Origin of the sequence: Neobacillus drentensis (assembly GCF_036965645.1) — a bacterium.
In the GTDB taxonomy this organism is placed as follows: domain Bacteria; phylum Bacillota; class Bacilli; order Bacillales; family Cytobacillaceae; genus Neobacillus; species Neobacillus drentensis_D.
Genome location: NZ_JBALPZ010000018.1, coordinates 1 through 51,392 on the forward strand (window position 1 = coordinate 1; position 51,392 = coordinate 51,392).

Here is a 51,392-nt window from a genome sequence, read left to right on the forward strand (position 1 = left end):
ACGATAGTTAATTGTTTAAACACTATGGCAATAGTACTATTCTAAATAATCAGACTAATTCAAAAAGATAGTTTGATAAAAAATTAGACAAAGGGGTGAGTTATTAGGTGGAAGATAAGAATGTGTATGCTCTTGAAATGAAGGGTATTTCAAAGTTTTTTCCTGGTGTAAAAGCCCTTGATTCTGTTTCCTTCCATGTAAATAAGGGGAGCGTCCATGCGCTTATGGGAGAGAATGGTGCAGGTAAATCAACACTGATGAAGATCCTTGCAGGTATTTATAAGCAGGATGAGGGTGAGATATTTTTAAAAGGAGAAAAGGTTGAATTTAAGAATCCAAGTGATGCTTTAAAATTTGGTATTAGCATGATTCATCAAGAATTAAGCTATATATCCGAATTGACCGTGGCGGAAAATATCTTTCTTGGTAGAGAATGGAGTTTTGGCAGATACGGAGTAATCAACAAGAAGGAACAAAAGGTAAGAGCCCTTGAATTATTTCAACAGTTAGAGATCGACTTAGACCCTAATAAAAAGATGTCGGCTCTTTCTGTATCAGATAAGCAAATGGTGGAAATTGTTAAGGCGGTATCTAACCATGCTGATATTATCGTAATGGATGAACCTACTTCGGCCATTACCCAAAGAGAGGTTGAAAAACTATTTGAAATCATAAAAATGCTAACATCCCAAGGAAAGTCTATCATTTATATTTCACACAAAATGGATGAAATTTTTAGAATAGCAGATGATATTACCGTTTTAAGGGATGGGTGTCATATTGAAAGTAAGGCAGCAGATGATTTAAATCATGATAGGCTGATTTCCTTAATGGTTGGCAGAGAAATAAAAGAGGTCTATCAGACATCAACACAAAAAAATGAAAACGTATTCTTAGAAGTAAAGAATCTATCAAGAAAAGGAAAATTCAAAAATATATCGTTCACACTTCATCAGGGAGAAGTACTTGGTATTGCAGGCCTTGTAGGTGCAGGAAGAACGGAAGTGGTAGAAAGTATCTTTGGTGTTATGCCACCTCACAATGGAGAAATTTATATTAATCAAAAAAAGGTATTTCATAAGCGTCCTATACATGCCATTAATAACGGACTGGCCTTAGTAACCGAAGACAGAAAACATACTGGTTTAAATTTATCAGGATCCGTACGAGATAATATTAGTTTAGTTAATCTAAGGAAGTATGCTTTCTTAAAAAATATCATATCCCGAAAAAGAGAAAAAGGCGTTGTGGATGAACAAATCCAATCATTAAGGATAAAAACACCAAATAGAAACATGTTGGTGAAAAACCTAAGTGGTGGTAATCAGCAAAAAATAGTGATAGCCAAATGGCTTTTAAACAACCCCAATATATTAATTCTAGACGAACCTACAAGGGGAATTGATATAGGGGCTAAAGCTGAAATATATAAAATTATTAATGAATTTGCAAGTATGAGTAAATCGGTGATTGTTATTTCTTCAGAAATGCCTGAGCTGTTTGGAATTTGTGACCGTATCATTGTCATGAGTGAAGGAAAATTAACTGGAGAGTTTACTAGGGATGAATTTGATCAAGAAAAAATCATGGCGTGCTGTTCAGGAATTCAGAAAGGAGAAAAAATCGGATGAACACTCAAAAACAAGAGGTAGCAAAATTAAGTTTATTAGATTTAGCTACATCGCAGTCTGTAATGAAAAGAGGAAGTACGGGAAAGCTCTTTGCTAAATACGGCATTTATATTGCTTTTGCGATCCTATTTATAATCCTATCGATCTCTTCAGAATCGTTTTTAACGACCACTAATATTATCAATATACTACGACAAGTATCGATTATAGGAATAGTGGCAATTGGAATGTCCTTCGTTATTATTACCGGTGGTATTGACCTTTCTGTTGGATCTATTATGGCATTATCAGCCGTCGTAGCCTCTAGTTTTGCTAAAGCAGACAGCAGTTATTCTCTAATTATTCCTATTATCATAGGGATGACGGTCGGTTTAGCCTGTGGAATAATCAATGGTGTACTCGTTGCAAAGTGGAAGGTAGCGCCTTTTATCGCTACGTTAGGTATGATGACGGCTGCAAGAGGATTGGCTATGGTTTATACAAATGGCCGGCCGGTTATCGGACTGAACAATTCTTATAACAATATTGGAAGCGGATACTTATTAGGCCTTCCAATCCCCGTTATTATCTTTATCGTAATCGTAGCAATTGGAATTTTTCTTCTGAATTTCACTGTGTACGGAAGACACGTGTTTGCCACTGGAGGGAATGAACAGTCTGCTAAACTTTCAGGGATTCGTGTTAATTCAGTAAAGATTGGAGTATATGCAATAGCCGGGCTTTTAGCGGGAGTCGGAGGGATGATTCTATCATCAAGAATTATGTCAGGTTCTCCAGTACTAGGCCAGGGATATGAACTGGACGCCATTGCTGCTGTAGTAATTGGAGGAACCAGCTTATTTGGAGGAGTAGGCAGCATAGTTGGTACCCTGATTGGGGTGTTAATTATCGGAGTAATGAATAACGGCCTTGATTTATTAAATGTTTCCTCTTATTATCAACAAATTTTAAAGGGAACGATCATTGTCATTGCTGTACTTCTTGATAAAAAAAATCATCAATAAAATAGGAAAAGGAGTGAGTAGATTGAAAAAGGTAAAGATTGTAGCTGTAACATTATTATTAATCCTCGGCATCCTAAGTGGATGTTCTGGTAAAGCAGAAGAAAAAACTAGTGGCACACCGAATGGGAAAATACGTATAGGAGTAATCTATCAAAATTTACAAAATGAATATATTGTCGGTTTACAAGACTCTATTAGAAAATACGCTAAAGACTCGGGAGTGGATTTAATCGAATCTGATGGCGAAGGGAAAGCAGAAAATCAAATTAATCAAGTAGAGAACCTGATTAACCAGCAAGTAGATGCGATTATCTTAAACCCGGCTGATAAGAATGGGAGTGCACCAGTGGTTGAACAAGCTGTAGCAGCAAAGATTCCTATCATTACAGTGTTAGCGGTTGTATCTAATGAGGAGAAAGCTACCGCTCATGTTGGATCTGATGATGTGGAAGCTGGAAAAATAGAAATTAAGCATGTAGCAGAACTTTTAGGTGGGAAAGGAACCATTGCCATTATTCATGGGCCCAATGGCAATTCAGCTGAGGTCAACAGAACAGAAGGAAATAAGAAAATCTTAAAAGATTATCCAAACATTAAGGTAGCTGCGGAGCAAACGGCAAACTGGTCAAGGGAAGAGGCGCTTGCTTTAACAGAAAACTGGTTGCAATCTCAAAAATTAGATGCAATTGTTGCACAAAATGATGAAATGGCCTTAGGAGCCATCAAAGCATTAAGTGCAGCGGGGAAATTAAAAGATACAAAAGTCATCGGAATCGATGGTATACCAGATGCTTTTAATTCTATCCAAACAGGGGATCTAACGGCAACTGTCTTTCAGGATGTAGATTCACAAGGAAAAATGGCAGTAGAAGTGGCCCAAAAAGCGGCTAAGGGAGAAAAAGTGGCTAAGGAGAACATGGTTCCATTCCAATTAGTTAATAAGGATAATCTCCAAAAATTTAAAGTGAAATAAATTGTTAATCAGATAAATGAGGAGGAATTTAAAATGAAAGAAAAATTGAATAATATCCTTGAAATTGTAACTCCTTTAAATGAACGTTTGAATAATGAACCATTGAGAGTTTTGAGTGAAGAAGATTGGAAATTTTGGAAGGAAAACGGTTATGTGATTGTTCGTGATGCGATTCCAAAGGATCATATCGAGAGACTTGTGAAGTTAATCTGGGAGTTTGAAGAAAAAGACCCGAATGATCCATCCACTTGGTATACACAACCAGGTAGAGAAATGGCTATGAAGGAACTGATGAACACTGGAATGGTGGAGTTATATAACCATCAGTATTTATGGGATAACCGGATGTATGACAAGATTTACAATGCTTTTGTTGATATGTGGGGTACTGAAAAATTATGGGTGAGTATTGATAGATGCAATCTAAACCTCCCAATTAAACCTAGCCATGAATATAAAGGATTTATTCATTGGGATGTGGATACATCTTTAGATCCGATTCCAGTGAATGTTCAAGGAGTATTATCCTTGGTTGACACGGATATTGATATGGGGGGATTCCAGTGTATACCGGAACTTTACCGAACTTTTAACGAATGGGTGAAGACTCAACCCTTAGATCGGGACCCACATAAACCGGATACGACCGGATTTACGCCAACAAAAGTAGTCACTAAGGCTGGAGATTTACTGATTTTTAATAGTATGCAGCCTCACGGTATTCGTCCAAATTACTCTGACAAGTCACGAGTGGCACAATATATATCCATGTTTCCTGCACAAGAAGATAATACAGAATTAAAAGAGGCCAGAATCAAATCTTGGAAAGAAAGAATTAAGCCTGAGGGTTATGCATTCCCTGGAGACCCTCGAAATTGGGAACAAGTGAAATATGATCGAGCGGAACTTACTGAACTAGGTGAAAAATTACTAGGTTTGAAAAATTGGTAAACTACTTTTTTATATGCCGCTTAGAAAGACCTTTTTAAGTGGCCTCCACTCTAAAAAAAGAATTTAAGTAAGAGGGGGATAACATGACGGATTTATGCATTTGTTGTGGAAGTCAGTTGGCCAAAATGGAAAAAAATAGGTCTATATGCTGGGAATGTAGTGATAAAAGTAATGAAAGTTATGAAGAAACAAATGAAAATGATTAGTAGATAAAAATTAATTATTTACAAGGAACTAAGGTTTTCCGAAATAGCAATATAAGTTCATTTTTCCTGATAGGGAGAGACCCAAAGATTTACCAATATTCTTGTGTGGTAATTTTTGTATCGCTCTCCTGAAGGGAATTAAATCCCCAAAATGCAGGATCCACGTTTATTTCTCTTCCAGAGAAGATAGCCTTTGTAAATTTTGATCAATTCAAATCAATTCCACAATAATCAACTTAAAAAACTGAAGTTCTCTTTAATCTCTCCTCTGGTCTAATATTCTAAATAAACCTCATTTACTAATGAGCAACATATTGTATTTTTTAAATAAGCTCAGCACGATAGTTAATTGTTTAATCACTTTAGTAATATTACTATTTAAAATAATCAGTTTAATAAATTAACCGGGTAAAAAATGCGCAACTTGCGGTAAGGAAATTAAAGAGCCATATGTTTGTTATAAAGAATTTAGCTAGAATTTATTAATCATATGTCAAAAGGGATGAAAAGCATTGGATGAAAAATGGTTAGCAGGTGTGGATATTGGTGGTACTACCATTAAAATGGCTTTTATCAGTCAAAAAGGTGGGATCATACGTAAATGGGAAATTCCAACAAACAAAAATGAAAAAGGGAAACATATTCCAAGTGATATAGCAAAATCAATTAATCTACATTTATATGAGTTGAAACAAAGTAAAGATAAGTTAGTGGGTATAGGAATTGGAGCGCCGGGTCCCGTGAATGTTCAAGCAGGAACAATTGAAGTGGCGGTAAATATAGGTTGGGAAAACTTCCCTTTACGAGACCTTATACAACGGGAGACATTCTTACCCGTAGTTGTTGAGAATGATGCTAATTCTGCAGCCATCGGTGAAATGTGGAAGGGTGCGGGGAATGGAGCCAAAAACCTAATTTGTATAACCTTAGGAACGGGTGTTGGAGGCGGCATTATCGTTAATGGTAAGCTGGTACACGGCGAAAATGGTGCCGGTGGGGAAATTGGTCATATTACATCCATACGCAAGGATGGAATACTTTGTAAATGTGGAAAAAAGGGATGCCTGGAAACAATAGCTTCGGCAACTGGTATTGTTAATCTAGCTCAAGAGGAGCTCGCTAATAGTGAAGACATTGGTAGATTGAAAGAGGATTATAAAAAGTCTCAAATTGTTACGTGTAAACAAATTTTCGATGCAGTAAAAAAAGCGGATAAGACCGCCATACGCATTATTGATCAAGTAACGTTCCATTTAGGATTTGCTCTGGCAAATTTGGCGAACAGTTTAAATCCACAAAGGATTGTCATTGGTGGTGGCGTTTCAAATGCGGAAGATACCCTATTGATACCACTAAAAGAGCAGTTTGCTCAGTTTGCTTTTCCAAGAGTAGCTGAGGGTGTTGAGCTAGTTATAGCTAAATTAGGCAATGATGCGGGTGTAATCGGCGGGGCGTGGCTGGTAAAAGAAGCACTAATAAATAAGAGTAAGGGAAATTTAGTTGCTGTTTCAGAGTCCTGTTAGTATCTTGATCAAAATTCTTGCAAGGGATTTAAATCTTTTACACTGGAGGGGATTGGTTTGAAATCAAAGGAAGAAACCTTGGAAAGTTTGAAAAAGGAATTGCTTCGTATTGGTTCAACCACTCAGAGAGATTATGATCTATTGAGGAAAAAAGGACAAGTATACAGTACAACTATATGCCGCAGATTAAAACTAAGTTGGCCTGAAGTAGTCAAACGGGCTGGATTTTGAGGGTTTTACAAACCGGAACTATTGACCAGGCTATTAGGATAGTCTTAATTGTAAAAAAAGTTATATATACAGCTCGGATATTTAAGGGGAAGGCTGAAAAAAGGTGTCTATTTTTGACCTTTTAGTCAGTCCTTTTTAATGAGAATGCATTGTTAATAAAATTTAATCAAACTCGTACCCTTTTGTAAGATCTTAATCTGATAGCAAGAAGTTATAGTTTTATTTATGCTTATAACAATATATAGAATATTTTAAATACGGATATAATTTATTTGGATGTTGTATTTTTTTATATTATCACCATTAGAAAGCGTTGCCTTTATTGAAATTTGGGTGCTTTTTGTATGAACAATCTAAAGAAAGGTTAATTTTTAATATATCAATAAAAAGTGAGTTATTAAAAATAGCAATATATTATACTTTTTTTATGAACTAAGCACGATAGTTAATAGTATTAACACAGTGGAAATTATATATTTAATTTGTAAGATTTATTAAAAAACAAAGCATATAAAACACTTTTCACCCTGATAGGAGGAGTTATAAAATGCAAAAAACTAAAGTCAATAATATTCTTGAGATTGATATTCCATTGAATGAACGCCCTAATAATGAACCTTTGAGAGTATTAACTGAAGAGGAATTTAAATTTTGGAAAGAAAACGGATACGTAGTCGTTCGTAATGTTGTCCCTAAAGAATATATCGATCGAACGGTTAACCTTATATGGGAGTTTGAAGAAAAAGATCCTAATGATCCTTCCACTTGGTACAGGGAACCACTTCGTAAACATCAAATGCCAGAACTTCGTGGAGCCGGAATGGTTGAGTTATATAATCATCAATATTTCTGGGATAACCGTTCTTATCAAAAAGTATATGATGCTTTTGTAGATATCTGGGGAACAGAGAAATTATGGACAAGTATTGATAGATGTAACATGAGCTTCCCAAATAAACCAGGTACGTTTGAATTTGAAGGTTTCATCCACTGGGATGGAGATACATCATTGGATCCGCTTCCGGTTAATGTTCAAGGGATTCTTTTCCTAACGGATACTGATGTGGAAAATGGTGGTTTGAATGTCATTCCTGAGTTATATAGAGATTTTCCAGAGTGGGTAAAAACCCAGCCTGCCGATAGAGATCCATATCATCCAGATTACACAGGGTATACACCAACACCAGTAACTTTGAAAGCAGGAGACTTATTAATTTTCAATGTCATGCAACCACATGGTTTAAGAAAAAACGTATCAAATACTCCTAATATTCATCAATATATTTCTATGTTCCCAGCCCAGGAACATAATGAAGAATTAAAACAATGGAGAATTAAACAATGGAGCGAAAGAGTAATCCCAGAAGGAATTGCCTTTCTAGGAGATCCTCGAAACTGGGAGCAAGAAAAGTATGAAAGAGCTCAACTTAATGAATTAGGCGAGAAATTGTTGGGTCTTAAAAAGTGGTAAATAGTTAGCAAAATTTATTAGAAAGCCAAACCGATTCTGTTAATAAACAGAGTCGGTTTACGAATATATTTCGGCAGAACATTTTTCGGATTTTCTTAATCTATAGATAAGATTGCTTTCTTTAAAGCAAAAGGAAAACGCTTTAACACCTGTGATTGCGGTTAGGAAAACGATTAGATAAGTGAGGGGATAGGCCATGATAACAGTCTGTGAAAACCATATTAAAAAGGGGGTAATCTTACTAAATGTACCTCATGTGCAGAAATTATCTCATAAATATTGGGAACATACCTGTATCTTCTGCGATGAACCAGCTCACTTTAAATTATTTTATAGCATACCAACAATAGAGATGAATTCAATAAAATTTAAAAACAAAATGCAGTTTCGTATATTTAATATACCAAAGGTAAGATCATCAAATATAAAGGTAATGGAGGAGATAAGCATGTTGATAAAAATGGCCGAGTTTTTAAAGAATTTACCAAGTAAAAAATGTACACAATGTGGAAAGAAAATGGAAGAACAACATGAATCATATATCCATACTTGTGATAAGTGTTCAAAATCTATTAATCTAAGCTTAACTCTCTTTAATTGATAAACAGGAGTGAAAAATTTGCAACGTAAATCATATATAATTCCAAGACTTTCAGCAATGATGTTTTTTCAATACTTTACCCTCGGTACATGGTTTGCCACTTTGGGTTTTATTCTTAGTAAGCATGGATTATCTTCTATAATTGGTACCGCGTACTCAATAGGTGGTATTGCTGCTATTATATCTCCGATTGTCATAGGAATGATTTCGGATCGGTTCTTTCCATCTCAAAAAATGTTAGCTCTGGTTAACATCGCTGGCGGTATCTTATTATGGTTTCTTCCTGAACAAATTTACACAAAAAATGATAACGCTTTTTTATGGATAATGTTTTTATATATGTTATGTTATAATCCAACATATTCTTTAACAAATAATATTAGTTTTTATAATGTGAAAGACACCGTGAAGGCCTTTCCGATTATCCGTGTATGTGGAACCATTGGGTTTATTGTTGCAAGCGCTGTAGTTGGGATCCTTGGATATTCAGGCAGTCCGGTAGCTCTGCAAATTGGTGCAATTGTTTCTGTTTTACTTGGACTGTACAGTTTTACATTACCAAACACTCCTGCACCTGCTAAAGGAAAACCGCTATCAATAAGAGACATTCTTTGCCTTGATGCACTGCAGTTATTAAAAAATCGTTACTATTTAGTATTTATTGTATGTACGACAGTGCTTTTTCTAGATCATGCTACGTATATGTCATTTGCCTCAGTATTCCTTGGTGATGCTGGAGTCAAGGATGTTTCATCCGTTATGTCAATCGGTCAATTTTCTGAAGTGATTTTTATGTTGTTACTTCCGTTCTTTTATCGCCGACTGGGATTCAAATGGATGTTTTTAGTGGGAATGATTGCATGGGTATTAAGGATGTCTCTTTTTGCTTTTAGTGCACCAGAAGGACTTGTGTCGTTAATGTACATCGGCATTGCCTTACATGGATTATGTTGGGACTTTTTCTTTGTATCAGGATATCTCTATACGGATGAAGTGGCAGATGAAAAAATCAAAGGTCAAGCTCAGGGATTAATTATAATGTTAACCCAAGGTATCGGTATGTTTGTAGGCTCGTATTTTGCGGGAAAACTTTTTAACAATACTGTCACTAAAACCGGAGTCGCTTCTCTTAATCAATGGCAGACTTTTTGGGTGTATCCTGCAATAGTTGCTTTTATAGTTGCAGTTTTTTTCTTCTTCTTCTTCAAGTATAAACGCGGTTCTTCTTTGAACGATGGATTTATTAATGAAGAAAAACGTATAGGAGCCTAACAATTTAATAGTAGTAAAGGAGGTACTCATCAAGGGAGTACCTCTTTTTTTATTTATTTTTTTAAAAATAAGGCAAGTCTGTCTCAATTGAGATAGGCTTTATATATTATACCTTCGGATATTGTCCTCCAGTTTGTCCTCCGATGTTTTATACCTCATTTAAAACTATAACGTTTAATGTTTTACAAATGTTGATCTTAAGCCATTGTTTAAATACTATTTTTTTCTATTATATATGAAAATGAATGGGCGGCATGATGTAATCATAGCCCAACCCCCTTGAAATATGAGGGTTTTATGTAAGAGGGGAGCGGAATGTTAACATTTCTCTCCTGAAATTAGAGGTTTCTCATGAGTTGCGCAAACTTGTGGGAAGCATCTTTTTCATTTCTTTTGTTCCGTGCAGATAGACGTTTTTTTGTTGTCTCGTCATCACAGTGGCCTAAGCGGTCCATAAACTCTTCCAATCCCACCTTTGCTTCTACTAACAACGATGTATGTGTGTGGCGCAAAGAGTGAGGAGTGAGCTCTGGACTTAAGCCGGCTAACTTCAGCAGCCGTGCCATTCTATTTTCCACAGTCTTGATGAAAATAGGGTAGCCAGGTTGTTTCTCTTTCTTGGCAAAAATAAAACCTTTATCAAGATATGATTTACCATAGTACTCTTGCACTTTCTTCTGCACTTGCATATGCTTTTTGAAAGCCACAATGACTTCTTTATCTACTACAATGGCTCGTTTGGATTTCCTCGTCTTAGGCGGCACTAATTGATACTCCAGCGTGTTATTCGACGGGTTGTAATACGTTTTCGTGATGCTGATGGTGTGTCTCAAAGTTGATGTCTTTCCACTTCAGAGCCATCAGTTCACCAGCACGCATCCCTGGATAGGAAATGGTGAGAAAGATTAGATAATCTAATCTAAACCTTTTTGAGCAGCTGTTTGCAATAGTAAAGCTAGGTCCTCCTTTTCCATATACTTAGGGATCTCCTGTTCCTCTAATTCCTCAATGGTTTTTCTGTCTTTCTTCAGGTAAGCAAACTCCGTTGGGTCATTTTTAATCAGCCTCATTTCAATGGCTTTCTTAAAAATCATTCTGCCAGTGCGATGTACGCCATCCAGAGTGTTGTCGGCATATCCCTTTTCTTTTAAATCATTTAAAGCATCCTGATACCGTTTTTCTCGAGATGCAAAGGAATTGTGCGATGTGTGCCGCTGTTAATGCATCGGGCAGAGATTCCCAAGTTATAATTCAATTTTTCTTTTTCAAAACTACTTTCATTTCTCTCAAATTAATACCATTCGAAGCCCGAACTTGTGTTTACTTTTAAGTTTTACTTAGTCAGAGTGTTCCTCCTCTAATTTTTAAATTTTCACAATTATTCAGAAATTCATATTGTAAATTGGTAAGATAACACATATAATCAAAAATGAGCATAAAAAACCAAATTCATTCAAAAACGAGCTAAAACGATCAAATGTCGCATTTCAAATGAATTGGAGGAAAACGAATCTATGTACGGTATAGAAAGAAAGTCGGCCATACTAGAGTTACTAAACAAGAATGCTAGAGTAGATGTACAAGAGTTAAGTCAGCACTTCGACTTGTCTGAATCAACAATTCGTAGGGACTTAAAGGAACTAGAGGAAGCACAATTGTTAAAAAGAACGCATGGTGGGGCTGTCTTGTTCGAAAGTGTGACCTTCGAACCGACTTACATTGAGAAAGAAGTGCAGTTTCAAAAAGAGAAAAGGGCTATTGCAAAGGAAGCGGCTAAGCTTATTAAGAACGGTGAAAGTATCTTGCTCGATTCGGGTACGACAACTTATTATCTTGCTCAAGAACTAAGAAACTTTTCGAGATTACAGGTGGTTACCAATTCAATATTATGTGCCAACGAATTAAAGGATGTATCTGGAATTGAAGTCTTATTATGTGGTGGTTCTCTGCGTTCAGAAACACTAGCCTTGGTGGGTCCTTTGGCTGAAATGAGCTTTAATCAAATTTGTGTAGACAAATCGTTTATTGCTACGAATGGCGTTGATGTAGAAAATGGTTTAACCACCCCAAATTTAATTGAGGCATCAACAAAAAAGAAGATGATTGATTGTGCGGAAAAGGTTATCCTCATTACTGATCATACCAAAATAGGTCAAGTAAGCTTTGCGAAGTTTGCGGATATTCATGAGATAAATTATTTAATAACCGATAGTGCTGCACAAAAGACCGTACTTAACTGCATTGAGGAATCAGGAATTTCTGTTCGCGTAGTCTGACTTTTCCCCCATAGGTAAAGATCTAATATCAGATAAAAGCAAAAAATGAAGGCGTTTAAATGAAAACGTTTTAAAAAATACCCACATCATTTTTAGGAGGTGATGCTTATAGAGTTGAAAAAATAATAGAAGAGATTTTAATCGTTTTAATTAACTTGTTCCTCGGGGGAGAAAAATGAAAGAATCACAAAAAAAGGTTACGATTCAGGGCAACCACGACCAAATGGAAAAAAGCCCCAAATCATAACCCTGCCTGAGTATATCTAAAATTAATACTAATTTTAGCACTCATTTTTTATACTACGGTATTACAGATTTTTTTACAAGGATTGTGTTTTGCTAGAAGTATCTATTACTTTACAAAACTATATTTAGGAGGAATTATAAACAATGAAAAACTTTAAAATTTTTAACATAGTATTATTAATTTTAACTTTATGCCTTTTAGGTGCATGCAGCAATAATGGAAGCGCCTCCAGTACAAGTAAAACAGATGACAAGTCTAATACTGGAAAAAAGCTAAAGATTGGTTTAACAGTACCAAATTTAAGTAATCCATTCTTTGTAGCGATGTCTAAAGGGGCTAAAGAAGTTGCTTCTAAGTATAATGCTGATGTAACGACTGTAAGTGCGGATCAAGATCTTGCTAAACAAACTGCACAAATTGAAGACTTTATCACAAAAAAAGTTGATTTAATATTATTAAGCCCATTTGATTCTGCAGGTATTGCCGGTGCAGTTAGTGAGGCAAAAGCAGCAGGTATTCCGGTTGTTGCACTTGATGGATTTGCAGAAGGTGGTATTGACTCAGTGGTTATGTCTGATAACGTTCAAGCAGGTAAATTAGCTGCGGAGTACCTTGTAAAACAACTTAATGGAAAAGGTAACATTGTTATTATTGATGGACCTCCTGTTTCAGCAGTGACAGACCGAATTAAAGGTTTTAACGAAGTAATTAAAAAATATCCCGATATCAAGGTTGTTGCTAAACAAAATGGTGAGGGTAATCGTGAAAAGGCTCTTACCGTAATGGAAGGTACACTAACAGCAAACAAGAAAATCGATGCAGTATTTACAATAAATGATGAAGAGGCTGTTGGAGTACAAATTGCTCAAGAACAAGCTAGTAGACAAAATGAATTCTTTGTCGTAAGTGTCGACGGTGCGCCTTCTGCAGTTGACGCGCTGAAAAAAGGCGGAAGCTTTGCTGGTACTTCAGCACAATTCCCGAATCAAATGGTTATTGATGGTGTTGCCTTAGCATTAAAAATTATTGATGGAAAGAAAGTTGACTCAAAAGTTCTTATTCCAACTAAATTTATCACTAAAGATAATGTTAATTCCTATAGTGGCTGGTAATTGATTTTCCCTCTAGTGGAGGTAAAATATGGTGCTCTATCAGGAGCACTATATTTATATCCTAGTAAAATAGGGCTTAAAAAGAGACTAAGGGAGTGGCACTAATGGCAGTATTTCAGGTTCAAGAACAAATAAATCGTCATCTAGCAGAAAGTCAGTTACCCATCCTTAGGATGAAGGCGGTTACGAAGAAATTTTCCGGTGTCAAGGTGTTACAAAACGTTAATATCGAACTCTATAAAGGGGAAGTTCATGCCTTGATGGGGGAGAATGGCGCAGGGAAATCTACTTTAATGAAAATCATGGCTGGAGTGTATCAGCCTGATGGAGGAACGATTGAATATAAAAGTCAAGAAGTACATTGGAATAATCCAATGGAAGCAAGAAATAAAGGGATCAGTGTTATTCACCAAGAAATAAGCCTTTCACCAAATTTGTCCATTGGTGAGAATATTATGATGGGGACAAAATTTAAGAAAAATAGGCTGGGCTTAATAAAATGGAGTGATATTTATGAGAATGCTGCCCGAGTTTTAAAATCCATAGGATCTTCCTTGGACCCTCGAGCGGATGTTTCCACTTTAAGTGTGGCCCAGCAACAAATGGTAGAAATTGCTCGAGCTTTATCACTTAACTCTGAGATTTTAATTATGGATGAACCGACGGCATCTCTGACAGATAAAGAAATAGAAAAGCTTTTTGGCATCATTGAAGAATTAAGAAGAAAAGGCGTAGCTATTGTTTATATCTCTCATCGAATGGATGAGATTTTTAAAATTTCAAATCGCTTTACAGTTCTTAGGGACGGTCATTGGGTTACAAGTGGACCAATTTCGGTTACAAATCCCGAGAATCTAGTAAAACTTATGGTAGGGAGAGAGTTAAATGAGCTATTTGTAAGAGAAAGAATCGAAAGTATTGATAGGTCTGAACAAAAACCTGTCCTTGAGTTAAAAAATGTCTCTGACAAGAAGTTTGTAAAGGGGATATCGATGAAAATCTACCCTGGAGAAATTGTGGGCTTAGCAGGCCTTGTCGGTGCTGGACGGACTGAGCTGGTAAGAACAATCTTTGGATTATCCGAACTGTCAGAGGGTCAAATAATTTTGGATGGCCAGGAGGTTCATATAAAAAGTCCTATTGACGCAATAAAACTTGGCATTGCTCATGTTCCTGAAAGCAGGAAGGAACAGGGGTTATTACCAAATTTATCTGTAAAAGAAAATATACTGATGGCACAATTGCCAACCTATCGTAAATTTAAACTATTGCAGTATAAGCAAATGAATCGTGATGCGGATCGATACATTAAAGAACTTGGAGTAAGAACGGCATCAAAGGAACAAAATGTTATGGGCCTTAGCGGAGGAAATCAACAAAAGGTTGTTATTGCTAAATGGTTATCTATAAGCCCTAAAATACTGCTGCTTGACGAACCGACACGTGGTGTAGACATAGGTGCAAAGACTGAGATTCATAAAATCATAACTAAATTAGCAGAACAAGGGCTTGCTGTATTGATGATTTCTTCTGAATTACCAGAAGTATTAGGAGTTAGTGATCGAATTTTAGTGATTCATGAGGGGAAACTCAGAGCTGAACTATCTCGTGATGAAGCTACACAAGAAAAAATTATGTACTATGCTACAGGAGAGGTTAAACAATGAATACAAACTTACAAATGTCAAGTCCATCCGTAGTTTCATTCAAGGAACGGTCAAAACAGATTTTTAATCAGCTGGGCATGGTAATAATTCTTGCCTTATTAATCATCGTTATGATTATTGTTGCACCGAATTTCACGGACTCAAGTAATATCTTAAACGTACTAAAGCAGAGTTCAATCACTGCTATTCTGGCAGCTGGGATGACTGTAGTTATATTAACAGGAGGAATTGATTTATCGGTAGGCTCAACCCTTGCATTGAGCGGTGTTATATCTGTATTACTATCAAATGCCGGAACTCCTCCAGTTATCGCTATGTTAGTAGGAGTTGCGGTAGGATATGTTGCTGGGGCTATTAATGGATTTTTAACAGCTGTACCTAAGTTGCCTGCCTTTATCGTGACGCTTGGAAGTATGACCTACCTGAGGGGGTTGGCTTATGTTATAACCGGAGGATATCCTGTAGTTTTGGCATCAAAGCAGTTCAAGTTCATTGGTGCAGGTGAAATTCTGGGGATTTCTACTCCTATTTATGTGATGGCAATTGTTTATATCATCATGATAACTGTTTTAAAGAATACGATGTTCGGGAGACATGTTTATGCTATTGGCGGTAATGAAGAAGCTGCACATCTTACAGGGATTAAAGTTAATCGCACCCTGATTAATGTATATTCCATCAGTGGCTTATTGGCCGGTGTTAGTGGCGTTGTGATGGCAGGACGTTTGTTCTCAGGGCAGCCCATGGTAGGAATAGGATTTGAGCTAGATGCGATAGCAGCTGTCGTACTAGGTGGTACTAGTTTTGTAGGGGGACGTGGCCGTATACAAGGAACTATCATTGGGGTTTTGATTGTGGCTGTGTTAACGAATGGAATGACCTTACTTAACGTGGATTATTACTGGCAACAAGTTGTAAAAGGGATAGTTATTGTTATTGCCGTCCTTCTTGATAGATTACGAAGCAGAACTTAAATTAGTTCCTTTCAAATAACAAGCCAGAAGAATAGTCTTCTGGCTTAATAAATTCAAGAATTTAGGAGAGGTTCAAATGTATGATGTAACAGCTCTTGGAGAGTTATTAATTGATTTAACTCCTTATAACTCTTCTCAGCCTGGCAAAGTTGTCTTTGAAAGAAATCCTGGTGGTGCCCCGGCCAATGTATTAGCGGGCTTAACCAAATTAGGCAAGAAGACTTGTTTCATTGGTAAGGTAGGGGATGATCAATTTGGACATTATTTAAAGCAAGTTTTATTAGATACAAACATATGCTGCGAAGGATTATCCTTTACCCGAAAAGCAAATACTACGCTGGCATTTGTTCATTTAGATGAATATGGTGACCGTTCATTCAGCTTTTATCGAAATCCCGGTGCGGATACCAAGTTAACAGAGGATGACATTAATGAAAATATCGTAGCTCAAACCAAAATTTTTCATTTTGGTTCTCTTTCCCTCACTAATGAACCAGCTGCCACTACCACTCTAAAGACAGTCCAATTAGCAAAAGAACAAGGGAAAGTTGTTTCCTATGATCCTAATTTTAGGGCTTTGCTTTGGAAAAATTTAGAGCATGCAAAGAAAATGATTAAAGAGGGATTGAAATATGCAAACATCGTAAAGCTTTCGGAGGAAGAGTTGGAATTCATTACTGGAAAGGCAGATTTGGAAAAAGGAACAAGACAACTGGTTGAACAGTATAACACAGAGCTTATTTTTGTCACTTTAGGAGCAGAAGGCTGTTTTTATCGAAAAGGTGAGAACATAGGGAAATTTAAATCCTTTAAAGTGAATCCAGTTGATACAACAGGTGCGGGAGATGGCTTCTTTAGTGGCGTTTTATATAAATATTTAGAAAAAAATAAACCTATTGCTGATTTAAACGTCGATGATATGCAAGAAATTATTATATTTGGAAATGCGGTTGGAGCAATTGTCACAACAAGGAAAGGTGCAATATTAAGCATGCCTTGCATGGAAGAAGTTAAGAAACTAATGGATAATCAAAATTAGTAGCTATTTTACATGCTGCCTTTTATCCAACTTTTTGATTGGTTTTGTCGGTGCAAAAACTATTCAGAATTACAGGAAAGAGAGGAAGTCGAAACATTAACAGATGCTTCAAAGTAAATAGTTTTTATCCGAATGAGAATTTATTTGCTGTTACAGAAAAACTATAGCTAAGATAGTCCATTCTTTGGAAAGAGCTGCTGGTAAACCCACCAACATCTATTTGTATTGCCAATTACAGTCCACACATGTGGATTGTGTTTAAAAGCGATGCAAACAGAATTTGCATCGCTTCTGATATGAGAGACATCAAGCCAATTGCAAATCATTAACTGCTAACAATATGCTAACGAAGTTCAATAAAACGAAGTAAATTAGGGTTAAAGATATTACACTTAATGCCTACAGAATGCAGATTCAACAGGACTTTCTTCTACCGTTGTTAAAAATGTTACAGCTTAAAACCATATGGCTGCATGATGTAATGTAGCCAGTCTCTTTTAAGAAACGGCTTAATGCATTTTCTGACCGAACTGAGAAGTAGTCATGTAAATAATTTATATCAATAGCAAAAGCCACTTCCTATAAAATTTAGGGAGTGGTTTTTTGTGTTGTTAAAATTTGCGTATCAAGACGTTTTAGATGACCGACGATTCAAACACGACTAAAACGAATATCAAAAATTAGGAAATGCTTTTAGAGAAATTTGTTGATTATTACATTGAGAACGAATAGGAAGTTACAAAAGCACTCACAAACGCTGGTTAACAACATTTGTGAGTGTTTTATATTTTTAAAATTTTAAAGACTAATGAGATAAAACATTTGTGCTCTCTTCCACCATTTCAATAAAATACTTCATAATCCTACTATCTTCTGTTAACTCTGGATGAAAGGAACAACCTAAAAATTGACCATCTCGAGCTAAAACAATGCGCTCTTCATGTTTTGCTAGAATTTCAACATTTTCACCTGCAGAAACGATATGCGGAGCCCGAATAAAAACAGCGGGAATATCTTTCCCTACTCCTTGAACGGATAGATCTACTTCAAAACTATTTACTTGGCGTCCAAATGAATTCCGTTCAACAACTACATCCATTAACCCTAGATGGGGCGAATCATAGCCAACGATTTTTTGGGCTAATAAAATCAGGCCTGCACATGTTCCAAACATTGGAATTCCTTTGTCAGCCATAGCACGAATGGGTTCTAGTAAATCGTAACGGTCCAGCAGTTTACGCATGGTCGTACTTTCTCCGCCAGGTAATACCAGACCCTTTATTTCTTTTAGATCTTCAACCGATTTAACTAGAATTACCTCACAACCAAGCTCTTCTATTTGTCTACTATGCTCTCTGACTGCACCTTGCAATGCCAGTATACCGATTTTCAGCATATTACCAACCACGATCCTGCATACGTTCACTTGCATCTAGCGTTGCAATTTCAATACCCTTCATTGGTGTACCCAACTCTTTTGAAATTTCAGCAATCAGTTTATAGTCTTGATAGTGCGTTGTTGCCTCTACAATTGCACGTGCGAATTTTTCTGGGTTATCAGACTTGAAAATACCTGATCCTACAAATACACCATCTGCTCCAAGTTCCATCATTAAAGCAGCATCAGCGGGTGTTGCCACGCCTCCAGCAGCAAAGTTTACAACTGGTAAGCGGCCTAATTTTTTGATTTCTAATAATAATTCAAATGGTGCCCCTAAAATTTTTGCTTCTGTCATTAATTCATCTGTACTCATACTCACAACACGTCTTACTTGTGCATTCACTTTACGAATATGACGAACTGCTTCTACAATATTTCCGGTTCCCGGTTCACCTTTTGTACGTAACATGGAAGCTCCTTCTCCAATACGGCGTGCAGCTTCCCCTAAATCGCGGCAACCACAAACAAAAGGTACGGTGTATTCGCTTTTTAATAAATGGAATTCTTCATCTGCAGGCGTTAAAACTTCACTTTCATCAATGTAATCGACGCCCATTGATTCTAATACACGTGCTTCTACAATGTGGCCAATACGTGCTTTTGCCATTACTGGAATCGTTACAGCGTTCATTACTTCCTCTACAATACGAGGATCTGCCATTCGGGCTACTCCTCCAGCTGCTCGGATATCTGATGGCACTCGCTCTAAAGCCATAACCGCAACTGCACCTGCAGCTTCTGCAATTTTTGCTTGCTCGGCATTAATGACATCCATAATGACGCCGCCTTTTTGCATTTCTGCCATTCCACGTTTTACGGTTTCCGTTCCTACCTGTTTCATATAAAAACCTCCATTGATTTGATGATGATTATTAGTATAATAGAAATTGACTTTATGAAAAGGTTCAATAATTAAAAATTTAATGTGGTCAGTAGGGGGATTAGGGATGGATATGCTTATGTTTAAATTGGATAAAAGTAATGCAATGCCCTTATATGAGCAGCTTTATACCGGTATTAAAGAGGCCATTATCCATAAACAAATTGAAGTTGGAACCAAATTACCATCAAAAAAAAAATTAGCTGAATTTTTAAATATCAGTCAAACAACCATTGAAATTGCTTATACCCAACTGATTGCAGAAGGTTATGTGGCATCTAAACCTCGAATTGGATTTTATGTAGAAGAGATCGATGATTTACCCTATATTGAAAAAGAGCCTTTAAACATTCGTGTAGAGGTGGACAAGAAAAAAATCTATCAATTTGACTTTCATCCAGGAAAAATCGATACGGACTCATTCCCTTTTTCGCTGTGGCGAAAATATGCAAAAAGTTTATATGATCATAGTTCAAAAGAGTTGTTACAAATTGGAGACCATCAAGGAGAATTCGCATTAAGAGGGGAAATTTCAAAATATCTTTATCAATCAAGGGGGATTGTATCTAAACCAGAACAGATTGTCATTGGTTCGGGAACGGAGCATCTACTTCCCATGATTCTAAGATTACTTGAAAAGGATTCAAAATTTGCCCTTGAAAATCCTGGCTATTCAGCAATTCCAAAAATACAATTGCAAAATAGAGCCATCCCCATTCGGGTAGATGAAGATGGTTTAATAGTGGATGAACTTGAAAAAACAAATGCCAATGTTGTTTACATCACACCTTCTCACCAGTTCCCTACGGGTGCGGTTTTATCGGCAACAAGAAGAACGCACCTGTTAAACTGGGCTGCAAAAGGTGAAAATCGATACATCATTGAAGACGATTACGATAGTGAGTTTCGTTATATCGGAAAACCGATTCCTGCATTACAAGGATTAGACCAAAACAATAAAGTCATTTATATGAGTACTTTTTCCAAATCATTAATGCCTTCATTACGAGTTGCTTATTTTATATTACCTACAACCTTACTACAAAAATATAAAGAGACCTTTAGTTTTTACTCAGCAACTGTACCTAGATTTGATCAGCATATATTAGCCAACTTTATGAGAGATGGATATTTTTCCAAACACTTAAACCGAATGCGGAAAATTTATCGTAAAAAACACGAAAAATTAACTCATATATTTGAAACGCATTATCCTGATGTCATCATTACTGGAGACCAAGCAGGAATGCACATTTTAATTTCTGTCCCCCTGTCAAAAGGTGAAGATCAGTTAAAACAGATTGCAGCAAATAACAACATTGCCATCTATCCAGTTAGCGATTATCTATTAAGGCCAATTGAATATCCATATCCAACTTTTCTATTAGGGTTTGGAAGTATTCCATTCGACCAAATTGAAAAAGGCATTCACCAATTAATGCAATGTTGGGGTATTTCAAAAACAAAATGAGAGTGATATGCTAACATTTTGCTAATAACTTAAGTATTTATTGTTGGCTTCTCATTAATTTTCCCAATTTTTGAGAAGCTAATTCTATTATTTATGTGCGTGGCACATTTTTAATCTAGTCCTGAGGTGAATGTTCATGAACCGGTCAATAAAAGATAATTCTTATCAAATAAGTTTACAAAACATTGAATATTCCTCACACCATATCCATTTAGGAATTGAGATTCTTCTTGTAATAAGGGGAGAAATTGAGCTTACGGTCAATCAACAATCCTTTCAATTAGCTGAAAATGATCTACTGCTTATTAACGCCAATGATATACGCTCTATTAAGGGGAATAAGGAGAATGTGGTCTTATCGTTACAAATCCCATTGGATCTAATCGAGCCGCATTATCCGAATATTCATGAGTGCTATTTTAACTGCAATTCATCCAAAGAGGGTAACGGGCTGTATCTGCTTTTTGATCAAATTCGCCAACTAATGGCGAAAATTTTGATTGCCTATTATCAAAAGCAAGATGGAAGTGATATCGAGATTAACGGACTGATTTTTCAGTTAGTTACACTGTTGATTCGAAATTTTAAAACAACACACCTCGGGAATCATCAATTCACCGAAATGAAGGATGAAAGAATTAGAGAGCTCCTGGCTTTTATTGAAAGAAACTATCGCAAACCGATATCATTGGAGGAAATCGCCAAGCAGCAGTATTTGTCTCTTTATTATTTATCGCGTTATTTCAAGCAGGAAGTTGGGGTTAGTTTCTCCCAATATGTCAAAAATGTCCGTTTGAAATCAGCGGTTCATGAGCTCCTGTATACCGACCATAACATTCTTAAAATCTCGCTGAATAATGGGTTTCCCAATGTGAAGGCATTTAATAAGGCTTTTAGAGAAATGTACCAGCAAACGCCTACTGAATATCGCAGCCTTCATAAAGTGGAACCGATGGATGCCGAGGAAGTGAAACATGAAACGGAACAATATACATTACTGCAATCGCCTAACTTTTTAATGGAAATCAGTAAATATATTTCAGGAAATGAGAAAAGCACTACGTTGATGGAACCAGCTGCTTCAGCGGTATATGTGGACCTGCCGCAGGAGCCCATTTTTACCAAAGAAAAAGCCTTAAAGTTACTGGTAATTGGACAGCTTGAATATGCTTTGCATGAAGAAGTGCAGGCAGACTTAAAGTTAATCCAAGAGGAACTTGGGTTTGAATATATCTATTTTACGAACCTTTTTTCGGACAGCTTTGCGATGACAACGCCCCTCTATCAAATCGGCGGGCAATTTTATCAGATGGATGCCTTGTTCACCCGCTTTCAGCAATTAGGGTTGGTTCCTTTCATTCGTGTAGAAGTTGAAAAGGAAGTGGAGAGCAGCTCTGAATATCTTAAAAAGCTGGATGAATTCTTACAGCACAGTCTTAGTTATTTTGGCAGTGCCTTTGTAGGCAAATGGCGGTTTGAATTGGTTTTCTCGGAATGGGGTGAAGCAGCAAAGAGCTTTTATCAAGATTTTTATCAAACTATTAAAAAGTGGGCTTCTGCCGCAAAAGTGGGTCTTCATGTGCCGTTTTCTTTAGGAAAGGCTATACCCGGTCCTGCTGATGATTTTTTAAACCAAATATCCGACCGTTGTGACTTGGTCTGCTTCACCTGCAATCCGAATGAAGAAGTGGATTTTACCGATATGGATAATCTTACTTTTGAAGGAGTAAAAAATTATATAAAGAAAGCTTGCAGCAGATTAAAGGAATGCTTATCGTCTGCGGGTTTGGAGGAGATTCCGATTTTTCTTACAGATTGGAATACGCTATATGGAAATACGATGGATTTAAGCGGTACCTTTTTCCGTTCAGCCCTTATTTTTAAAGAAATGCTGGATGCGATGAAGGAACTTTCCGGTTTGGGGTTTTGGATTGATACCCACTCGCTGGAAAAAAATAATCTGAATAAAGACCATATTGCCATGAATGGAATAGCTCTCCTTTATTATTATCAAATTAAACGCCCTGCTTATTTTAACTTTCAACTTATGGAAAAAATGGACTTGAGGATTTTAGCTGAAGGTGAGGATTTTGTCATGACAATGGGGGAAAGCGGCTATCAATTGGCCGTTTATAACCCCTCCTATATCAATCCTTCTTATTCGGTCGAGAGTTTCTTTTTGCAATCCATCACAAAGGAAAAGAAAGTCGTGATTTCAGGCCTCCCGCCTGGACGTTATCAAATTCGCAAGCACATTCTTGATCAAAATAACGGTGAATTTTATATTAACTGGATAAATTTGCAGCATCAGGATATTTACGACCAGGAGGTCATTTCTTTTATCAAGCAGGGAACCCGCCCTGATCTGCAAATTTATGAGGAAAAAGTGGAAGCGGAGCTTTATTTACAATCCACCCTGACCTTTAACGCTTTTCATCTATTTGAAATAAAGCCATTAAGTTAAAACTTAATGGTCTTTTTTTGTGGTTGAATGTGACGAAAATGTGAAGGAGGGCAAATATAGGTGATACATACAACAAAGATGGGAATGTAAAACGACAAAAAACGATATAAACTAGGTGTATGAAAACGTTTCCAACCAAACTCTTATTCGAGAATAGAAAGAAATTTTCACTGAAAAGTTAATCGATGGAGGTTTATACGATGTCAAGAAGAGTTTTAGAAGAGATATTAACTCCCCAGCTGCAAGAGATGCGTGAGAAAGGGTTATATAACGTCATTGATACGGTAGAGGGACCTAATGGCCCAATCGTGACAATCAATGGCAAAGAAGTCATCAATATGTCGTCCAACAATTACCTTGGATTAGCAAACAATGAAAGATTAATCCAAAAGGCGAACGAGGCCACAAAACAGTATGGTGTGGGTGCTGGTGCCGTTCGGACAATCAACGGAACGATGACCATTCATACTGAATTGGAAAAAAGGATTGCCGAATTTAAGCATACGGAAGCGGCGATTGCGTTCCAGTCGGGATTTAATTGCAATATGGGCGCAATCTCGGCAGTCATGACGAAGAAGGACGCGATTATTTCTGATGAATTGAATCACGCCTCGATTATTGATGGCTGCCGTTTGTCCGGAGCAAAAATCCTTCGGGTCAAGCATCAGGACATGGATGATTTAAGGCGGGTTGCAAAAGAAGCAGTCGAAAGCGGCGCTTATGAAAAAATTATGTATATTACTGATGGTGTTTTTTCAATGGATGGGGATGTAGGAAAGCTTCCGGAAATTGTGGAAATCGCCGAAGAATATGGCTTGCTTACATATGTTGATGACGCACATGGATCAGGCGTTATGGGCAATGGGGCCGGAACGGTTAAACATTTTGGCCTTTCGGATCAAATTGATTTTCAAATTGGAACGCTTTCCAAGGCCATTGGCGTCGTGGGAGGCTATGTGGCCGGTACCCAGCAATTGATTGATTGGTTAAAAGTGCGCGCCCGTCCATTCTTATTTTCAACATCGCTTACACCAGGAGCTGCTGCTGCCTGCATTGAAGCCATTAACATCATGACGGAATCAACGGAGAGAGTCGATCAGCTATGGGAAAATGGCAGCTATTTAAAAGAAGGCTTGAAAAACTTAGGGTTTGATATTGGCCACTCAGAAACACCGATTACGCCATGTATTATCGGAGAAGAAACATTAACGCAGCAATTTTCCCGCCGTCTAATGGAAGAGGGAGTTTACGCCAAAGCCATCACCTTCCCGACAGTGCCGAAGGGAACAGGCAGGGTGCGCAATATGCCTACTGCAGCCCATACAAGAGAAATGCTGGACCAAGTGCTTTCTGTATATGAAAAAGTTGGAAAAGAACTGGGGATCATCTAAGTTTAGAAGATAAACAGGGCAGGGCCTCGTTTCCAGACTAGGTTCTTCTCTGTTACAACCAAATACCATGTTCATTCTTTAAGAGAAATACTCAGGAGGTTGTTTACGTTGAAAAAAATTCTTGTGACTGGAAGCTTAGGACAAATCGGTTCAGAGTTAACGTTGAGACTTAGGGAGCTTTATGGAGAGAGAAATGTCCTTGCCACTGATATCCGCCGTGTTGATGGCAACCCAGTGGTGGAAAATGGTTTATTTGATACATTGGATGTGCTGGATGGTGAGAAAATGCAGAAGCTGGTCAATGACTATCACATTGATACGATTATCCATTTGGCAGCGCTGCTATCGGCCACAGCTGAGAAAAAACCGCTGCTAGCCTGGAATTTAAATATGGGCGGATTGGTAAATGCACTCGAGGTGGCGCGGAATTCCAATGCACAGTTCTTTACACCAAGCTCGATTGGCGCTTTTGGTTTATCTACGCCAAAAGACAATACGCCTCAGGATACAATCCAACGGCCAAACACGATGTACGGTGTCACCAAAGTCAGCGCCGAATTGCTATGTGACTATTATTTTGCAAAATTTGGCGTCGATACCCGCGGCGTCCGCTTCCCTGGATTGATTTCTTACAAAACACTACCGGGCGGAGGAACGACAGACTATGCGGTTGATATCTACTATGAAGCATTAAAGAACAAAAAATATACGTCCTATATTGCGCAAGGCACTTACATGGATATGATGTATATTCCAGATGCGATTGATTCGATTATCAAACTAATGGAAGCGGATTCATATAGATTAAAACATCGAAATGCCTTTAATATTACAGCGATGAGCTTTGAACCTGAAGAAATTGCTGCATCCATCAGGAAATTTATACCGGAATTTACAATGAATTATCAAGTGGATCCAGTCCGGCAGCAGATTGCTGACTCTTGGCCAAACTCCATTGATGCAACCGCTGCTAAAGAGGAATGGGATTTTAATCCGCGGTACGATTTAGACCGTATGACAAAATCAATGCTCGAAAACTTAGCCAAAGAATTGGACATTCCATTTGGGGAACCTATATTGGTTTAAAAAAAGAATAACATCAAGTAGAAAGGGTTTAAAAAATACAAGGGGAAAGAGGGAAGTTTATGTCAAAAAACCAGGAATTAAAGCGTGGGCTTAAGTCGCGTCATATTCAAATGATTGCTTTGGGTGGTACGATCGGGGTTGGTTTATTTATGGGTTCGACCAGTACAATTAAATGGACGGGTCCATCGGTTATGATTGCCTATGCAGTTGCCGGCCTCTTCTTATTTTTCATCATGCGCTCGATGGGGGAAATGCTTTATTTGGAACCAACCACCGGTTCATTTGCTGATCTCGGCAATAAATATATCCATCCTTTGGCTGGCTATTTGACAGCTTGGAGCTATTGGTTCCAATGGATCACTGTCGGCATGTCGGAAATCATCGCGGTTGGTGCGTATATGCATTATTGGTTCCCACACCTGCCAACATGGGTCCCTGGGTTGGTCGCGATGGTGATTCTGGGCGTTGCCAACATGATTTCGGTTAAAAACTTTGGTGAATTTGAATTCTGGTTCTCATTAATTAAAGTGTTAACGATTGTCTTCATGATTATTGCAGGTATTGGCATTATTCTCTTTGGGTTCGGAAATGGCGGGCATGCAATTGGATTTTCAAACATCTGGAAAAACGGCGGCTTCTTCACTGGGGGATTTAAAGGTTTCTTCTTTGCTCTTTCCATCGTTATCGGTGCTTATCAAGGGGTGGAACTAATAGGGATGACGGCTGGAGAGGCAGAAAATCCGCAAAAAACAATTACACATGCTGTGAAAACCACCGTTTGGCGTATTTTAATTTTCTATATTGGTGCTATCTTTGTAATTGTAACCGTTTATCCTTGGAACCAGCTCAATCAAGTTGGCAGCCCATTCGTATCGGTTTTTGCTAAAATTGGAATAACGGCTGCAGCTGGTATTATCAACTTTGTCGTCATTACGGCAGCAATGAGCGGCTGTAACAGCGGCATCTTCAGCGCCACACGAATGCTTTACACATTGGCGAAAAATGGACAGGCACCAAAGATTTTTGCCAAATTATCGGAAAATAAAGTTCCTGTTTATTCAACCATAACGGTTTTAATAGGTTTGGCTATTGGTATTGTGTTAAGCTATGTTGCACCGCCATCCATCTTTGTGTATGTTTACAGTGCGAGTGTACTTCCAGGAATGATTCCATGGTTTGTACTGCTCATCAGTGAAATTAAATTTAGAAAAGTAAACGCTGGTGCAATGGAAAAACATCCATTTAAAATGCCTCTTACACCGTACAGCAACTACGCTACCATTGTATTTTTACTGGTCGTCCTTGTCGGTATGGCGATCAATCCAAGCACGCGCATCCCGTTAATCGCGGGAATTGGATTCCTTTCCATTATGACAGCCATTTTCTATCTGTTAAAAATGGAAAAACGCGTACCGTTAGACGAGGCCGAAAACGAAAAAGGCACAAAAACCAAAGCAGTATAATATAAACAAAACAAAGGATGAAACAGGGGGACGGTTCTAATGCTCATGCATGGGGACCGTCTTCTTTGAGGGAGTGATACTATGTCTTTCACGAGTTTAGAAGAAGTAATTGAACTAGCTAAGCAGCAAAATATAACGATTGCGGAATTAATGATCCAAACTGAAATACAGCAAAAGAGCATTCCACGGGAAGCGATTATTGAAAAAATGGCCGAGCAATTTAAGGTAATGGAAGAGGCTGTCCTTAGGGGGACGAAAAGTGCTGTCATGTCCCGTACTGGCTTGACTGGCGGCGATGGGTACCGACTTCACCAATATGCTGAAAATGGAAAATCCTTCATCAACCCCGTGACATTAAATGCCGCAGCCAATGCACTGGCCGTATCAGAGGTCAATGCGACAATGGGCCGGATTGTGGCGACACCGACTGCAGGCTCAGCTGGAATCTTGCCGGCAGTACTCGTACACGCTCTGAACAGCGGAAAATTCTCACGGGAGCGGATTGTACTGTCGATGTTCACTGCCTCTGCCCTTGGCTTGGTGATTGCCAATAAAGCTTCCATATCAGGGGCAGCCGGCGGATGCCAGGCGGAAATAGGCTCAGCAACCGCGATGGCCGCTGGCACTTTAGTTGAGCTTGCCGGCGGCACTCCAGAACAGGTAGGAAATGCCATCGGAATAGCTTTAAAAAATTCACTGGGACTAGTTTGTGATCCGGTCGCCGGGCTGGTGGAAATTCCATGTATCCTTCGGAACGGATTACACGCGATTACCGCCCAGGCTGCGGCAGATATGGCGTTAGCAGGGGTGGTCAGCATCATTCCACCGGATGAGGTGATCCATGTGATGCATGAAGTCGGGCAGCAAATGCCTGAATCGCTAAGGGAAACTGGGATTGGCGGTCTGGCAGGCACCCCGACAGGTCAAAAATTGAAGGCGCAGATTTTCAGCGCAAAGACAAGCAGCTGCGGGCCGGCCAAATATCAAAGCGCCTATGAGATTATCGGCCCCGTTATGGTCGGGCCATCAAGTTCACATACAGCAGGTGCTGTCCGCATTGGCAACATAGCCTGTCAGCTGTTAAACGAAAAACCATTATTTGCAAAGTTCTCCCTGATGGGTTCCTTTGCTGAAACTTACCAAGGCCATGGAACGGATTTAGCATTATTAGCAGGGGCTCTTGGGTTAACAACAATGGATGAAGGCATTCCAAATGCGAAATCCATTGCTGAAGAAAATGGCTTACAATACGAGTTTACGAAACGGGTGCTTGGAAGTTACCACCCGAATACGGTGCTAGTAGAATTATCAGGGGAAACGCGAACTGTAAAGGTATTGGCAAGTTCCTTAGGCGGCGGCAAAGTGGAAGTTCAAGAATTGGATGATTACCCATTAAAATTTTCCGGAGACCGACCAACACTTGTAATCCGCCATACCGATCGAAAGGGGGTAATTGCCGAGCTATCAGGATCTCTTTATCAAAAAGGGTTAAATATTGCCCGTATGGCGAATGAACGTTCAAAAATCAACGGTTCGGCGATAACGATTTGTGAAATCGACAATCAGATCGAGGGAAATCTCTTAACCATATTGAAAAAGGAAATTCCCATCATTGATGAAATTTTATTAATTCAAACTGAATAGTGATGAGGGAGAGAATTTCAGGTAAAATGGGAGAGAAATGCTAACATTTGCTAACGCAATGAAGTTAAAAACGTAATTTTAAGTTAAAGATGTCACACCTTTTCACCTTATGGGCGGGATGATGTAATTTAACCACTCAATGATGAGTAATGGTTAAATAAGTGTTCAACCAAACCGAACAGTTACGTAATAAATTTTTTCTAAGAATTGACTACTTCCTAAGTACAAGGAGGTAGTCTTTTTATTTTACAAAAGAGGTTACAAAAAAGTAAAAGAAAAATGATGCTTGGTACCTTTCCTGAAAAAAATGGGAATGTAGATAAAAAAGAATATTTACTATATATTTAAAATTCTCCTTATCTCCCTATACTACTTTATTCCTGTTTTTCTAAACTTCATTTGAGAATAGAATGAATGTTATAAGTCAGATGATCTAAAACCAAACCCTTTTATGAATAAAATATAACATACATATGTTTAAATAAGGGACAAAATTCCTGAATAACAAACATAACAAAAACCTAACTTTCCCCTAAAACTGGATTTACAATCTTCTGATAAAGTTTGATATGTATAGAGGGTTTAATGTTGATCTGTTCAATTTGGCTTGGTTTCATATACGAGAAAGTAGTAAGAATTAGGGGGAATTTCAATGAGTAGTCAAAATGAAAACAAGGTTTATAACAGAAGGGACTTCATAAAGGTAGGAGGGATGACTACACTTGCCTTAACGATCGCGTCTGCTGGAATACCAGGTGTAAATGTATTAAGTACCGTTGCTCACGCTGATTCAAATGATAATGCTAAATTACAATTTAATTCAGATGGAAAGTTTAAAATTGTACAGTTTAACGATACTCAGGATGATGAGCATATTGATCGCCGCACTATCCAACTAATGGAAAAAACTCTTGATAATGAGAAACCAGATTTTGTAGTACTAAATGGTGACAACATTACAGGTGGCTGTAATTCAGAGCTTGAGATGAGACAAGCAATGAACAATGTTGCACAGCCAATGGAACAAAGAGGGATCAAGTGGGCCGTTACTTTTGGGAATCATGATGAAGATTCTACTCCAAATGGCGGACTTGATGAAGAAGCCATGCTTAAATTTTATATGGCATACAAATACAATGTTAATCAGCCAGGAGCAACTGACATAAATGGGACAGGGAACATGAACCTGCTTATTAGCGATTCTGCAGGCAAGAAAGCGGCATTCAATCTATGGCTGCTAGATAGTGGCAGGTATGCTCCTAAAACGATTGCTGGTCAGGATTTTAGTGGATATCCAACTTGGGATTGGATTCGATTTAATCAGGTAGATTGGTATTATGAAACTTCTAAAAAGTTGGAAAAGCAATTCGGCTATAAAGTCCCTTCTCTCATGTTCATTCATATTCCTTTGTGGGAACATCGCTTTATGTGGTTTGATAGTGTTGATAGCCGAACAGAAGCGGATCATGCCCGTGCTGCAGCAAAGCATCAAATAGTGGGAGAAAGAAATGAAGATGAGTGCCCCGGTCCCTTTAATAGCGGGATGTTTTCAGCTATGCTTGACAGGGGAGATGTCAAAGGGGTATTCTGCGGCCATGACCATGTAAATACATATATGGGGAATTATTATGGGATTTTACTAGGTTATTCAGGAAGTACAGGGTTTGGTGCTTATGGGCTGTCTGGTGCAGAACGAAATCGATTACGCGGCGCCCGTGTATTTAATTTGGATGAAAATAAAGAGGGTGTTTTAGTTGAAACACATATGGTTTTTGCAAAGGACTATGGCATAGACCTTACGGCAAACGACCAAAGCACTGAACCTGCTCTAATACCTGAAAACAAAAAACAAGAAAAAGTAATAATAAAATAGAAGTAAAAGTAACTGCTGTCGCTTAAGGAGTGTCTAATATTAGGCAGCTCCGACGTACGATTAGCTGGTATTATATTACGGAGGATCAGGTGAATAAGTGGCAAACCGCAACATTGGACCTTCCAGTCGCCAGTTTTACAAATCGTGAAAACGGTTATTCCGATATGCGAATTGTCTCAGCCAATAAGCTACCGCTAATTATTGCTTCTATTAAACTTGATGCGGTACCAGTGAATCCGCCTGTTTCACTTTGGTCCATCCAGAGGAGCCTCTGAAAGAGGGGGGAATTCAATAACGTTCACTACAGAAAGGACTACCTCCTGAACATGAGGTAGTCCTTTTAAGGATCCAGTTTTGGAGTTGTAACCACTGATACCCAAAATACATATGTAATAGGAGGAACTAATTCTTAGGAGGCACGGATATGGTAACACGTCCACCTGTATTACAACGTGGAGACACCGTTGGGATTGTAACGCTAGCTAGTCCTTACCCAGCTGAATATATAGACCAAGCTGTAGCTAATCTTAAGAACAGTGGACTTAATGTTGTACTTGGAAAACACGTTTATGCACAAACTGGAATTGTGGCTGGAACGGATGAACAAAGGGCATCTGATTTAATGGATATGTTCGTTGATAAAAGGGTAAAAATGATTTTGTCTACTCGTGGTGGAACAGGTTCTTTTGGGGTTTTACCATATTTGGACTATAACATCATAGCAAGCAACCCAAAGATTGTTTCAGGTTATAGTGACATTTCAATTGTTTTAAATGTGTTATATCAGTTCACTGGATTAATCACATTTATTGGTCTATTGCTGGAGGATTTTGTCCCAACTACACCCGAATATAACTTTACTTCCTTCTATACTGCTGTTTCTACCTTTCAATCACCCAGACAAATACTTAATCCGCCTAATATTTCAATAAAAAGTTTAGTCCCTGGTAATGTTACAGGCAGGATCGTGGGTGGAAATTTGACTTCTATTGTTGATAGTCTAGGAACTCCATATGAGATTGATACAAAAGGAAAAATTCTTCTATTAGAAGAACAACTTGAACCTTCGACTAAGATTTATAGGTATCTAAATCATCTTAAAATCGCTGGGAAATTTCGCGAGTGCGCTGGTATTATCATGGGTGAATGTACAGATTGTATTGAGGCGTACGGAAAGAGTTGGGACGATGTGATCAATGATCTATTGATCCCTTTAGGAAAGCCATTAATAACAAATTTAACTACATCACATGGTAAATATAAAGCAACAATTCCAATCGGTGCAAATGTAAATCTTGACTCTAGAAATGGTAAAATAACGGTGCTTGAACCTGCTGTAAGTTGGGTGGGATAATGACTTTCTTACCAGAATCCGTTCATCTATGTGAACGGTTTTTATTTTTTATTAAATCTTATTTGATTGCGACAAGGTGAAGATAAGGTTCACTTAATTAGACCGCAGGGGTGCTTCAAGCGGTTTTTTATTTAACTTAATTAAATGAAAGCCTTCCATTTTTGATAAAACTTATGGTTTTTTTAATTACAAAAAGCCTTTAATTAATTAAATATTCTATTAAAGTAGTCTGTTAATTTATAAGATTGGGCTATATTTATTGTGTCCTCTAGGTAAAACGTTTTCAAGGTGAATAAGTAATTTTCTTCTAGGATGATGTTGAAATTAGCACAATTACATAGAAGATATTAAATAAACTTTGAAACAATTTGGGTCGAAAATTAAAAGTTTTTGAAAAAGGAGAGGTAATTATGGAAACATTGCGTGACAAAGCGTTACAAATGCACCGGGATAAACAAGGGAAATTAGAAGTGAAAGCAAAGGTAGAGATTAAAAATGCATATGATCTGAGCTTAGCGTATTCACCTGGTGTCGCAGAGCCTTGTAAGGAAATCTATGAAGATCGAAATAAAGTATATGAATACACGATGAAAGGCAACACCATTGCAGTCGTGTCAGATGGTTCGGCGGTATTAGGGCTTGGGAATATTGGACCGGAAGCAGCGATGCCAGTAATGGAAGGCAAAGCAGCTTTATTTAAGAATTTTGCAAACGTAGATGCATTCCCTATTTGTTTAAATACACAGGATGCTGAAGAGATAATTGAAACAGTAAAGCGTCTTGAACCAACATTTGGCGGGGTAAATTTAGAAGATATTTCAGCTCCAAGATGTTTTGAAATTGAAGAACGCCTGAAAAAAGAAACAAATATCCCTATTTTTCATGATGACCAACATGGTACAGCCATTGTAACGGTTGCCGGGTTAGTAAATGCTCTTAAACTAGTAGATAAGAAAATGGATGAAATTAAAGTCGTAATAAATGGTGCGGGTGCTGCGGGTGTAGCTATTGCTCAATTGCTAAATCGTTTTGGTGTCTATGATGTCATTTTATGTGATACAAAAGGTGCCATTTATGAAAATCGTCAATATGGAATGAATTTAATTAAAGAAAAGATTGCCAGCCAGACGAACCGTAACAATGCAGAGGGTAGCTTAGAGGAAGTAATTGTCGGTGCAGATGTTTTTGTTGGTGTATCTGTTGCAGGTGCCATAACAAAGGAAATGATTTTAACAATGAGAAGGGATGCGATTATTTTTGCAATGGCAAACCCTGTTCCAGAAATTATGCCAGATGAGGCAAAAGCTGCAGGAGCAAAAGTAATCGGAACAGGACGTTCAGATTTTCCGAATCAGGTCAATAATGTGCTTGCTTTTCCAGGGATTTTTCGGGGGGCTCTAGATGTTCAAGCAACAGAAATAAATGAAGAAATGAAAATGGCAGCAGTATCCGCCATTTCTTCGCTCATTTTAGAAGAACAACTATCAGAAGACTATGTGATACCTAACCCTTTTGATGACCGAGTAGCATCTGAGGTAGCTAAAGCTGTTGCAACTGCGGCCATAGAAACAGGTGTAGCGAGGAAATCCTTTGTAACCGTGTAACAAAGGTAAATTTAGGTGACAGGCACCGTAAATGGACAAATGTTTTTCTAGGGTGTCTGTTGCCGCTGACCATACCCAAAAACATACTTTTTTTAATTACAAAAAGGGCCCTGTTGATTTTTAGTAATATAATAGACTTGGGATAAATTGATTTATGCGAAAGGCTGCTTAAAGCTCATTATGAGCATAGCGGTCTTTTGTCATTTTATGCATAAGTTTTATACATACTATAAATATAATAATACCTGGAGGAGATTATGAGGAAAGGCAAACTTAGTTTACAAGCCATTATTATTATATTTGTATGCAGTGTCGTCGCTTTATCACTTGGAATAACTGATTTCATAATAAGCAAAAGAATTACCTCTAGCGTGGAAGAGACACAGAAAGAAAAAGCCCTCAATGTTGCAAGGATGATTTCCCTAAGCCCGTTGGTGATTGATGCTTTAGATGGAGCAACAAGTCATACGGTAGTACAAGATTTTGCCAGCCAAATTAAAGATAAGACGAATGTTAACTTTGTTGTGGTTATGGACATGAAAGGAATCCGTCTTTCCCACCCGGATCCTAGTGAAGTGGGGAAGCACTTCAGAGGAGGAGATGAAGGCCCTGTTCTTAAAGGAAAGGAGTATGTTTCCATTTCAAAGGGAACTCTCGGACGATCCATGCGGGCATTTACTCCAATAGTGAATTCACATGGAAAACAGGTCGGTGCGGTTGCTGTAGGAATTTCTTTAGAAAATGTTACAAAGGCAGTTCATAAAGGACGGATGGGGATCGTTATTGGGACTTTCATCGGAATCCTAATAGGTGTAATCGGTGCAGTGGGCCTGGCAAGGTACATCAAAAAAATCCTTTTAGGCCTCGAGCCATTTGCTATTGCTAAACTGCTTGAAGAACGTAGTTCCATGCTTCAGTCTGTGCGTGAGGGAATAATAGCCATCGACCAAGAAGGGAAAATCACACTTGTAAACAGGGCAGCCAGAAAGCTTTTTAAGAGAGCCGGCCTTGAAGAGAATCCTAAGGGTATGAACATTGAAGCTTATTTGCCTGAGACTCGGTTAACTAACATAATAAAATCGGGTGAAACTGAATTAGATCAGGAACAAAACCTAAATGGTGTGACCATTTTAGTAAACAGGGTTCCTGTGATTGTGGAAAATGTGTCGGTGGGAGCCATCGCTACATTCCGTGATAAAACCGAAGTCCGATTGTTGGCTGAACAGCTCACAGGTGTGCGTAACTATGCGGATGCTCTCCGTGCCCAGGCACATGAGTTCATGAACAAACTTCATGTCATCCTTGGGCTGGTTCGAACTGAACAATATGATACACTTGCTAACTATGTGAGTGAAACGGTTAACCACCGGGAAACAGAAATGGGCTTTGTCACGAAGAAAATTCAAGACCCTGTTCTTGCTGGATTTTTAATTGGCAAACTAAGCTTTGCCAGAGAATCAGGTGCTTCTCTATCATTTGATTGTGTCAGTAAACTTCCCAAGCCTGCAAACTCAGAAATCACCCATGAGCTGATCACAATCATTGGAAATCTCTTTAATAACGCAATGGAGGCAATTGCGGACAGTCCAAACAAAAAAGTCGACCTTAAACTTGATTATGCAGAGGATATTTTAACAATCGAGGTTAAAGACACAGGGATGGGAATGACGACATCACTCCAAAACAAAATACTGGATAAAGGATTCTCTACGAAAGGAGAAAACCGCGGGTTCGGGTTATATCTTTTGGCACAGGCAATTGAAAGACTGGAAGGGGACATGATTATTTCGTCCAAGCCTGGAAAGGGAACAAATTTTGCCGTGTATATACCTTATAAAACAGAGGATGAATAGAATGATTAATGTAATGATTGTCGAAGATGACCCGATGGTAGCAGAAATCAATAAACAATATCTTGCTAAAATTGATGGGTTTCGGTTGGCTGCAACGGCCGATTCAGTAGCGGAAGCCATCCAATTTTTGAGGAAGAATGATATTCAGCTCATTCTTCTGGATATTTTTATGCCTGGGAAGCAGGGCCTAGAGCTGTTAGCGTACCTTCGGAAAAATGATCTTGAAATTGATGTCATTATCATTTCAGCGGCTTCCGATCTTGAACGAATTAAGAGGGCATTAAGGTATGGTGTTGTCGACTATTTAATAAAGCCTTTCGAGTTTGAACGGTTTAACGCTGCACTTGCTGCCTACCTTGAGCAAACTCGGTTCATTGGTAAACAGGATTCAGTTAGTCAGCAGGAGCTTGATAACTTACTTTTGCACAGAGACGAAGCTGTTATAGCAGAAGAACTGCCAAAGGGGTTAACAAAGGATACCTTAAAGCAGGTGTGGGATGCGATTCAAGGATTGAAGGACGGGCCTTTTTCTACTGATGAAGTAGCAAATGGTGTAGGAATATCAAGAGTTTCGGCAAGAAAATATCTTAGTTTCCTAAAGGAGATAGGAATCCTTGAAGTCAAGGTTATCTACGGAACAGTCGGAAGGCCTGTATACCAGCATGAATATAACAAATTTAAAGAGCACTTAATAAAAAACTTTTTGTAAGCAGTTTTTGAAACTGCTTACTTTTTTTATTTACAAAAAGAATTATTAAACTTTCATAATCTATGAAAACGGTTTACATGGGAATATGATAGACATGTAGCAAGGCAAAGAGGAATAAAATACTACAATGTTTGCAAGGAAAAATGGAATCGTTTTCTACAGTTATCGAAGAAATTGTTAAAAAAAAGTAGAAAATAATTGTTTTTTGCAAGATTAATAAACTATTTTAGGAGGATTAAAAATGCAAATTCCTATTAAGAAAACGCTTGATAAAATTCCAGGTGGTCTGATGGTTGTTCCACTTTTTTTAGGGGTATTAACGAATACATTTTTTCCGCAGGTATTACAAATTGGTAGTTTTACAACAGCATTATTCAGTAAAGAAGCATCATCAACCATTTTGGCATGTTTTATGTTTTTAATTGGTTCACAAATTAATTTTAAATTAGCACCAAAGGCCTTAAAAAAGGGTGCAATATTATTAACTGGAAAATTTATTGTAGGTGCTGGTATTGGTTTAGCTGTAGCAGCGATTTTTGGTCCTGCAGGATTACTAGGATTAACACCATTAGCCATTCTAGCAGCGCTGTTAAATGCTAATGGCGGGTTATATGCATCTCTTGCTTCATCGTATGGTGACGAAACAGATGTAGGCGCATATGCGTTGTTTTCTTTAAAAGATGGTCCATTTTTCACATTAGTGGCATTAGGTGCATCCGGTCTTGCCACCATTCCTTTTCAAACACTTCTAGGGGTATTAATTCCAATTGTAATCGGAATGATTTTAGGAAATATTGATCCTGATATGCGAAAGTTCCTTGGAAGCAGTAAATTATTATTAATCCCATTCTTCTCCTTCCCATTAGGTGCCGGAATGAATCTTTCAACTATTTTAAAAGCTGGGGGTCCTGGGATATTACTAGGATTAATCGCTGCATTTACTGGAATTGGAGCTTACTTCCTATTGAAGTTATTTAAGGAAAACCCTATCGTTGGTTTAGCAACCGGGTCAACGGCAGGAAATGCAGTAGCTACACCAGCTGTTGTGGCAGCAGCAGATCCAACCTTAGCTGCGGTAGCATCTTCGGCTACTGCACAAGTTGCAGCTGCATGTGTCATATCTGCCATCGTCTGTCCGATTATTGTGAGCTATGTATTTAAAAGATCCCAAAAGAAAAAAGCGAAACAATCGATTGCCAGGGCAGCCTGATAAAAAGTTCTATAAACACGGAAAAATGGAAGAAAAACAAAGCAGTCAGCTGGTTCTACTGTCTGCTTTGTTTAATTACAAAAATGGGTCATTAAATTAAAAAAACTAGTTCGATAAGGAAAATGTTATTAACATGGATAGGTATGAAATCCATGTTCCATTATTGTCCGAATCGCTATTTTGATAGAAAGAAGGAAACACCATGAATGTACCTGAGAATGTTATCATTACAACATTAAAAGGAAAAGAGGTTCTCTCTAATCCTTTTTTGAATAAAGGAACAGCTTTTACGAAAGAGGAAAGGGAAGAGCTGGGACTCGACGGTCTATTACCGCCCCAAGTGCTCACCCTTGATGAACAAGTAAATAGGGTTTACGAACAATATTCGATGCGGACAACGAATCTATTTAAACATGGTCTGCTTTATGATTTATATAACCGTAATGTTGTTTTATTTTACCGGCTTTTAAAAGAACACTTAGCAGAAATGCTCCCAATCATCTACACTCCTACTGTTGGTGAGGCGATCCAGTCGTACTCTCATAGCTATCGTCGTCCAGGAGGTTTATATCTTTCCATTGATGATCCTGAGGGCATTGAAAAGGCATTTTATAATCTTGGACAGCCCAAAAATGGCATTGATTTAATCGTTGTTACAGACTCAGAAAGTATTTTGGGAATAGGGGACCAAGGGGTAGGCGGTATTAATATTGCGATTGGTAAACTTGCCGTATACACAGCGGCGGCTGGTATTGATCCAAGCCGAGTTCTGCCAGTTGTGCTAGATGTTGGTACGAACAATCAGGCCTTGATTGCCGATCCTATCTATATTGGCAACAAATTCGCCCGTGTCCGCGGTGAGCGTTATGATCAATTCATTGATTTATTCGTTCAGACTGCAAGAAAGTCCTTTCCAGAGGTTCTGATTCACTGGGAGGACCTTGGCAACGTGAATGCGCGTAAAATCTTGGACAAATATGGTGACAAAATTCTTACCTTCAACGATGACATCCAGGGAACAGGTGCAGTGACTCTTGCTGCTGTTATGTCTGGAATGAAAGTAACAGGAGCTAATCTAAAGGACCAGCGAATTGTTGTCTTCGGTCCAGGGGCTGCCGGCATCGGTATAGCTGACCAAATCTCAGAGACAATGGTTCTTGAAGGGCTGACCAGAGAAGAAGCCTATGACCGTTTCTGGGCGATTGACTATCGGGGGTTATTAACCGATGAAGCACCAGATGTTCTTAATTTCCAGAAGCCTTATGTAAGAAAGGCGGATGAAGTAAAGGACTGGGATAGGAATGAGGATGGGATTATTTCATTAATGGAAGTCGTTCAGAGGGTGAAGCCAACCATCCTGATTGGTACTTCCGGACAAGCCGGTGCCTTCACCGAGGCAATTGTAAAAGAAATGGCCAAGCATGTTGAGCGTCCTATCATCTTGCCTATGTCCAACCCGACTGCATTGACTGAAGCAGTTCCGGAAAACCTGATTAAATGGACAGATGGCAAGGCTCTAATTGCCACCGGCAGTCCGTTTGCCAATGTGGAATACAACGGGGTTTTCTATGAAATTGGCCAGTCCAATAACGCATTTGTCTTCCCAGGTCTAGGCCTTGGAGCCATTGTGGCAAAAGCTGAAGTGATCTCCAAGGGGATGTTCGCAGCAGCTGCCTATGCGGTTGCAAGAATGTGTGACTCCAGCGAACCTGGAGCATCTTTGCTGCCATCCGTTGACAAACTTCATGAAGTTTCAAAATACGTAGCCATTGAAGTAGTCAATGCTGCCATCCACGAAGGAATTGCAAGAGCGGATATTCAAGATGTGGAGACTGCTATTGAAGAGGCTATGTGGGAACCTGAGTATAAGGAAATCAAGAGTGTAGGGATTTGGACAAACATTCATTCCTATGCATGATTAAATAGTATAATAAAAAAGATCAATCCTTTTGCTTTCTAGGCAAAAGGACTGATCTTTTTTTATAAAAACTGCCTTATTATCTACCCTTAAATTAAACAGACAGCGTATCCTACAGCTAACTTTTAGAACACTTAAAATTAGAAGCTATCTGGATTCAATCGATTGTTGTCGGTAGTCGGCTCATTGACGGAAGCGTCGCCCTCTTTATGCACTTCTGCTTTTTCGCGTTTGACATTTTCCGTTACCTGTTGGTTTTCCGTAACTTCCTTTTTGTTAATCACCAGTTCTTCAGTTACAACAGGTTTCTTCGTAACTTCGATTTTTTCTTCTACAATTGGAACGCGGATGGTTTCATCATCACCTATAGGTGTGGTTGTGTCTGCTTCGGTTTTGTCCACTGCCCGTCTTTCTACGTTAACCTCTTCATGTCGTACGGGAACATTTATTGTTTGCTGTTCTTCAACGACATCTTTTTTCACCTCTACTTCACCTGTCTGAACGCGTTGTTTATCAACATCCAACTGTTCTTCGCGAAGCTTTATGGAGCGCGGTGAATCTGTGTCGAGACTACCTTCAAAATCCGTTTGTTCACTAGCAGTGGTTCCTCTGGAGACATCTTCAGCAATACCAACATTACCTGTTCCTTTTTCACCAAGGAGCAGAATCATTCCAGAATTGAGATCATCTTGGTATTTTAGCGCATCAGCTTGATTAATGCCCTGGGCGACCAAATGGTCGTAATAAGTAGTTCCGCTGCCATCATTTTGATACATTCGATCCTCAAACGGGGTAAACAGGCTTGCTAAGAACCCAGGGTGTTCTTCTGTATGGGTCTCCCTCGCAGCGCTTATCTCCTGAGAAGCCACACCTGTTTCCTCCTCAATGGAAGAAGGGACATCTGTTGTATTAGCAATAATCGACAAGTCTCTTACAGAATATCCTTGGTTCTGAAAGTCCTCTATGGCTCGAACCACTTCGTCACTGGAATTATAAACTCCTAATACTGTTTTACTCATAGTTATTGCCTCCATTTCCCTTTTTGTTTACTTACTAAAGCTTACAAATTATACTTACCCCGCTTAACAACATTGGAAACTAATTTTGTTGGCAGTAGTCTTTGTTTACTGCTACATTGAAAATAAAGAATTTTGAATTTTAATTATTATTGGATTATTATATTAAAAGAAATGGGGGGAATCAGTTAATGAATGGATTGATGCTTTTTTTATGTATGATTTGGGGTTTTAACTTTGTGATTATGAAACAGGGTAATGCTGTGTTCCCGCCTGTTTTGTTTGCAGATTATCGGTTTTTGCTTGGTGCATTGGTTCTTTTTGGGTTAACCTATTTTAAAAAAATCCCGCTCCCAAGTAAACGGGAACTAAAATGGTATATTCTATGCGGGCTTCTGCAGACAACTTATTTTAACATTGCTATCCAAATTTCTTTAAATTATATAAGCGCTGGTCTTACTTCTGTTCTAACTTATAGCATGCCATTGTTTCTTTCACTTATGGCTCATTATTTCATTCCTGGAGAGAAATTGACTGCAAAGAAGACAGGTGGGATTTTGATCGGAATATTGGGGTTGTTTTTAGCAATGAATATTCATTTTGGAGAAACAATCTGGGCTCCGATTCTTGCGTTAAGCTCCGCGATAACATGGGCTTTATCGAGTTTAATTTTCAAAACCAAATTACAAGGCTGTGATACTGTTCAATTTACTACATGGCAAATGGGCGCGGGGGCGGTTGGCTTGTTTTTGTATTCTCTCAGCTTTGAACATGGCCAGTCCCATTGGAGCCTTATGGCTGTAGTATACCTTTTATATTCTGGAATTTTGGCCTCTGCATTAGCTTTTGTCATATGGTCTCATCTTCTTTCTAAGATGGAAGCCAGCAAAGCATCGATTTCTTTGTTAATTGTACCTGTAGTAGGTACTCTATCAGGAGTCCTGTTTTTAAAGGAAAGTTTGAACGCTATTACATTGATTGGCGTAATTTTGGTGCTATCGGGAGTTTGGCTGGTAAATACAACACGTACGGCCCGTATCCCTTTACCAAATCACCCACTTTTCACGGGGAAAAAATATAAGGGTTGAAATCTTTAAGAAAGGGTCAAGCGGCTCTTTTTTTTTTGTTCCATATCGCCATGCGATTTAGCTTGCAAATAAACCTAAAAACCGTCATATTTAATAGAAAAGGAGGCCCGATATGCGACGTGATATACAACCGAATGAACGAGCATTCTCCTCTAAGGAAGTGGCAGAAGAAGTTGGGATTGCAACACCCACTGTTCGAAAGTATGGCCAAATCTTAGAGCGGAATGGATATGAGTTTTTAAAAGATGGCGATCGCCGTATTTTTGTTCAATCTGACATCGGAGCGCTTATAGCGTTACGCGATACGGACAAGCCCTTGGACGATACAGCTAAAGAACTAGCGTATCAACAGAAGGAAAGATTAGAAAGCTCCAATGAAAAAGAGCTTGTGATACCCGATCCATATGAAAATTTGCCACAAGACCCCAAACAAATAAAAGAGATTTTGATGTTTTTGGCTAATGAAATTGCAGTTGCACGTGAAATGAACGTCCAACTGACAAGCGATATGTCTCAGCTTAAAGAAAAAGTTTCCCGGCTCCAGCAAGATCATCATGTTATCAGCTCTAGTATTGGGAATTCTGCACAAAAAACTCATGCAAAAATTGAAAAATTAACCGAGCAACAAAATACATATTATGAAACATTGCTGCAGCAAGAAAAGGAAAAAAGTGAATTCTTGCAAAAAGAAATACAAAATCTGAGGCATGAACAGAAAAAAGAATGGCTTTCACAAAATGAATTTAATAAACGCTTAGAGGAAGCGATACAAAAACCTAGCGAAAAATGGGGTTGGCTTTTCTCCATATTCAAAAAATAAGGTGCCTTTTCATCATTTATGTGCTTATATCGCGATGCGATATGGATATGCCCTTAGACGATACAGCTAAAGACCATGATTATCAAAAAAAGATTCAAATAATTCAATAGAATCTAGAAGCGATACCCGATATATATGAAATGATAGGGTGCCCTGCTTAAAACAACGTTTCCCGGCTCCACCATTTCCTCGATTGTGCAGCACTTCGGACTTATCAATCTTTTAAATTTCAACAAATTCCCGGGAAATATCTACAAAATCTGAGTAGATATCGACAAGCCTTGGCGAAAGGGCAGCATGATTTATAGGTTTCTAAGCCAATATCAGAGAAATAGAAAGCTATTTTCACCGATTTTGTCAGCTAGTTGTGTAAAAAAATCACATTATGATCAAAAACCATTTCTAATCTATTTAAGGAAGTGGTTTTTTTGTTGTTATAATGGGTTTATTGTCGAACGAGTGTAGATTAAAATGGAGACTATTAATACACGGAGGTAGAATTGTATTTCTTTTATTAGATTTTTATGAAAGGGGTTTACTAAACTGAAAAAGCTAATTGTTGCTTATATCTTTCTAATCAGTCTTTTTGCTTTATATTTATTTTACTATCATTTTAACAATTCAAATGGAACCGCTTTAGAACAGGGCCAAGAGGGAATTCGCGGAGATATGAATGAAAAATATGTAATGGTTACATTCCAAGCAGGACATGACTATTGGAAACGAGCCCTAAAGGGGTTTGAGGATGCAGCAGATGCCTTAAATGTTTCCATCGAATACCGAGGGGCTGCCCAGTATGATGTCAACGAACAAATTACCGTACTAGAACAGGTTATTGCCAAAAAGCCCGACGGTATCGCCATATCAGCGATTGATCCCGATAAAATTACAACGACGATTAATAAAGCAATAGATGCTGGAATTCCTGTAGTGCTATTTGATTCCGGTGCACCATCGAGTAAGGCTCAAACGTTTATTGGCACCAACAATTACAACGCAGGAGTAATGGGTGCAGAGGAAATAGCAGCCCTGTTGAATAACAAAGGAAAAGTAGGCATTGTAACCTTGCCCAATCAGTTGAATCATCAAGAAAGATTAAGGGGCTTTCAAGAAACAATAGAGAAGAATTATCCAGGGATTGAAGTCGTAGAAGTGAAAGACGGAAAAGGAAGCGAGCCGGTTTCAAGAAAGGCAGCTAACGAACTGTTAACCAATTATCCGGACTTAAACGGGATTTTTGCCACTGAGGCAATTGGCGGAATTGGAGTCGGAAGTGCTGTAAGTGCCGTAAAAGGAAAAGACAAAGTAAAGATTGTCAGCTTTGACACGGATAAACAAACGCTTGATTTAATTAAAGACGGAACCATCTCGGCGACACTTGCGCAAGGTACATGGAAGATGGGGTATTGGTCACTTCAGTTTTTATTTCATCTAAATCATAAGCTTACTGCTGATTCCAAGCTTGGTAACATAAGTGCACCGCCGCTGCCGCCTAATGTAGATACAGGCGTCTCTGTGATTACCAAAGAGAATGTAGGGGATTTTTATGGCCAGTAAGAGATTGACCAACCTGCCTTTTATCCCTAGTGGTGTAGAAAAATGGCGGATCAATGACTTCCCTATTCGTTATAAACTAATCGTCCTATTGTTATTAATCAGTATCGTACCATCAATTGGTCTTAGTATACTGACGGGAATGACTGTTGAGCGGATTATTGAAAAACAGGTGACAGAAAATACATTGCAATTAATTGGTCAAGTCAATAAAACATTAGAAAGCTATACCAATAATATGCAAAATATAAGTTATTTGATCTCCTTTAATCCAGATATAAAGAGATTCATAGACGAAACAGAGGATAATCAATCAACTGGGGAAACGGATACCTACGAAATGAGGGAGTTTTTGCGCAACCTTACCACCTTATATCCTGAGGTGGCAGGTATCCTCGTCGTGAATAGCAGCGGGAAATACATTAGTAATGAATTATATTCAGATTCCAAACAAAAATTAACCGAGGAAAAATGGTATAAACAGGCCGAAGAAAATAAAGGTATTTTTAAAATCCTCGGACATCCGTCTAATCGCAAGGTGAAAAGTTATTTGCAGTATAAAGATGATGAAGTCATATCAGTCGTAAGAGCGATCATTGACCCTGACACACAGAAAGTGAAAGGGGTTGTCTTAATTGACTTAAAATTAAGAGTCATTGCAGAAGCAACAAAGGATGCCCGTCTTGGAAAAACTGGCTATTTAATGGTATTGGATGAGAAAGGCGAAAACATTTATTCACCGGCAAAACAACTCATTAAAAGGTTTCCACTAGAAAGGGTAGCTGACGGTGACGCTGGAACGTTTTTTAGAAAGGTAAATGGAAGTAAATCGCAATTTATCTATCAAAAATCCTCTTTTACCAATTGGACGACGGTAGGTGTATTCCCTTCCAATGAAGCGATTTCGGAAGTCAAGGAAATCAATTTTTATATGATTAGCTTTGTCTTTATCGTCTGTTTATTCGGATTAACAGCGGCCTATTATTTATCTACTTCCATGTCCAGGCCGATTGGCCAGCTGATGTCGTTTATGCATAGGGCTGAAACTGGCGATTTAACTGTTCGATATAAGGGAAATCGTAAGGATGAGTTAGGAATGCTCGGAAGAAGTTTTAATACGATGCTTGTTCAAATCAATAAGCTTATTTCATTAACCGAAAAACAGGAGAGGCAAAAGAGAGAGGCTGAGCTAAGAAGCCTCCAAGAACATATTAAGCCGCACTTTCTTTACAACACATTGGATACGATTAATTGGATGGCACGCAAACAAGGGGCCGAGGATGTTGCTAACCTTGTAGGATCTTTATCAAGACTTTTCCGCATTGGTCTCAGTAAGGGCCATGATATCATTCCTTTGAGTGAAGAAATCGAACATATACACAGTTACCTTCAAATTCAAAAAGCAAGATACAAGGATAAATTAAATTATTCGATAGAAGTAAATGAAAGCATTAAAAAGGTACCTATTCCCAAACTCGTTCTCCAGCCAATTGTTGAAAATGCCATTTACCACGGCATCAAAGAGAGGAGAGGACCAGGCCATATTCTCATTAAAGCCGAGGAGTACATGGGCGATTTAATTATTTGTATAAAGGATGATGGAAAAGGAATTCCAAAAGATAAATTAACGGCCCTGCAGGAAAATCTTGAAGTTTGCTTTTCAGAGGATGAGGAGAGGATGGGTCTTGGATATGGAATGAGAAACACTCAGGCCAGAATACGATTCACATGCGGCGACCAATATGGTCTATCGATTGATAGTGAAGAAGGAAAAGGAACGACCGTTACAATATTGCTGCCAATGGAAAGCGGCGGTCAAATAGGAGAAAAGGTTAGATAAAGAGGTGGGGTATCATGAAGGAAAGCTGGCGAGTGTTAATTGCTGATGATGAACCCATCATCCGTGAAGGAATTCGAGAGGCAGTGGATTGGCAGGCACTTGGTATGACTGTTGTAGCAGAGGCTGAGGATGGGGAGGAAGCCCTTGAACTTGCATTAGAACATACTATCGATATTCTGTTGGTCGACTTGAATATGCCGATTATGAATGGGATTACCATCATTAAACACGTCCGGGAACATCTTCCTAAATGTAAGATTGTGATAATAACAGGTTATGATGAATTTACTTACGCACAGGAGGCTTTGCGATTAAATGTTTCCGACTATATATTAAAGCCGGCCAATCCAGTTCAGCTGCAAACGGTGCTTGGAAAGGTCCAGTACGAACTGGAAGCGGTTATTAAGCAAGAAGAGTTTGTAAAACTGGCATCTAATCAAATTAACAAAAATATTGACCTGCTTCGTGAACAATTATTTTATGATTTACTCGAAGGAAAATGGAGTGAGGAAGAGGCATTCGAGCAGCTCGAGTTCCTTGGGCTGCCTGTAAAAAGTCCGAAACAATTTGGGGTCATTCAGTCTCCGGAATACTATGCAAATGATCCAGTAATCGCAGGAGAAGATCATCAGTTGATTTCTGTTTCACTGGAAAATCTTATAGTGGAGGAGCTGGAGGCTCAAGATAAGATATATATACGTGATTACTATGGAAGTATGTTAATTTTACTTTGGGACTCCATCAATGAAGAAAAGATCATATTGATAGGAAAACGGGCGAAAGAGGAGTTAAGGATGACAATCCATTCTTGTTTTGAACCGTTAGAAAAGGGGATAAGCAAGATTCCAAAAGCCTATCAAGCGTGTAAACAAATAATAGAACAAGATTCTTCTATTTCACCCGTCGTGCGCCGGGCCCGTGACTATATTTTTGAACATTTTTCTGAGCACGATATTACGCTGGAAAAAGCTGCAGAATCTCTGCAGGTCTCTTCCGTATACTTGAGCAGAACATTTAAGCAGGAGTTAGGCGTATCTTTTGTCAGTTTAATCACCAACCTCCGTATTAAAAAAGCCATTATGCTGTTAAATTCCACAGACCTCTCCATTCTTGAGATTGCAGACAAGGTCGGTTATGATACACAGCATTATTTTAGTACGGCCTTTAAAAAAGTGGTGGGGGTATCCCCGAATCAGTATCGAAAAACCCCAATATAAACGGTCCTGAAAAAGGGCATGTCGGTTAAACAAAATCCGGCATGCCCTTTTTCTATTCGGAAAGAAATAAAATGTAAGCGATTTAAATTAAGTTAAATATTTATAAAAATAGTTATTTTTTTAAAAAGACCAGATTTTAATAGGGTGATATATTGAACTTAACTGAAGCGCTTTCTTAAAAACTTTCCAGTAGTAAAAGAAGGGAGGAAAAGACATGAAAAAGTGGTTATCAGTGATCACTCTATTATTTATGCTAGTATCTTTAACAGCTTGCGGCACCAATCAAGCAAGTGGTAAGGAAAGTGGTTATGTTGGGATTTCAATGCCGACAAAGTCTTCCGAAAGGTGGGTAAATGACGGTGAAAACATGGCCAAGCAATTTAAAAAGCTTGGGTATAAAGTAGATTTACAATACGCAGAGGATGTTGTCGAAAACCAGACAGCACAAATCGAGAACATGATTACTAAGGGTGTGAATGTGTTAGTTATCGCCCCGATAGACGGCCAGGCTGCACTGACAAATGTCTTGGAAAGAGCGCATAAATTAGGCATCAAGATTATAGCTTATGACCGCTTAATTAGAAACAGTAAGTATATTGACTATTATGCAACATTTGACAACTTTGAGGTAGGAGTTCAACAGGGCACCTATATCGAAGAAAAGTTAGGATTGAAGAAAGGAAAGGGTCCGTTCAATATTGAATTGTTCGCAGGCTCGCCGGACGATAATAATGCCTATTTCTTCTTTGACGGTGCGATGTCCATCCTTAAGCCTTATATTAAATCGGGCAAATTGGTGGTAAGGAGCGGTCAAATGAAATTTAACCAGGGAGCAACCTTACGGTGGGATGGGGCCCTTGCTCAGTCAAGGATGGACAATCTATTGAGCGCCCACTACTCAAGTGAGCGAGTGGATGCGGTTCTTTCCCCTTATGATGGGATCAGTATTGGGATCATTTCCTCATTAAAGGGCGTGGGATACGGTAAGGGTAACAAACCTATGCCAATCATAACCGGGCAGGATGCAGAGCTTGCCTCGATTAAGTCAATTATGCGCGGAGAACAGACTCAAACGGTCTTTAAGGATACAAGGAAATTGGCCGAAAAAGCAGTTGAAATGGCGGATGCCGTATTAAAAGGAAAAAAGGCAGAAGTGAACGATACGAAAACCTATGATAACGGAGAAAAGGTTGTGCCAGCCTATCTTTTGAATCCGCTTTCGGTGGACAAAACAAACTATGAATCTTTATTAGTAGACAGCGGCTATTATACGAAAGATCAACTTAAATAATTTTTAGCCCATATTTAAAAACAGGCGGGTGATTATATGACAAACATCATTTTGGAAATGAAGGGTATCACGAAAGAGTTCCCAGGTGTGAAAGCACTTGATAATGTTAATTTGAAGATTAAAAAAGGCGAAATACACGCCTTATGCGGTGAGAACGGAGCGGGCAAGTCTACCTTAATGAAGGTATTGAGCGGAGTTTATCCGTATGGTTCCTATAGCGGTGATATCTTCTATAATGGCAAGGAATGTCAGTTCAAAAATATTAAGCAAAGTGAAGACTTAGGGATTGTCATAATCCATCAGGAATTAGCCTTAATCCCGTATCTATCGATTGCTGAAAATATCTTTTTAGGAAATGAACAGGAAAAGAACGGTGTCATCAATTGGAATTCGACCATTATGAGAACCAGGGAACTCCTGCAAACAGTCGGTTTGAGCGAGTCGCCGAATACACTTATCACGAATATTGGTGTGGGGAAGCAGCAGTTAGTCGAAATTGCGAAAGCACTATCTAAGAAAGTGGAACTATTAATCTTAGATGAGCCAACTGCTTCATTAAACGAAGATGACAGTGAGAATCTATTAAATTTATTGCTAGAGTTCAAAAAACAAGGCATGACTGCCATTATCATTTCTCATAAATTAAATGAAATTTCCAAGGTGGCTGATTCGATTACCATTTTACGAGATGGTAAAACGATTGAGACGTTGGATATGAAAAAGGATGAGATCACAGAAGACCGTATTATAAAGGGGATGGTTGGACGCGATCTGACCCATCGCTATCCAGAAAGGAAGCCAAAGATTGGGGACACTATTCTTGAAGTTAGGGACTGGAATGTCTATCATCCCCAGCATCAAGACCGTAAAATCATTGATAATGCCAATCTCCATATCCGAAAAGGAGAAATTGTCGGGATTGCAGGATTAATGGGGGCAGGCAGAACCGAACTGGCCATGAGCATCTTTGGAAAATCCTATGGTAAAAAAATAAGCGGTCAGCTTCAAATGAAGGGAAAAGAAGTGACACTTAACGATGTCTCCCAAGCGATTAATCAGGGTCTTGCCTATGTCTCAGAGGACCGTAAAGGTAATGGGCTCATTCTAATGGAGGATATTAAGAAAAATATCACTTTGGCGAGTCTTGATAAATTAGTCAATAAATTTGTGATCGATGAAAATAAAGAGATTATGACCGCCGAAAACTATCGAAAAAAATTAAGGATCAAAACACCGAGTATCTTTCAAAAGGCAGGAAACTTGAGCGGTGGTAATCAGCAAAAGATTGTCTTAAGTAAGTGGATTATGTCTGAGCCTGATGTGTTGATTCTTGATGAGCCGACACGAGGTATTGATGTAGGCGCGAAATATGAAATTTACTCCATCATCGATGAACTTGCAAGGGAAGGAAAAGGAATTCTGATGATTTCCTCTGAACTTCCAGAAATTCTAGGGATGTGTGACAGAGTCTATGTCATGTGCGAGGGGCGGATCACCGGCGAACTTAGCCGTAAAGACGCAAACCAAGAAAGCTTAATGAGATTAATGACACAAAGTAAAGTAAGGGGGTAATGAAAATGCAAACAATCATGCAAAAGGTAGATAAAAATAAGCCATCTTCAGGCGGAAATTCAAATGGGAATATACTTGGAAACTTCCTAAAGAGTAATGTAAGACAATATAGTATGATCATTTCTCTCGTTTTCATCATGGTTCTCTTTCAGGTTTTGACAGACGGGCTATTATTAAAGCCATTAAATATTACAAACCTAATTCTGCAAAACAGCTATATTCTAGTGCTGGCCATTGGAATGGTATTAGTTATTATCACAGGCCATATCGACTTGTCAGTAGGATCCATAGCTGCGTTCGTCGGAGCGATTTCAGCCATCTTAATGGTGAATTATGAAATACCAACGTTTGTTGCTGTTGTTCTTTCTTTAGTTATTGGTGCTTTAATTGGGGCTTGGCAAGGATTTTGGATTGCCTATGTGAAAGTACCAGCCTTTATTGTGACACTTGCCGGTATGCTTCTTTTTAGAGGATTAACGATGATTGTCCTGGAAGGCAAATCCATCGCACCATTCCCGGAAAGCTTCCAAAAAATGAGCACCGGATTTATGCCGGATGTGTTTGGCGGTTCGGGACTTCATGTGACAACACTTATGATTGGAATTGTCTTATCGGTGCTTTTTGTTATTGGTGAAATCAGTAACCGTAAAAACCAAATCAAACACAGCTTGGAAGTTCAGCCTCAGGGGATTTTTCTAGCGAAGCTGGCAGCCACTATTGTTGTCCTGAATTTATTCACCTACTCATTGGCATTGTATGAGGGAATTCCGAATATCCTCGTCATTCTTGCCCTATTAATAATTATCTATCGCTTTTTCACCAACCGGATGAAAGCAGGACGTCATGTGTATGCCATTGGGGGCAATGAAAAAGCAGCCTTGTTATCCGGTGTGAAAACAAAGCGAGTTACTTTCTGGGTATTCGTCAATATGGGCGTATTGTCAGCTCTTTCCGGGCTGCTATTCGCAGCCAGATTAAATGCTGCAACACCTAAAGCAGGTAACCTGTTCGAATTAGATGCCATTGCTGCTTGCTTCATCGGCGGAGCCTCAGCTTACGGTGGTATCGGTACAGTACCTGGAGCTATTATTGGCGGTCTAGTTATGGGAATCATGAATAACGGAATGTCACTGCTGGGTCTTGGAATCGACTGGCAGCAAGGGATTAAAGGTATGGTATTATTAGCAGCAGTAGCCTTTGATATTTATAACAAAAATAAAGCTTCTTAATATTGATATAATTTAATATCCAATAATATAAAAGGGACTATTCCGAATAGGAGTAGTCCTTTATACTGTGCTCCTGAATTTTAACTCTTAAATTCCTTTTGTAGATTTTTCGGTGAAAGATTGTACTCTTTTTTAAAGAGCCTGTAAAAACTCGAATAATCAGGAAAGCCACATTTTAAGGCAATTGTCTCAATAGAGAACTCATTTTGTTTAATCAAAGTGACAG

The 51,392-nt window shown here is 38.5% G+C and carries 42 protein-coding genes; 36 read left to right on the forward strand and 6 right to left on the reverse strand.

Features of this window, described 5'->3' with window-relative positions:
- Positions 1–107 precede the first annotated feature (107 nt).
- The 9 genes from V7266_RS03120 (at position 108) to V7266_RS03160 (ending at position 9,863) form a co-directional block, all read left to right on the forward strand.
- Positions 108–1,631 carry a sugar ABC transporter ATP-binding protein gene (locus V7266_RS03120; protein ID WP_335465760.1) on the forward strand — a complete coding sequence of 508 codons (1,524 nt, stop codon included), beginning with the start codon at positions 108–110 and terminating at the stop codon, positions 1,629–1,631.
- Positions 1,628–2,635 (forward strand): ABC transporter permease, encoded by a 1,008-nt coding sequence (locus V7266_RS03125; protein WP_335465761.1) that lies wholly within the window; start codon positions 1,628–1,630, stop codon positions 2,633–2,635. Before V7266_RS03120 ends, V7266_RS03125 begins: the two co-directional genes overlap by 4 nt.
- Positions 2,636–2,657: 22 nt before the next feature.
- On the forward strand, positions 2,658–3,608 hold the full coding sequence (locus tag V7266_RS03130; protein WP_335465762.1) for a substrate-binding domain-containing protein: 951 nt from the start codon (positions 2,658–2,660) through the stop codon (positions 3,606–3,608).
- Between the two features lie 33 nt (positions 3,609–3,641).
- On the forward strand, positions 3,642–4,559 hold the full coding sequence (locus V7266_RS03135; protein ID WP_335465763.1) for a phytanoyl-CoA dioxygenase family protein: 918 nt from the start codon (positions 3,642–3,644) through the stop codon (positions 4,557–4,559).
- A 718-nt stretch (positions 4,560–5,277) separates the two neighbouring features.
- Complete coding sequence (locus V7266_RS03140) at positions 5,278–6,288, forward strand: ROK family glucokinase (protein WP_335465764.1); 1,011 nt, start codon at positions 5,278–5,280, stop codon at positions 6,286–6,288.
- A gap of 57 nt (positions 6,289–6,345) precedes the next feature.
- Positions 6,346–6,519 (forward strand): hypothetical protein, encoded by a 174-nt coding sequence (locus V7266_RS03145; RefSeq protein WP_335465765.1) that lies wholly within the window; start codon positions 6,346–6,348, stop codon positions 6,517–6,519.
- Positions 6,520–7,066: 547 nt separating this feature from the next.
- Positions 7,067–7,990 carry a phytanoyl-CoA dioxygenase family protein gene (locus V7266_RS03150; protein WP_335465766.1) on the forward strand — a complete coding sequence of 308 codons (924 nt, stop codon included), beginning with the start codon at positions 7,067–7,069 and terminating at the stop codon, positions 7,988–7,990.
- A gap of 460 nt (positions 7,991–8,450) precedes the next feature.
- On the forward strand, positions 8,451–8,591 hold the full coding sequence (yhfH, locus tag V7266_RS03155) for a protein YhfH (protein ID WP_420491311.1): 141 nt from the start codon (positions 8,451–8,453) through the stop codon (positions 8,589–8,591).
- A gap of 18 nt (positions 8,592–8,609) precedes the next feature.
- Complete coding sequence (locus V7266_RS03160; protein ID WP_335465767.1) at positions 8,610–9,863, forward strand: MFS transporter; 1,254 nt, start codon at positions 8,610–8,612, stop codon at positions 9,861–9,863.
- Between the two features lie 338 nt (positions 9,864–10,201).
- Here V7266_RS03160 and V7266_RS03165 read toward each other — a convergent pair whose 3' ends face one another.
- On the reverse strand, positions 10,202–10,627 hold the full coding sequence (locus V7266_RS03165; protein ID WP_335465768.1) for a tyrosine-type recombinase/integrase: 426 nt from the start codon (positions 10,625–10,627) through the stop codon (positions 10,202–10,204).
- Between the two features lie 150 nt (positions 10,628–10,777).
- On the reverse strand, positions 10,778–10,957 hold the full coding sequence (locus V7266_RS03170) for a hypothetical protein (RefSeq protein ID WP_335465769.1): 180 nt from the start codon (positions 10,955–10,957) through the stop codon (positions 10,778–10,780).
- A 420-nt stretch (positions 10,958–11,377) separates the two neighbouring features.
- Here V7266_RS03170 and V7266_RS03175 point away from each other — a divergent pair, with 420 nt between their 5' ends.
- The 5 genes from V7266_RS03175 (at position 11,378) to V7266_RS03195 (ending at position 17,178) form a co-directional block, all read left to right on the forward strand.
- On the forward strand, positions 11,378–12,139 hold the full coding sequence (locus V7266_RS03175) for a DeoR/GlpR family DNA-binding transcription regulator (protein ID WP_335465770.1): 762 nt from the start codon (positions 11,378–11,380) through the stop codon (positions 12,137–12,139).
- 390 nt (positions 12,140–12,529) lie between these two features.
- Entirely contained in the window at positions 12,530–13,498 is a 969-nt protein-coding gene (locus tag V7266_RS03180) for an ABC transporter substrate-binding protein (RefSeq protein WP_335465771.1), read from the forward strand.
- A 104-nt stretch (positions 13,499–13,602) separates the two neighbouring features.
- Positions 13,603–15,165, forward strand: a complete 1,563-nt coding sequence (locus V7266_RS03185) for a sugar ABC transporter ATP-binding protein (RefSeq protein ID WP_335465772.1) — start codon at positions 13,603–13,605, stop codon at positions 15,163–15,165.
- Positions 15,162–16,139: an ABC transporter permease gene (locus tag V7266_RS03190; RefSeq protein WP_335465773.1), complete on the forward strand. Its 978-nt coding sequence runs from the start codon at positions 15,162–15,164 to the stop codon at positions 16,137–16,139. Before V7266_RS03185 ends, V7266_RS03190 begins: the two co-directional genes overlap by 4 nt.
- Positions 16,140–16,215: 76 nt before the next feature.
- The gene (locus V7266_RS03195; RefSeq protein WP_335465774.1) at positions 16,216–17,178 is read left to right on the forward strand and encodes a carbohydrate kinase family protein; all 963 of its coding nucleotides are present in this window, start codon (positions 16,216–16,218) and stop codon (positions 17,176–17,178) included.
- An 805-nt stretch (positions 17,179–17,983) separates the two neighbouring features.
- On the opposite strand, the gene pdxT is transcribed toward V7266_RS03195, so the two are convergent.
- Entirely contained in the window at positions 17,984–18,574 is a 591-nt protein-coding gene (gene pdxT / locus V7266_RS03200) for a pyridoxal 5'-phosphate synthase glutaminase subunit PdxT (RefSeq protein ID WP_335465775.1), read from the reverse strand.
- 1 nt (position 18,575) lies between these two features.
- Positions 18,576–19,460, reverse strand: coding sequence for a pyridoxal 5'-phosphate synthase lyase subunit PdxS (gene pdxS / locus V7266_RS03205; RefSeq protein WP_328049295.1), 885 nt, complete (start codon positions 19,458–19,460; stop codon positions 18,576–18,578).
- 106 nt (positions 19,461–19,566) lie between these two features.
- Between pdxS and V7266_RS03210 the strand changes: the two genes are divergently transcribed.
- The 14 genes from V7266_RS03210 (at position 19,567) to V7266_RS03275 (ending at position 39,539) form a co-directional block, all read left to right on the forward strand.
- Entirely contained in the window at positions 19,567–20,970 is a 1,404-nt protein-coding gene (locus V7266_RS03210) for a PLP-dependent aminotransferase family protein (protein ID WP_335465776.1), read from the forward strand.
- Positions 20,971–21,106: 136 nt separating this feature from the next.
- Positions 21,107–23,434, forward strand: coding sequence for a helix-turn-helix domain-containing protein (locus tag V7266_RS03215; protein WP_335465777.1), 2,328 nt, complete (start codon positions 21,107–21,109; stop codon positions 23,432–23,434).
- Positions 23,435–23,634: 200 nt separating this feature from the next.
- Positions 23,635–24,825, forward strand: coding sequence for a glycine C-acetyltransferase (locus V7266_RS03220; RefSeq protein ID WP_335465778.1), 1,191 nt, complete (start codon positions 23,635–23,637; stop codon positions 24,823–24,825).
- A gap of 108 nt (positions 24,826–24,933) precedes the next feature.
- Positions 24,934–25,911 carry an L-threonine 3-dehydrogenase gene (locus V7266_RS03225; RefSeq protein WP_335465779.1) on the forward strand — a complete coding sequence of 326 codons (978 nt, stop codon included), beginning with the start codon at positions 24,934–24,936 and terminating at the stop codon, positions 25,909–25,911.
- A 59-nt stretch (positions 25,912–25,970) separates the two neighbouring features.
- Entirely contained in the window at positions 25,971–27,374 is a 1,404-nt protein-coding gene (locus V7266_RS03230; protein WP_335465780.1) for an amino acid permease, read from the forward strand.
- 81 nt (positions 27,375–27,455) lie between these two features.
- Positions 27,456–29,018 (forward strand): L-serine ammonia-lyase, iron-sulfur-dependent, subunit alpha, encoded by a 1,563-nt coding sequence (gene sdaAA / locus V7266_RS03235; protein ID WP_335465781.1) that lies wholly within the window; start codon positions 27,456–27,458, stop codon positions 29,016–29,018.
- 652 nt (positions 29,019–29,670) lie between these two features.
- Positions 29,671–30,891: a metallophosphoesterase family protein gene (locus V7266_RS03240; protein WP_335465782.1), complete on the forward strand. Its 1,221-nt coding sequence runs from the start codon at positions 29,671–29,673 to the stop codon at positions 30,889–30,891.
- Positions 30,892–30,980: 89 nt separating this feature from the next.
- Positions 30,981–31,166: a hypothetical protein gene (locus V7266_RS03245; RefSeq protein WP_335465783.1), complete on the forward strand. Its 186-nt coding sequence runs from the start codon at positions 30,981–30,983 to the stop codon at positions 31,164–31,166.
- A 149-nt stretch (positions 31,167–31,315) separates the two neighbouring features.
- A complete protein-coding gene (locus V7266_RS03250) occupies positions 31,316–32,245 on the forward strand; it encodes a S66 peptidase family protein (protein WP_335465784.1) in 930 nt (309 codons plus the stop codon).
- A gap of 410 nt (positions 32,246–32,655) precedes the next feature.
- On the forward strand, positions 32,656–33,849 hold the full coding sequence (locus V7266_RS03255; protein ID WP_335465785.1) for an NAD(P)-dependent malic enzyme: 1,194 nt from the start codon (positions 32,656–32,658) through the stop codon (positions 33,847–33,849).
- Between the two features lie 257 nt (positions 33,850–34,106).
- Positions 34,107–35,702, forward strand: coding sequence for a DcuS/MalK family sensor histidine kinase (dcuS, locus tag V7266_RS03260; RefSeq protein WP_335465786.1), 1,596 nt, complete (start codon positions 34,107–34,109; stop codon positions 35,700–35,702).
- Position 35,703: 1 nt separating this feature from the next.
- Positions 35,704–36,411: a response regulator gene (locus V7266_RS03265; protein WP_335465787.1), complete on the forward strand. Its 708-nt coding sequence runs from the start codon at positions 35,704–35,706 to the stop codon at positions 36,409–36,411.
- A 241-nt stretch (positions 36,412–36,652) separates the two neighbouring features.
- The gene (locus V7266_RS03270; RefSeq protein WP_335465788.1) at positions 36,653–37,621 is read left to right on the forward strand and encodes a 2-keto-3-deoxygluconate permease; all 969 of its coding nucleotides are present in this window, start codon (positions 36,653–36,655) and stop codon (positions 37,619–37,621) included.
- Between the two features lie 202 nt (positions 37,622–37,823).
- The gene (locus V7266_RS03275; protein WP_335465789.1) at positions 37,824–39,539 is read left to right on the forward strand and encodes an NAD-dependent malic enzyme; all 1,716 of its coding nucleotides are present in this window, start codon (positions 37,824–37,826) and stop codon (positions 39,537–39,539) included.
- A 140-nt stretch (positions 39,540–39,679) separates the two neighbouring features.
- On the opposite strand, the gene V7266_RS03280 is transcribed toward V7266_RS03275, so the two are convergent.
- Entirely contained in the window at positions 39,680–40,558 is an 879-nt protein-coding gene (locus V7266_RS03280) for a YsnF/AvaK domain-containing protein (protein WP_335465790.1), read from the reverse strand.
- A gap of 188 nt (positions 40,559–40,746) precedes the next feature.
- Between V7266_RS03280 and V7266_RS03285 the strand changes: the two genes are divergently transcribed.
- From V7266_RS03285 to mmsB, 8 genes are all read left to right on the forward strand, one after another.
- The gene (locus V7266_RS03285) at positions 40,747–41,643 is read left to right on the forward strand and encodes a DMT family transporter (RefSeq protein ID WP_335465791.1); all 897 of its coding nucleotides are present in this window, start codon (positions 40,747–40,749) and stop codon (positions 41,641–41,643) included.
- A gap of 112 nt (positions 41,644–41,755) precedes the next feature.
- On the forward strand, positions 41,756–42,463 hold the full coding sequence (locus tag V7266_RS03290) for a hypothetical protein (RefSeq protein ID WP_335465792.1): 708 nt from the start codon (positions 41,756–41,758) through the stop codon (positions 42,461–42,463).
- A 543-nt stretch (positions 42,464–43,006) separates the two neighbouring features.
- Complete coding sequence (locus tag V7266_RS03295; protein WP_335465810.1) at positions 43,007–44,020, forward strand: substrate-binding domain-containing protein; 1,014 nt, start codon at positions 43,007–43,009, stop codon at positions 44,018–44,020.
- Positions 44,010–45,857 (forward strand): cache domain-containing sensor histidine kinase, encoded by a 1,848-nt coding sequence (locus V7266_RS03300; protein WP_335465793.1) that lies wholly within the window; start codon positions 44,010–44,012, stop codon positions 45,855–45,857. Before V7266_RS03295 ends, V7266_RS03300 begins: the two co-directional genes overlap by 11 nt.
- A gap of 14 nt (positions 45,858–45,871) precedes the next feature.
- A complete protein-coding gene (locus V7266_RS03305; protein ID WP_335465794.1) occupies positions 45,872–47,074 on the forward strand; it encodes a response regulator transcription factor in 1,203 nt (400 codons plus the stop codon).
- 214 nt (positions 47,075–47,288) lie between these two features.
- Entirely contained in the window at positions 47,289–48,365 is a 1,077-nt protein-coding gene (chvE, locus tag V7266_RS03310) for a multiple monosaccharide ABC transporter substrate-binding protein (protein ID WP_335465795.1), read from the forward strand.
- Positions 48,366–48,401: 36 nt separating this feature from the next.
- Positions 48,402–49,937 carry a multiple monosaccharide ABC transporter ATP-binding protein gene (mmsA, locus tag V7266_RS03315; RefSeq protein WP_335465796.1) on the forward strand — a complete coding sequence of 512 codons (1,536 nt, stop codon included), beginning with the start codon at positions 48,402–48,404 and terminating at the stop codon, positions 49,935–49,937.
- A gap of 5 nt (positions 49,938–49,942) precedes the next feature.
- On the forward strand, positions 49,943–51,166 hold the full coding sequence (mmsB, locus tag V7266_RS03320) for a multiple monosaccharide ABC transporter permease (RefSeq protein ID WP_335465797.1): 1,224 nt from the start codon (positions 49,943–49,945) through the stop codon (positions 51,164–51,166).
- 80 nt (positions 51,167–51,246) lie between these two features.
- Here the strand turns inward: mmsB and V7266_RS03325 are convergent, their stop codons facing one another.
- The gene (locus V7266_RS03325) at positions 51,247–51,384 is read right to left on the reverse strand and encodes a helix-turn-helix domain-containing protein (RefSeq protein ID WP_335465811.1); all 138 of its coding nucleotides are present in this window, start codon (positions 51,382–51,384) and stop codon (positions 51,247–51,249) included.
- Between the last annotated feature and the right edge of the window lie 8 nt (positions 51,385–51,392).

Excerpts from the sequence above, each read along its gene's own strand:
- V7266_RS03215 (WP_335465777.1), top strand. The coding sequence starts at position 21,107 with ATGAACCGGTCAATAAAAGATAATTCTTATCAAATAAGTTTACAAAAC.
- V7266_RS03300 (WP_335465793.1), top strand. The coding sequence starts at position 44,010 with ATGGCCAGTAAGAGATTGACCAACCTGCCTTTTATCCCTAGTGGTGTA.
- chvE (WP_335465795.1), top strand. The coding sequence starts at position 47,289 with ATGAAAAAGTGGTTATCAGTGATCACTCTATTATTTATGCTAGTATCT.
- V7266_RS03255 (WP_335465785.1), top strand. The coding sequence starts at position 32,656 with ATGGAAACATTGCGTGACAAAGCGTTACAAATGCACCGGGATAAACAA.
- V7266_RS03195 (WP_335465774.1), top strand. The coding sequence starts at position 16,216 with ATGTATGATGTAACAGCTCTTGGAGAGTTATTAATTGATTTAACTCCT.
- pdxS (WP_328049295.1), bottom strand. The coding sequence starts at position 19,460 with ATGAAACAGGTAGGAACGGAAACCGTAAAACGTGGAATGGCAGAAATG.
- V7266_RS03185 (WP_335465772.1), top strand. The coding sequence starts at position 13,603 with ATGGCAGTATTTCAGGTTCAAGAACAAATAAATCGTCATCTAGCAGAA.
- V7266_RS03240 (WP_335465782.1), top strand. The coding sequence starts at position 29,671 with ATGAGTAGTCAAAATGAAAACAAGGTTTATAACAGAAGGGACTTCATA.
- mmsA (WP_335465796.1), top strand. The coding sequence starts at position 48,402 with ATGACAAACATCATTTTGGAAATGAAGGGTATCACGAAAGAGTTCCCA.
- V7266_RS03285 (WP_335465791.1), top strand. The coding sequence starts at position 40,747 with ATGAATGGATTGATGCTTTTTTTATGTATGATTTGGGGTTTTAACTTT.
- V7266_RS03210 (WP_335465776.1), top strand. The coding sequence starts at position 19,567 with ATGGATATGCTTATGTTTAAATTGGATAAAAGTAATGCAATGCCCTTA.
- V7266_RS03125 (WP_335465761.1), top strand. The coding sequence starts at position 1,628 with ATGAACACTCAAAAACAAGAGGTAGCAAAATTAAGTTTATTAGATTTA.
- pdxT (WP_335465775.1), bottom strand. The coding sequence starts at position 18,574 with ATGCTGAAAATCGGTATACTGGCATTGCAAGGTGCAGTCAGAGAGCAT.
- yhfH (WP_420491311.1), top strand. The coding sequence starts at position 8,451 with ATGGCCGAGTTTTTAAAGAATTTACCAAGTAAAAAATGTACACAATGT.
- V7266_RS03270 (WP_335465788.1), top strand. The coding sequence starts at position 36,653 with ATGCAAATTCCTATTAAGAAAACGCTTGATAAAATTCCAGGTGGTCTG.
- V7266_RS03220 (WP_335465778.1), top strand. The coding sequence starts at position 23,635 with ATGTCAAGAAGAGTTTTAGAAGAGATATTAACTCCCCAGCTGCAAGAG.
- V7266_RS03230 (WP_335465780.1), top strand. The coding sequence starts at position 25,971 with ATGTCAAAAAACCAGGAATTAAAGCGTGGGCTTAAGTCGCGTCATATT.
- V7266_RS03150 (WP_335465766.1), top strand. The coding sequence starts at position 7,067 with ATGCAAAAAACTAAAGTCAATAATATTCTTGAGATTGATATTCCATTG.
- V7266_RS03305 (WP_335465794.1), top strand. The coding sequence starts at position 45,872 with ATGAAGGAAAGCTGGCGAGTGTTAATTGCTGATGATGAACCCATCATC.
- V7266_RS03250 (WP_335465784.1), top strand. The coding sequence starts at position 31,316 with ATGGTAACACGTCCACCTGTATTACAACGTGGAGACACCGTTGGGATT.
- V7266_RS03135 (WP_335465763.1), top strand. The coding sequence starts at position 3,642 with ATGAAAGAAAAATTGAATAATATCCTTGAAATTGTAACTCCTTTAAAT.
- V7266_RS03280 (WP_335465790.1), bottom strand. The coding sequence starts at position 40,558 with ATGAGTAAAACAGTATTAGGAGTTTATAATTCCAGTGACGAAGTGGTT.
- mmsB (WP_335465797.1), top strand. The coding sequence starts at position 49,943 with ATGCAAACAATCATGCAAAAGGTAGATAAAAATAAGCCATCTTCAGGC.
- V7266_RS03180 (WP_335465771.1), top strand. The coding sequence starts at position 12,530 with ATGAAAAACTTTAAAATTTTTAACATAGTATTATTAATTTTAACTTTA.
- V7266_RS03265 (WP_335465787.1), top strand. The coding sequence starts at position 35,704 with ATGATTAATGTAATGATTGTCGAAGATGACCCGATGGTAGCAGAAATC.
- V7266_RS03190 (WP_335465773.1), top strand. The coding sequence starts at position 15,162 with ATGAATACAAACTTACAAATGTCAAGTCCATCCGTAGTTTCATTCAAG.
- dcuS (WP_335465786.1), top strand. The coding sequence starts at position 34,107 with ATGAGGAAAGGCAAACTTAGTTTACAAGCCATTATTATTATATTTGTA.
- V7266_RS03275 (WP_335465789.1), top strand. The coding sequence starts at position 37,824 with ATGAATGTACCTGAGAATGTTATCATTACAACATTAAAAGGAAAAGAG.
- V7266_RS03170 (WP_335465769.1), bottom strand. The coding sequence starts at position 10,957 with ATGATTTTTAAGAAAGCCATTGAAATGAGGCTGATTAAAAATGACCCA.
- V7266_RS03175 (WP_335465770.1), top strand. The coding sequence starts at position 11,378 with ATGTACGGTATAGAAAGAAAGTCGGCCATACTAGAGTTACTAAACAAG.
- sdaAA (WP_335465781.1), top strand. The coding sequence starts at position 27,456 with ATGTCTTTCACGAGTTTAGAAGAAGTAATTGAACTAGCTAAGCAGCAA.
- V7266_RS03290 (WP_335465792.1), top strand. The coding sequence starts at position 41,756 with ATGCGACGTGATATACAACCGAATGAACGAGCATTCTCCTCTAAGGAA.